Genomic DNA, 54,949 nt, shown 5'->3' on the forward strand with positions numbered 1-54,949 from the left:
CCACCAGCGATTCCATCCGTTCCACGTCCAGCGGCTGGCCGTCGGCCAACAGCGCCAGCTTGTCGATTTCCTGGGCGGCAGCCAGCAGATTGCCTTCCACCCGCTCGGCCAGGCGCTGCACGGCGGCCGGGTCCGCGCGCAGGCCCTTGCCACGCAGGCGGCGCTCGATCCAGTCCGGCAATTCGTGCGGCTTGATCGCCCAGGCCACCGACAGCACGCCGATGCGGTTGACCGCCTCGGCCCACTTGCCCTGGTGGGCCTTGCTCCATTCGTTGGCGGTAATCATCAGCACCACGTCCGGCGCCGGATTGGCGCAGAACTGGCTGATCACCTCGGCCCCGTCCTTGCCCGGCTTGCCGCTGGGCAGGCGCACCTCGACCAGGCGGCGGGCGCTGAACAGGCTGGGCGCGTTGAAGCTGGCGTCGAGCTGGTTCCAGTCGAAATCACGGCCATCGGCGTCGAACACTTCCCGCTCGCCGATGCCGGCGGCGCGCGCGCGCGCGCGGATGGCGTCGGCCGCCTCAAGCACGCGCAGGGTTTCCGGGCCGGCAATCAGGTAGGCCGGCGCCAGCGCGGTATCAGCGCCCTGGCTGGCCAGCTGCTCCGGACGCAGTTCCATCGTCGCGGCTCAGTGCTTGGCTGCGGGGACCGGTTCGGCCGGCTCCGCACCTTCAACCGGCTTGTCCTTCGGCGCCGACAGGCTGCCGCCCTTCTCGATCTCGGCACGCACCACGCTGTCGATGCGGCGGATGATCGAGGCGGACATTTCCCGGCGCAGTTCATTGGCCAGGATTTCACGTTCGGTGGTGGTACCGGTGGCGTCGGTCGGCGGTGACACGTAGTCGCGCGACAGCTCGATCACCTGCTGTGGCACCAGCTCGCTGCCGTCTTCGCGACGGAAGATGAAGATCACCGCGTAGCGCAGGCTGTATTCCTGCGCACGGCCCTGCGAGTCGATGGCGATCGGCAGGTCGCCCCAGCGTTCGGACAGCACCTGCAGCTGGGTACTGGGTTCCTTGCTGTCCTCATCGGCCAGCCTGGCGCCGGACGCCAGCAGGCTGCGGTTGAGCAGCTTGACCAGTTCGCTGTACGGCGCAGTGGAAACCACCTTCACCGGTGCCGTGTCGGTCGGCAGCATCAGCTTGTTGCGCAGATGGAAACCGCAGCCGGCAAGGCCGAGGACAAGAACGAGAGCAAGCAGGATTCGGGTCATGGAGACAGTCTGGCGGAGCCGGGCGATCACGGCAACACACAGCGTGCCCGAAGCCGCGTGAATGCAGGGCCATCATACGCCTGGCCCTGCACCGGAATGGCACCGGCCACCATACGGGTGGCCGGTGCGGGGTACATCAGGCGGCGACGATGTTCACGATCTTGCCGGGCACGATGATGATCTTGCGCACCGTCAGGCCTTCCATGAACTTGGCCGCGTTGGGCTCGGCCAGGGCGAGTGCCTCGACCTGCTCGCGCGCGGCGTCGGCCGCCACGTCGATGGTGCCACGCAGCTTGCCGTTGACCTGCACGGCCAGGGTCAGCGCGTCGCGCACCAGCGCACCGGCATCAGCCTGCGGGAACGGCTGGTCTTCCAGCAGGGTCTCGCCGTGGCCCAGCACCTGCCACAGGGCATGGCTGGCATGCGGGGTGATCGGGTTGAGCAGCAGCACGACGGCCTGCAGCGCTTCCTGGCGCACCGCACGCCCCTGCGCACTGCCGTCCTCGAACTTGGCCAGCGCGTTCATCAGTTCCATCACCGCGGCAATGGCGGTGTTGAAGCTGTGGCGGCGGCCATAGTCGTCACCGACCTTGCCGATGGTCTCGTGGGTCTTGCGGCGCAGTGCCTTCTGGTTGGCATCCAGTGCTGCAACATCCAGTGCCGGAGCGGCACCGTCGGCAGCATGCTTCTGCACCTGGGCCCACAGGCGGCGCAGGAAGCGGGCCATGCCATCCACGCCGGCTTCGTTCCACTCCAGCGACTGTTCCGGCGGCGCGGCGAACATCGAGAACAGGCGCACGGTGTCGGCGCCGTACTTGTCGACCATCGCCTGCGGGTCCACGCCGTTGTTCTTCGACTTGGACATCTTCTCGGTGCCACCAACCACCACCGGCTGGCCGTCGGCGATCAGGGTGGCGCCGGTGATGCGGCCGCGCTCGTCACGCTGCACTTCCACATCGGCCGGGTTGATCCAGTCCTTCGAGCCGTCCGGGTTCGGGCGGTAGTAGGTCTCGGCAATCACCATGCCCTGGCACAGCAGGTTGCGCGCCGGTTCGTTGCTGTCCACCATCCGCGCGTCGCGCAGCAGCTTGTGGTAGAAGCGGAAATACATCAGGTGCAGGATCGCGTGCTCGATGCCACCGATGTACTGGTCGACCGGCAGCCAGTAGTTGCCGCGCTTGTCGACCGCGTCACGGGCACCCGGCGAGGTGTAGCGGGCGTAGTACCAGCTCGACTCCATGAAGGTGTCGAAGGTATCGGTCTCGCGCTCGGCTGCGCCGCCGCAGTCCGGGCAGGTGGTCTTGCGCCATTCCGGGTCGGTCTTGATCGGCGAGCCGGTACCGGCGAACGCCACGTCTTCCGGCAGCACCACCGGCAACTGCTCTTCCGGCACCGGCACCGCGCCGCACTTGGCGCAGTAGATCACCGGAATCGGGCAGCCCCAGTAACGCTGGCGGCTCACGCCCCAGTCGCGCAGGCGGTAGTTGACGCGACGCTGGCCCTGGGCCTTGCGCTCGAATCGTTCGGCCAGGGCTTCGAAGGCGCCCTGGAAGTCCAGGCCGTCGAACTCGGCCGAATTCACCAGTTCAAAGGCACGGCTCTTGTCGCTGTACCAGTCCTGCCAGCGGCTGCCATCCCAGGTGCGCTCTTCTTCGGTGCGCGCATCCTTCAGCGCGATCACCTGTTTGATCGGCAGGCCGTACTTGTTGGCCACTTCGTTGTCGCGCTGGTCATGGCCCGGCACGGCCATCACCGCACCGGTGCCGTAGCCCATCAGCACGAAGTTGGCGACCCACACCGGTACCGGCTCGCCGGTGACCGGATGCAGCGCACGCAGGCCGGTGTCCATGCCGCGCTTTTCCTGGGTTTCCAGCTCGGCCTCGGACACACCGCCCTGCTTCAGGTCGGCCAGCATCGCGGCCAGTTCCGGGTTGTTCTTCGCCGCATGCAGCGCCAGCGGATGTTCGGCGGCGATCGACACGAAGGTCACGCCCATCACCGTGTCCGGGCGGGTGGTGAACACGCGCAGCGGATCCAGCATGCCGCCGTCTACATCACGCACGTCGAACTGGATTTCCAGGCCCTCGGAACGGCCGATCCAGTTGCGCTGCATGGTCTTGACCGATTCCGGCCAGCCGTCCAGCTCGTCCAGGCCGTCCAGCAGTTCCTGGGCGTAATCGGTGATGCGCAGGAACCACTGCGGGATCTCGCGCTTCTCGACCAGGGCGCCGGAGCGCCAGCCGCGGCCATCGATGACCTGCTCGTTGGCCAGCACGGTCTGGTCGACCGGATCCCAGTTCACCACCGCGTTGCGGCGGTAGGCCAGGCCCTTGCGCATCAGGCGGGTGAACATGCGCTGCTCGTGGACGTAATAGTCCGGGCGGCAGGTGGCGAACTCGCGCGACCAGTCGATGGCATAGCCCAGCGACTTCAGCTGGCTGCGCATGTGGTCGATGTTCTTGTAGGTCCACGCCGCCGGCGCGGTCTTGTTCTTGATCGCGGCGTTTTCCGCCGGCAAGCCGAACGCGTCCCAGCCCATCGGCTGCAGCACGTTATGACCCGTCATGCGCTTGTAGCGGCTGATCACGTCGCCAATCGTGTAATTGCGCACATGGCCCATGTGCAGCGCACCGGACGGGTACGGAAGCATCGACAGGCAGTAGTACTTCGGCTTGTCCGAAGTCTCGTCGACTTCGAAGGCACGGGTGGCGTCCCAGTACTGCTGGGCGGCGGATTCAACCTGCTGCGGGTCGTAGGCGTTGGTTTCAGCGCTGGTCATGGAACACGCGGTTGCGGCGGCAAAGCGGTACAGCGTACCGCAGTGCGGCAAACGTCTCCAATCCTGCCTGCCGGATGCCGGCGCCGCGGGCGTCCGGCGGCGGTCTCAGCGCGGTCGCGACAGTGGCAGCGCCAAGGCCAGCCAGACCGCCCAGCAGGCGAACGCAAGCCGTTGTGCCAGCGGCGCCGGCAGCACGCCCTGCAGGGCAAACGCCGCCAGCGCGGCCAGCACGCCACAGGCGAGCGCCACGGCGCCCAGCGCGCGCCCATGCGCCTGGCGCACCTGCGACGTGCCCAGCAACAAGGTCCCGGCGACAAAACCCAGCACCCAGATCATCCAGGCGCTGGCATGCAGCTGGCTGGCCGGCCCGTGCAGGTCGTCCACATCCAGCGGCAGCAACCCCATCGCGGCGAACGCCAACCCGGCCAGCAGCAGCATCTGGCTGCCCACCCGCGGCGCCCAGCCGGCGGTTGCCGGCAGCCTGCGGCGCAGGCACTCGGCCACAACCACCGCAAGCAGCCCCGGCAGCACGAAGCCCAGCAGATTGAAGGCCAGCGCATGCGGCACCCCCTGTGCCCCCAGCAGCGCTACCGGGTGGCGGGCCTGCGCGTAGCCGTCCAGGCCGGCACCGAAACCGAGCACCGCCAGCACGAACAGCAGCGCGGCGACCAGGCCGGACAGGCCGGACAGGCGCAGCAACGGGGACAGGGACGACATGCAGGCTCCGGAAAGAACGGCGACAGGAAGCCTGCATTGTCAGGCATTTACTACAACCCGGGTTGAGACCGGCATCGATCGTCACCATAGAATCGGTCTCCAGACGCCAAACGATGCTTCCCCCATGACCGAGACGACCTACGTATTCGACGCCACCACTGCGACCTTCGAGGCCGAAGTCCTGCAGAAGTCGCTGCAGACGCCGGTGCTGGTCGACTTCTGGGCCACCTGGTGCGGGCCGTGCAAGACCCTGGGGCCGATGCTGGAAAAGCTGGCTGCCGAGTACAACGGCGCCTTCGAACTGGCCAAGGTCGACGTCGACAAGGAACAGCAGATCGCCGCCGCCTTCCAGATCCGCTCGGTGCCGACCGTGTTCCTGGTCAAGGGCGGCCAGCTGGTGGACGGCTTCCCGGGGGCCATCCCGGAAGGCCAACTACGTGAGTTCCTGGCCCAGCACGGCATCGTGCCGGCCGACATCGGCGACGCCGTCGCCGAAGATGAAGCCCCGCTGGACCCGCAGGCGCAGGTAGACGTACTGCGCGCGCAGATCGCCGCCGAGCCGGACAAGGACGAGCTGAAACTCGACCTGGCGCTGGCCCTGCTGCAGATCGGTGGCGTCGATGAAGCCAGCCTGCTGATTGACGGCCTGCCCGCCAACCTGTCCACCGACGACCGGGCTGTGCGTGCACGCGCCCGGCTGGCCTTCGCCTCGGCCCTGAAGGACGCCCCGGCCGCTGAAGTGCTGGACGCCCGCATCGCCACCGATGGCAAGGACCTCAAGGCACGCCACCTGCGCGGCGTACAGCTGCTGCTCGGTGGCCACGACGAAGCCGCGCTGGCCCAGTTCCTGGAAATGCTGCGGATCGACCGCACGTTCGAGGACGGACTGCCGCGCAAGGCCCTGATCGACGCCTTCAATGTGATCTCCGACGAGGACCTGGTCGGCCAGTACCGCCGCCGGATGGCCTCCCTGCTGTTCTGAACGGAAACCCACTTCGTTCAGAATCCCTGCACTGAACGCGGGCAATAATGCGCGGGATGGCGGCCGTACGGCCGCCACGATCCGTTCGGGGGGATGAGGTCGGGGCCATGGGGTCTTGCAGCTGCGCCCCCGCATTGCCGGGATTGCAAACTGTGACCTTCGTCCGCTCGCTGTCGTTCGCCATGCGCTTCCAGGGCGCGCTGCTCTGCGCTCTTCTCTTCCTGCCGGCCATCGCCGCCGCCCAGGACTGGAACTACCGGGTCCGTCCCGGCGATACCCTGTGGGATCTGGGAGGCCTGTACCTCAAGCCCTCGGTGCGCTGGCAGCAGCTGCAACAGCACAACCGCATCGACAACCCCTACCAGCTGCCGCCGGGCCAGCTGCTGCGCTTCCCGATCAGCTGGCTGCGCATCGAACCGGCACCTGCCCGGGTGCTGTCGGTGCGCGGCAAGGTGGAACTGTCCGGCGCCGATGGCAGCGCCACGCGCGCGATACTCGCCGGGGAACAACTTCGCATCGGTGACACCGTGCAGACCGAAGGCGACTCCAGCGTCACGCTTGAATTCGCCGACGCCTCGCGCCTGCAGCTGCGCGAGTATTCCCGGCTGCGCCTGGACCAGCTCAGCCGCTACGGCCACACCGGCATGGTCGATACCCGCCTGCGCCTGCAGCAGGGCCGCGCGAGCAACCGGGTGACACCTGCCCGTGGCCCGGCCTCGCGCTACATCATCGATGCACCTACGGCGACCAGCAGCGTGCGCGGTACCGTATTCCGGGTCAGCGCCGGTGACACCGGCCACGTAGCTGCCACCGAGGTACTGCAGGGCAAGGTGCAGGTCGGCAACACCCACGGCAAACGCCTGGTCCAGCCTGGACAGGCCAGCCGCAGCATCAGCGCCGATGCCGCACCGGACGCTGTCTCCGCCCTTCTTCCCGCGCCGCAGCTGCGCAGCGACGATGTGCGCCTGGCGCCCCTGCCGACCCTGCTCGCCTGGGACCCCGTCGACGGCGCCGCGCGCTACCGTGTGGAAGTGGTGCAGGCAGCGACGCCGGAAATCCTGCTGTTTGCCGCCACCACTGCCGACACCCGGCTGGCGATCGGTGACCTGCCCCCCGGCCAGTTGCGCATCCTGTTGCGCGCCGTGGATGCGCAGGGCGTGGAAGGCCTCGACGCCAGCGCCGATTTCGAACTCAGCGACCAGCCCCCGCCGCCGCTCACCGTGACCCCCCTGCATGGGCAGACCGTCAACAGCGACCGCCCGCGCTTCCGTTGGAGCCAGGCGCCGGGCGCGCGCAGCAGCGTGCTGCAGATCGCCGCCGAGCCGAGCTTCGTGCAGCCGCTGCAGGAACAGAGCACCCAAGGCACCGACCTGCGCCTGGCGCAGCCGCTGCCGCCCGGCGAGTACTTCTGGCGGGTGGCGTCGCGCGATGGCAACGGCCACCAGGGACGTTACGGCCAGGCCCTGCCCCTGCAACTGAGCAATGAACCGGTCGACCCTGCCCTGCAGCCGCCTGAAGCCGCGCATGGCGAGCTGACCCTGCGCTGGCAGGCCGGCAGCGAAGGCCAGCAGTACCGGGTGCAGGTGGACCGTCGTGGCGACTTCAGGACGCCCCTGGTCGACCAGACCGTGAGCGAGCCGCAGGTCAGCTTCAAGCGGCCGTGGAGCGGCACCCTGCATGTGCGTGTGCAGTACATCGACGACGACGGTCATGCGGGCGAGTACTCACCGGCCCAGCAGATCCAGCTGCCCTGCCGCCTGTGCTACGGCGCCGGTGGTGGCGCCCTGCTGCTGTTGCTGTTGTTATGAGGCGCTCGCCGCTGCCGTGGTCGAAGCGGATCCTGCTGGCACTGCTGGCCGGCGTACTGACGGTGATCGCCAGCCAGGGCCAGTGGCTGTGGCGGCAGGACGAAGCCGCCTATGACGCCATGGTCGGCAACTGGGACTACCGCCCCGACCCCAGCGTGCTGATCGTGGCCATCGACGAGGGCAGCCTGCAGCGCATCGGCCAATGGCCCTGGCCCCGCTCGATCCATGCCCGCCTGCTGGACCGGCTGACCGACGCCGGTGCCGAGCGCGTCGCACTGGACCTGATGCTGTCCGAACCTGATCGACGCGACAGCCGCCAGGACGATGAACTGGCCGCAGCGATCCGCCGCAATGGCCGGGTGGTGCTGCCGGTACTCGCGGCGCCGGCCGCCGGCGACCGCATGGCCGAGGAAATGCTGCCGATTCCGCAGATCGCGGCCAGTGCCGCGGCGATCGGCCATACCGACGTGGAAGTGGATGGCGATGGCGTCGCGCGCGGTGTGTATCTGCATGCGGGCATCGGCCAGGCTCACTGGCCGGCACTGGGCCTGGCGCTGGCCGCCCTGCCGCCGGGCGCGGTGCACGGCCTGCCCGACCCTGATCCGCAGATCGGTTCGCCCTACCAATGGCGGCGCAACGACTACGTGCGCGTGCGCTATGCCGGGCCGCCCGAGCGCCTGCCACAGGTGTCCTATGCCGACGTGCTGGATGGTCACGTGGACATGGCGATGCTGCATGGTCGCCGCATCGTGGTAGGCATGACCGCCAGCGGCATCGCACCGCGGCTGCTGACCCCGACCACCCGCGAGTTCTGGATGAGCGGCAGTGAGTACCAGGCCAACATCGCGTCGATGCTGCTGCAGCACAAGCAGATCGATCTGCTGCCCCGCCTCTGGCAGCACGCCATCAGCGGCGTGCTGGTGGCGCTGTGCGTGATCCTGCTCGGCCTGCGCCTGCCATGGCTTGCTGCGCTGTGCTCGCTGCCGCTTCCACCGCTGCTGAGCTGGTTGCTGTTGCGCGCCGGTGACCTGTGGTGGGCACCGGCCAGCGCAATGCTGGGCATCCTGCTGGTGCTGCTGGCCTGGGCGATCTGGCGAGTCTCGGCCTGGCACCGCCTGGCCAATCGCGATGCGCTGACCGGTCTCGGCAATCGCCTGCGTTTCGAGCAGTCGCTGCAACAGGAATGCGATGCCGCGCGACGCAGTGGCAAATCCCTGAGCCTCGCGCTGATCGACGTTGACCATTTCAAGCGCCACAACGACCGCCACGGGCATCAGGTCGGTGACCGCGTGCTGCGCGATGTCGCGCGCCTGATCGGTGCACATGCGCGACGTCCACGCGACATGGCCGCGCGCTACGGTGGCGATGAGTTCGCACTGGTGCTGCCGGATACCCCGGCCGAAGGCGCACGCCAGGTCATCGAGGACCTGATCGCCTGCGTGCGTGCACTGCCGGCGCCCGGTGACGGCGGCGAAGCAGGCGTCACCCTCACCATCGGCGTGTTCACCCGCGTACCCGACGGCACGCTGCAACCGCACCATTTCGTCGAAGGCGCCGACACCGCGTTGTACCAGGCCAAGGCCAACGGCCGCGACGGGTATGTGATCGACGGCGAGGCATGACCCTCGCCGCCCTGGGTGCAACATACGCATGCGAATGGTTAGACTGGGCGCCTCGCCCTGCGCTCCCGGATCCGCATGAACGCCCGCCTGTTCCGCTTCGGTATCAATCTCTGGCCGCCGTTCCTGTTCACCGGCATCCACGTCACCCGCATCACGCCGGACTACCGGCAGATCGATGTCGAACTGCGCCTGCGACCATGGAACCGCAACTACGTCGGTACCCACTTCGGTGGCAGCCTGTTCGCGATGACCGATCCGTTCTGGATGCTCGGCCTGCTGCACATCCTCGGCCGCGACTACTACGTGTGGGACCGCGCCGGCGCCATCGACTTCCTCAAGCCGGGCCGTGGCATCGTGCGGACGTCGTTCCGCATCGACGACGCGCTGCTGGACGAACTGCGCGCCGAAGCGGCCAGTGGCGAGAAGGTGCTGCGCTGGTTCAGCAACGACGTGATCGATGAGAGTGGCGAGGTGGTCGCCCAGGTGCGCAAGCAGGTCTACCTGCGGTTGAAGCCACACGCACGCTGATCATCGCTTGGGCGCTATCCTCTGGCCTCTGCCATGGAGGCCCCGATGCGCCCGTACACCCTTGCTGCACTGCTGAGCACCCTGCCGTGCGCGGCCCATGCGCTGGACCTGCCGCCGGTGCAGTACCCGACGCTGCCGGCACAGGCTGCCACTGCCGCCGGCTTCGTGCCCAACGGCTGGACGCTTGAATCCAGCATCGAAGGCGATCTCGACCAGGATGGCCGCGCTGATCTGGTCCTGGTACTGCGCCAGCAGGACCCGCGCAACGTCATCGAACACGACGGCTTCGGCCCGTCCCCGCATGACAGCAACCCGCGCATTCTCGCCGTGGCGTGGTCACGGCCAACCGGCTATGTGCTGGCGGTGCAGGACCATCAGCTGATTCCGCGCCCGGAGAACCCGGTGATGAGCGATCCGCTTGAAGAAGGGGGTGTCAGCATCCAGCGTGGCACGTTGAAGGTCGCGCTGTTTTCATTCGCCAGCGCCGGAAGCTGGTCGATGGGTACCACCGCCTTCACTTTCCGCTGGCAGGACGGCGCGTTCGCGCTGATCGGCTACGACCAGGATTCGGTGATGCGCAATTCCGGAAAGACCGAATCGCTGAGCGTGAACTTCTCCACGCGCAAGGTAAGGCGCGTCGAAGGCAGCATCGACAACGACAAGGACAGCGTGCGCTGGCAGCCACTGCGCGGCACCCGTCGCTGGACGCTGCAGACGGTCGGCGATGGCTGGGCATTCGATCCGCAGGCCGGCACCGACTGAGCCACGGCTCAGTCGCGGGCAGCGGCGGTTGCGCCGGCGCCGGCCACCAACGGTACGGACAACCACGGGCTCTCAGCGTTGCCACGCGGCGGCGAACGACGCGGCACCTGCAGATGGTGGCCATCGGCGGACAGCTGCGGCGACCGCACCGGCGAGCGGAACTGCGCCGGCAGCCGCTGCAGGGCGTGCACCGGATCATCCGTCTGCTGCCGCAGCCAACGCTGCGCCCCCAGCAGCCGCACCATCGCCGCAGCATCCTGTGGCCGTGACGAATAGGCAGGATAGATCGGCGCGGCGATATCGGTCAGCACGCAGCCCATGACGTTCGACAGGCAACCGAAGTCATGCTGCGGTGGCGCCGGCACTGGCAACGGGCGATCCACTTCCAGTGCCGCTGTGGCTGCCGCGCCACAGGCCCAGCCGAGATTGCCGGCCGCGCGGGCCCGGGTGCTGCTGCGATCCAGCACCAGCACGCCGCCGAACTCCCGCGCCGATGTCTCGATCGCCGCCCGGCTCATCGCGTACTCGCCCTGCATTGCCCGGCACAGGCTTTGCTCTTCGGCCCGCAGCGGCTGCAGCGCCTGTTCGCATTCCCTTGGCAACGGATGGTCGGCAGGCAGTTCAACCAGCATGTCGGCCAGCAGCTGGGCATTGGCCTGCACCAGGCTGGCACCGATGATGCTCTCGACCAGATAACTGCTGCCGGGCACCAGCCGCCGGCCCAGCTGCAGGCCACGGCAAGCACCTCGCAGAGCACCGTCGATATCGCCCTGCACGTACGCCAGCGCACGTGCGCTGGTGGCGTCCATCACCACGCCATAGGCCGGCAACGGGACCAGAATGCCCTCGCCCTTCGGCGGGAACGGCGACATGAAGTAGTCCGCTTCGGCCAGCTGATCCAGCCGCGCATGCAACTGCTGGTGGCCGGCGTGGGCCTCCACGAAGCGTTGCGGGTCCGCGCGGACCTGGACGAGACAGCCGCTGGCGGCCGGCCCGCAACTGGCACCGGGCCGCGAGTGCAGCTCGGCATGGTTGGCCACCAGGTGTGTCCGGCCGCCGCCTCCACCGTGTGGGTCGGCCTCCCAGCGCCGTACATCCTCGGCCAGCGCCTGCTCGCGCTGCTGGGCATCCAGGTCGTCGAATGGCAGCGTCCACAACAAGGCATAACCGTTGTGCCCGGTCGCCGGCAGGCGTGCTTCCAGTCGTTGCTGCGCCTGCAGCCGCGATTCGGGTACCGGCCACATGCGCGAGGCGCACCACACCACGATGGCCAGCACCAGCAGGCCTGCCAGGGTCCAGCCCAGTCCGCGCAGAATCTTCAACACAGCTTCCCTTCCATGTGCCGTTGCCGCAGTCGATTTCCCAGCGTAATCGACCTGCAGTGACCGCTACAATGCGCGCATGTCGCTCGAAGCCCCCGCCCTGGTCCCCCGCCCCTCCCTGCAGCGCCTGTTCCTGACCGGCCTGCTCACCCTGCTGCCGATCTGGCTGACCTGGGTCGTGGTCAAGTTCGTGTTCGTGCTGCTGTCGGGTATTTCCAGCCCGCTGGTGGTGCCGCTGTCCGAACAGATCGCAACCAGCTTCCCGCACTATCTGGGCTGGGTCCGCGCCGAGTGGATCCAGGACACCATCGCCCTGCTGGCCACCCTGCTGGTGATCCTGGCGGTGGGCGTGGCCAGTCGCCGCGTGCTTGGCCAGCGCCTGCTGCGCTGGGTCGGCGCGGTCATCAAGCGCATCCCCCTGGCCAGCATCATCTACGACAGTGCCAAGAAGCTGCTGGACATGCTGCAGACCGAGCCGGGCAGCACCCAGCGCGTGGTGCTGATCGACTTCCCGCACCGCGACATGAAATCGGTCGGCCTGGTCACCCGCGTGATCAAGGAACACGGCACCGACCGTGAGCTGGCCGCGGTGTACGTGCCCACCACGCCGAACCCGACCTCGGGCTACCTGGAAATCGTGCCGGTGGAACTGCTGACCCCGACCGACTGGACCGTCGACCAGGCCATGAGCTTCATCATTTCCGGCGGAGCCGTGGCGCCGTCCAGCGTGCCGTTCACCCGCGCCGGCGAACGCACCGGCGAACGCACCGAATGACCCCGGCGCCGATCGAGCGCCCGCTGCAGGACCGCGCGGTCCTGTTGTTCATCGTGCTGGCCGCGTTCTTCTGCGGCAATGCGGTGCTGGCCGAGCTGATCGGGGTGAAGATCTTCGCGCTGGAAGACACCCTCGGCATCGCTCCACTGAACTGGAACCTGTTCGGCCAGACCGGCTCGCTCAGCTTCACCGCCGGCACCCTGCTTTGGCCGGTGGTGTTCATCATGACCGACACCATCAACGAGTTTTTCGGCAAGCGCGGCGTGCGCTTCATCTCGTGGCTGGCGGTGGTGCTGATCGGCTACGGCTTCCTGTTCGCCTTCGCCGCCATTTCACTGGCGCCGGCCAGCTGGTGGGTCACGTCGATGGATGGCCACGGCGTGCCCGATTACCAGGCCGCGTTCGCAGCCGTGTTCGGCCAGGGCATGTGGACCATCGCCGGTTCGCTGGTGGCCTTCCTGCTCGGCCAGCTGATCGACGTGGCAGTGTTCCACCGCATCCGCCAGGCCACCGGCGAGCGCCACGTGTGGCTGCGTGCGACCGGATCCACCGCGATCTCGCAGGTGGTGGACAGCTTCGTGGTGATCTGGATCGCCTTCGTGCTCGGCCCGCAGCACTGGCCGACCTCGCTGTTCCTGGCCGTCAGCAGCGTCAACTACATCTACAAGATGGGTTTTGCGATTGCCTTGATTCCGCTGCTGTACCTGATGCGGCGTGCGATCACCCGCTATCTGGGCGCAGACAGGGCGGCCGCGCTGCGGGCCGCCGCCGCGGCTGACTGAAGCCCCAGCGACGGCAAGCTGACTGCGCCTTCACGCTGGCCGTACGCGGCCGGATCGTGCAAGCTCCACGGTCTGTGTTCCACGGAAGCTTCTTGATGCCGTATTCCCCCCGCGTCCTGGCCGCTGCCATTGCCGCGTTGTTCCTGTTCAGTGCCGTGCCGCCGGCCGAAGCAGCGAAGAAGAAGGCCAGCCGCCCTGCCGCTGCGCAGACCCGCCAGGCCGCCAAGCCCAAGGCCAGGCCCGCCCGTGCCACCGCACCGGCCCGTGGCAGCTCGGCGCGCCGGGCCGCGCCGCGTCCGGTCGCACCAGCCCGCGCCGTGCCCAAGCAGGTACAGCTGGAGCGCCTGTACGACGAGTACTGGGATGCCTCGATGCGGTTGAATCCGCTGCAGGCAACCTTCCAGGGCGAGGCCCGCTACAACGACCAGCTGCCCAACATCCTGTCCGCCGCATGGCGCCAGCAATCGCACGACTTCACCACCGAGTGGCTGGGCAAGGTCGAGAAACTCGGCAGCGACGGCCTGCAGGGCCAAGACCTGCTCAGCTACGAGATCTTCGTGCGCGACGCGCGCGCATCGCTGGCCGCCGAACGCTATCCGAGCTGGATGATGCCGATCAGCCAGTACTACAACGTCGGCAGCATCATGGCGATCCTCGGCGCGGGCGCCGGCGCACAGCCGTTCAACACCGTGCAGGACTACGACACCTGGTCGCGTCGCTCGCTGGGCATTCCCGAGCTGTTCGACCAGGCCATCGACAACATGCGCCAGGGCATGAAGGCCGGCGTGGTGCAGCCGCGCGACCTGATGGAGAAGGTGCTGCCGCAGCTGGATGCGGTGATCAAGCCAACCGCTGAAGAGAGCATCTTCTGGTCGCCGATCCGCACCATGCCCAACACCATCGCGGCCGAGGACAAGGCGCGCATCAGCGCCGAGTACAAGCGCATGATCGAGCTGCGCATCATGCCAGCCTATCGAGCCCTGCGCGGTTTCATCGCCACCGAATACCTGCCGGCCACGCGCGCCAGCAGCGGCCTGGGCGCACTGCCCGATGGCCAGGCCTGGTACGCCAACCTGATCGTGCAGACCACTGCCAGCGACCAGACCGCGGCGCAGCTGCACGCACTGGGCGAACAGCGCGTGCAGGAGCTGCAGGCGCAGATCGCCACCGTGATGAAGGATGCCAGGCTGCGTGGCACGCCGTCCAAGCTGTTGCGCAGCATGCGCAACGATCGCCAGTTCCAGTACGGTGACGCCAACGCATTGATCAACCGCTACCGCCAGGTGCAGCAGCAGGTCAACGCACGCCTGCCGCAGGTGCTCGATACCCTGCCCAAGTCCACGCTGGACGTGCGCGCAGTGGAACCGGAGCGTGCGCTGACCGCTGCAGCAGCGGCCTACCAGCCGTCTGCGGCCGGGCAACCGGGCGTGCTGTACGTGAACACCCGCGACCTGCCCAGCCGCAAGCGCTGGAACGTGCCGGTGCAGTACCTGCATGAAGCAATCCCCGGCCACCATGTGCAGCTGGGCCTGCAGCAGGAGCTGGCCAAGCTGCCGCGTTTCCGCCGCCTCGGTGGCGACCTCGCCTTCGTCGAAGGTTGGGGCCTGTATGCCGAAACGCTGGGTGAGAACCTCGGCATCTACACCGATCCATACGACCGCATCGGTTACCTGTATTCGCGCCTGCTGCGTGCTGCCCGCGTGGTGGCCGACACCGGCGTGAACGCCCAGGGCTGGAGCAAGCAGCAGGCCGTGGCCTACCTGCAGAAGACCGTGGACATGAGCAGTGACGACGCCAACGCCGAAGTCGAGCGGATCATGGCCCAGCCCGGCCAGGCGCTGTCCAACGTGGCCGGCCTGACCACCATTGTCGCCCTGCGCGACAAGGCCAAGGCACGCCAGGGCGCCGCCTTCGACCTGCGCCGCTTCCACGCCGAACTGCTGAAGGACGGCTCGATGCCGCTGGACGTGCTGGACCGCAAGATGGAACGCTGGATGGCGCAGCCCGCCAGCACCACACCTGCCCCTTCACCCTGACCCTTCCGGAGCCGCCATGCGCCCTGCCGTCGCCCTGCTCGCCGTCGTGCTGGGCCTGCTGCCAGTGGCGGGCGGCGCCGCACCGGTGCTGACTCCACCGGATGCGGGCATCGACGGCCTGATGGAGGCCTACGACGGTCAGGTACCCGGCGCTGCGGTACTGGTACTGCACGACGGGCAACCGGTGTTCCGCCGCGGCTACGGCCTGGCGGTAGTGGAAGACGGTACCGCGGTCACCGCGGCAAGCAACTTCCGGCTGGCCTCGGTCAGCAAGCAGTTCACCGCTGCGGCAGTGCTGCTGCTGGTGGAAGACGGCCGGCTCGGGCTGGAGCAGCCCGCCCGCCAGTGGCTGCCCGAGCTGCCGCCGGCAGCGGCGGCCATCACCCTGCGCCAGCTCCTGTCGCATACCAGCGGCCTGCTCGACTACGAAGACCTGATGAATCCGGCTGACACTCGGCAGGTGCACGACGCCGACGTGCTGACCCTCCTGTCGCACGAGGACCGCCTGAATTTCGCACCCGGCACGCAGTACCGCTACAGCAACAGCGGCTACGCGCTGTTGGCACTGATCGTCGGCCGTGCTTCCGGCCAGGATTTCGCCACGTTCCTGCAGCAGCGCATCTTCCGCCCACTGGGCATGGCGCATACCGTGGCCCACCAGGACGGCGTGGACACGGTCGCCGCACGCGCCTATGGCTACAGCCGGATCGATGGCCGCTGGCAGCGCACCGACCAGAGCACCACCAGCGCCGTGCTCGGCGATGGCGGCATCTATTCCTCGCTGGACGACCTGGCCGGGTGGGATGCGGCGCTGTACGACGACCGCCTGTTGTCGAAGGCCTCGCGCCGGGCGATGTTCAGCCCGGCCACATCGACGCCCGAACCGGATGTACCGCACTACGGCTTCGGCTGGCGCCTGAATGGCGCGGTGCAATGGCACAGCGGCGAGAGCATCGGCTTCCGCAACGTGATCGTGCGCCACCCGGAAAAGCACCTGACCGTGATCGTGTTGACCAACCGCAACGATCCCGAACCCTATCCGCTGGCGCAGAAGATCGCCCAGCGCTGGCTGGACACCCTGCAATGACCCCCGGTTCCGACGCCCTGCTGGGCATCCACCACGCTGCGCTGATCTGCAGCGACTACGCGCGTTCGAAGGACTTCTACGTGCGTATCCTCGGCCTGCGCGTGCTGGCCGAGAACCACCGTGCGGCGCGCGACTCCTGGAAGCTCGATCTGGCCCTGCCCGACGGCGGCCAGCTGGAGCTGTTCTCCTTCCCCTCGCCACCGCCCCGTCCCAGCCGCCCCGAAGCCCAGGGCCTGCGCCACCTCGCGTTCCGGGTGGCTGCACTGGAACCCTTCATCCAGCGCCTGGCCGCGCATGGCGTCGCCTGCGAACCGATCCGCGTGGACGAATACACCGGCCGCCGCTTCACCTTCTTCGCCGATCCGGATGGCCTGCCGCTGGAGCTGTACGAAGTCGGTTGAGCGTTTTTCAATCGTGATTCATCCATGCATGGCATGGATCTACGTGTCGACCAAGGTCGAGACCCACCAAGAGCAGGCCGTGCCATTCCGGCAGATCGCAGGACTCTGTCGAAGGCGGGGTGGGTCCGGTTGCGGGGGCGTGAGCCGCATGGATGCGGCGACCGAGCTTACAGGGACGTACTTGCAGCGCCCCCCGCAACCGGACCCACCCCGCCATCCACGGAATGGCCGCTTTTGCCGTTGCCGTTGCTGTTGCCTCTGCGGGTGCAGGGCGCAGCCCTGCAAAGCCCCCCTTCCCCATACCCCGCCGAATGGGTATACAGTCGACCCGTACCGGCACCGTGCCGGAATGAACCCTGGGAGGGGACCATGCGCAAGACCTTCAAGACCCTGCTGCTGGCACTGCCGCTGTGCCTGGCCGCGCTCTCGGCGCAGGCCGCCGATGGCGCCGCCGGCCGCTGGAAGACCATCGACGACAAGACCGGCAAGGTGAAGTCGATCGTCGAGATCACCCAGGCCGCCAACGGCACCCTGACCGGCAAGGTGGTCGACATCCTGCACTCGGACAAGGGCCCGAACCCGGTCTGCGACGGCTGTGAAGGCGCCAACAGGAACAAGCCCGTGAAGGGCATGACCATCCTCTGGAACCTCAAGGCCGACGGCGCCAACAAGTGGTCCGGCGGCACCATCCTCGATCCGGCCAATGGCAAGACCTACAAGTCGAAGATGGAACTGCAGCCCGGCGGCACCAGGCTTGACGTGTCCGGCTGCATCGCCTTCATCTGCCGCGCGCAGACCTGGCAGCGCGAGTAAGCGCCCCGCCCCTCCGCTTCACCCCCGTGACCCGGCCCCGGCCGGGTCACCTCGTTGCGGGCATGCGATACTCTGCGGTTCCCCTCGGCTTCACCCCGCGACCATGACCCGTACCGCGCTCGTCACCACCGCCCTGCCCTACGCCAACGGCCCGCTGCACCTGGGCCACCTGGTCGGCTACATCCAGGCCGACATCTGGGTGCGTGCACGGCGAATGAGCGGCGGCAAGGCCTGGTTCGTCTGCGCCGACGACACCCACGGCACGCCGATCATGCTGGCCGCGGAGAAGGCCGGGGTCACCCCGGAAACTTTCATCGCCAACATCCAGGCCAGCCACGAACGTGACTTCGCCGCCTTCGGCGTGGCCTTCGACCACTACGACTCGACCAATTCGGCGGCCAACAAGGCGCTGACCGAGCAGTTCTACCTGAAGCTGGAAGCGGCCGGTCACATCAGCCGCCGTTCGGTGGCGCAGTTCTACGACCCGGCCAAAGGCATGTTCCTGCCCGACCGCTACGTCAAGGGCATCTGCCCGAACTGCGGCAGCCCCGACCAGTACGGCGACAACTGCGAAGTCTGTGGCGCGACCTATGCGCCGACCGACCTGAAGGAACCGCGTTCGGTGATCTCCGGTGCCACGCCGGAAATGCGCGATTCGGAGCACTTCTTCTTCGAGGTGGGCCACTTCGACGCGTTCCTGCGCGAATGGCTGACCGGCGACGTCGCCCTGCCGGGCGTGAAGGCCAAGCTCGGTGAGTGGCTCAATGCCGAAGGTGGCCTGCGCGCGTGGGACATCTCGCGCGATGCACCGTACTTCGGTTTCCAGATTCCCGGCCAGCCGGGCAAGTACTTCTACGTCTGGCTGGACGCGCCGATCGGCTACCTGTCCAGCTTCCAGACCCTGTGCGGCAAGCTCGGCGAAGACTTCGAAGCGCACCTGCGTGCCGGTACCAGCACCGAGCTGCACCACTTCATCGGCAAGGACATCGTCAACTTCCACGGCCTGTTCTGGCCGGCGGTGCTGCACGGTACCGGCCACCGCGCGCCGACCCGCCTGCACGTCAACGGCTACCTGACCGTGGACGGCGCCAAGATGAGCAAGTCGCGCGGCACCTTCGTCATGGCGCGCACCTTCCTCGACGCGGGGCTGGAACCGGAAGCACTGCGTTACTACTACGCAGCCAAGTCCGGCGGTGGCGTCGATGATCTCGACCTGAACCTGGGTGACTTCATCGCCCGCGTCAACGCCGACCTGGTCGGCAAGTTCGTCAACCTGGCCAGCCGCTGCGCCGGCTTCATCAGCAAGCGCTTCGACGGCCAGCTGGCCGCGCAGCTGCCCGATGCCGCGCAGTACCAGCGCTTCGTCGATGGCCTGGCGCCGATCCGTGAAGCCTACGAGCGCAACGACCCGGCCGCGGCGATCCGACTGACCATGACCCTGGCCGACGAAGCCAACCGCTACATCGACGACGTCAAGCCGTGGGTCATCGCCAAGCAGGAAGGCGCCGACGCGCAGCTGCAGGCGGTGTGCAGCCAGGGCCTGAACCTGTTCCGCGTGCTGGTCACCGCCCTGAAGCCGGTGTTGCCGGCCACCGCCGCGCAGGCCGAGGCCTTCCTGGCCGCGCCGGTCAACGACTGGACCGAACTGGCGCAGCCGCTGCTGGGCCACCGCATCACCGACTACACCCCGCTGTTCACCCGTATCGACCCGAAGAAGATTGACGCCATGATCGACGCCTCCAAGGACACCCTGCAGCCGGCCGCTGCCGCCGCCCCCGCCGCCAAGACCGAAGCGGTCAAGCCGGCCGCCTCGGCCCCGGCCAAGGACGACGCAAAGAGCGCCGACGCCCCGGCCTACATCGGCATCGACGATTTCGCCAAGCTCGACCTGCGCATCGGCAAGGTGCTGGTCTGCGAGTTCGTGGAAGGTTCGGACAAGCTGCTGCGCTTCGAACTGGACGCCGGCGAGCTGGGCAAGCGCCAGATCTTCTCCGGCATCCGCGGCAGCTACGGCGAGCCGGAAACGCTGGTTGGCCGCAGCGTGGTGTTCATCGCCAACCTGGCCCCGCGCAAGATGCGCTTCGGCCTGAGCGAAGGCATGATCCTGTCGGCCGGTTTCGACGGCGGCGCACTGGCGCTGCTGGACGCTGACAGCGGCGCACAGCCGGGCATGCCGGTCCGCTGATGCCCGCAGCGGGCGTGGTTGCGGCCACGCCCGCCGGCAGCACCGGCCACCGGAGGCAACGCGATGGGAGGCAACGGAATGGAACTGGCGCTGTTCGACTTCGACCACACCGTGACCACCTGCGATACCTATGGCCGTTTCCTGCGCCGCGTGGCCACCGCCGAACAGCTGGCACAGGCGTGGTGGAAGATTGGTCCCTGGCTGGCCGCGTACAAGCTGAAACTGATCTCGGCCGAGCGCATCCGCGCGCGCGTCACCCGTTTGACCTTCAGCGACCGCCACAGCGATGACATCGCCACGCTGGCCGCCGGCTTCTCGCGTGAGTTCCTGCCCGACGTGGTGCGCCCGGAAATGCTGGAGCAGATCCGCTGGCACAAGGAACAGCAGCACACCGTGGTGATCGTGTCCGGCTCGCTGGACCTGTACCTGCGGCCATGGTGCGAACAGCTGGGCCTGCAGTTGATCTGCAACCGGCTGGAAAGCCAGGACGGCCGCCTCACAGGCCGTTATGCCGGTGGCGACTGTGGCCCGCGCAAGGTCGAGCACATCCGTCGCCAGTTCGACCTGTCGCGCTACGTGCGCATCCATGCCTACGGTGACAGTTCCGAAGACAAGCCGATGCTGGCGCTGGCCCACGAGCGCTGGTTCCGTGGCAAACCCCTGAAATGACCCCAACGCGCAGCCTTCGCCACGCATGAGCCTGATCCCGCCCCTGACCGAACGCCTCGACCGCCTGCTGCCGCAGACCCAATGCGGGCAATGCGGCTACGACGGCTGCCGCCCGTACGCGCAGGCCATGGCTCGCGGCGAAGCAGGCGTGGACCACTGCCCGCCGGGCGGAGATACCGGTGCGCGCGCACTGGCGCAGGTGCTCGGAGTACCTGCCATTCCCTTCGATCGATCGCGCGGCGAGCACAAGGCGCCGCAGGTGGCGTTGATCGTGGAAGCCGACTGCATCGGCTGCACCAAATGCATCCAGGCCTGCCCGGTGGACGCCATCGTCGGCGGCGCCAAGTACATGCACACGGTAATCGCCGATCTATGCACCGGCTGCGAGCTGTGCATCCCGCCATGCCCGGTGGACTGCATCGAGCTGGTGCCGCTGTAACGGGGTCAGATCCGCTTTCCTGAGCGAAAAGGATCTGACCCCATTCAATCGTTACGGTACTGCCGCCGTCACCACGATCTCGACCTTCCAGTCAGCGTGGGCCAGCTTGGCCTCGAACGTTGCGCGGGCCGGGGTCGCGCCCTCGACCACCCACTCGTCCCATGCCTTGTTCATGCCATCGAAATCGGCGATGTCGGCGAGGAAGACTTCCGCACGCAGCACGTGCTGGCGATCACTGGCGACCAGCGCCAGCAGCTTGTCGATCTCCGCCAGCACCTGCCGGGTCTGGCCGGTGATGTCCTGGCTGGTGTCTTCCGGAATCTGGCCGGAGAGGTAGGCGACCTTGTTGTATACGGTCATTTCGGACATGCGCGGTCCGACGTCGTAACGCTCCATCATGGGCGTGGCTCCTGCGGTTGATCAGGCCTGCATTGTCCTCCAAACCGGTCGACGGTGGGTGCACGGGTACCCTCCGCGACACGTCACTACCGGGCTCCGACGGTCCCACTGGTCAAATGACGATGACAGGCGCACGATGCGCCACGCCCGCGTTGACACCGCCCTCGCCCCTCCTGCCGCACCCTTGCGCCGATGACCGCCCCCGTCGATTCCACCACTGCCCCTTCCACGCCAACCTGGAAGCGGGTTGCCACCATCGTCATCCCGCTGCTGATCCTCGCCCTGGCCCTGCACGGCCTGGCCAATGAGTTCGACGAGCACGGCTATCGTGCGATCCGCCAGGCGTTCCGGCAGCTCAGCGGCACGCAGATCGCGCTCACCGTGGTACTCGGCCTGGCCAGTTACGCCTGCCTGATCGGCTTCGATGCCATCGGCCTGCGTCGCAGCGGCATCCGCGTGCACCCCGCGCGCGTCGGCATCACCGCGTTCCTTGCGCACACGCTGGGCCAGACCGTGGGCTTTGCCGCGTTGACCGGTGGCGCGGTGCGCCTGCGCGGCTACCGCAGCGCCGGCCTGGACCTGGCGCAGATTGGCCAGGTGGTGCTGATGAGCACGCTCGGTTTCGTATTCGGTGCATGGCTGTTGATCAGCGTGGCCCTGTGCATGGAACCCGCCGCGGCAGCGTTGGCATTGCCCTTGAATCCCGATGCCGTGCGCATCGTCGGCATCGTTGCCCTGCTCGCCTATCTCGGCACCGTGCTGCTGGTCGGCCGCGATGGACGGCAGTTCAGTGTGCTCGGTCACGCCTTGTGGCTGCCCGATCGCCGCACCATGATCGGTGTCACCGTACTCAGCGTCATCGAGCTGGTGCTGGCCAGTGCCGCGTTCTATGTGCTGCTGCCAGACTCCACGCCGACCGGCCTGCCGGGCTTCGTCGGCCTCTACCTGGTGGCAGTGCTGGCCGGCCTGGTCTCCACCGTGCCCGCAGGCCTGGGTGTGTTCGAGTGGAGCCTGCTGAAGCTGTTGCCGCAGGTGGCACCGGCAGCGGTGCTGGCGGCAGCGCTGATCTACCGCGTCACCTACTACGTGCTGCCGCTGGTGCTGGCCACCCTGCTCGCCCTTGCGCCCGCCCTGCGTCAGCCGCTGCAGGCCAGCGCCGGGGCAACCCGTGCCGGCTGGAACGCGCTGCGCCCATGGCTGCCGCAGATCATCGCACTGGCGGTATTCAGCATCGGCGCCGCGCTGGTCATCGACGGCACGCTGCCGACGCCACGCCGTCACCTGGTGAACGCCTCGCTGCCGATCCTGGAAACCTCGCACCTGATCGGCAGCCTCAGCGGCGTCGCCCTGCTGCTGATCGGCCAGGGCCTGGCCCGACGCAGCCACGCCGCGTGGATGCTGGCAATGGCGGTGTGCGTGATCACCCCGTTGCCGCTGTGGCTGCGCGGTGGCCAACTGTTGATCGCCGTCTCGGCAGTGCTGGTGGCGATGGCGCTGTGGGCCGCACGTCGCGAGTTCTACCGCCAGGGTGCGCTGCTGGACGAAGCCTGGTCGTGGCCGTGGCTGCGCAATCTCGGCCTGGTGCTGGTCGCGGTCACCTGGCTGCTGTTCTTCACCTACAGCCATGTCGAGTACCAGAACGAGCTGTGGTGGCAGTTCGCGGTGTCGGGCAACGCACCGCGCGCGCTGCGTGCATTGCTGGTGGTAGCCATCGCGCTGGTGATGTTCGGCCTGGCGCGGCTGCTGCACAGCACCCGCAGCCCGCTGCCGGCCGCCGACGAAGCCACGCTGCAATCACTGGCGCCGGTATTGGCCGGCGCCACCGATACCCAGGCCTGCCTGGTACTGACCGCCGACAAGGCGGTGCTGCGCGATGATGCGAAACAGGGCTTCGTGATGATGCAGCGCTATGGCGGTTCGCTGATCGCGATGGGCGACCCGGTCGGCCCGCCTGACGTGGCGCGCGCGCTGATCTGGCGCTTCCGCGAGGAAGCCGACCGGCTGGGCCTGCGCCCGGTGTTCTACCAGGTGGGCGAGACCTACTGGCAGACCTACCTCGACCTGGGCCTGGGCCTGGTCAAGCTGGGCGAGGAAGCGATGGTGCCGCTGCATGATTTCGGGCTGGAAGGTCGCGAACGTGCCGATCTGCGCCAGGCCTGGAACCGGGGCAGGCGCAGCGGCCTGTCCTTCCGCGTGGCACCGGTGGAGGAAATTCCCAGCCTGCTGCCGCGCCTGCACGCAATTTCCAATGCATGGCTGGAAGACAAGGCCGGCGATGAGAAGGGCTTCTCGCTGGGCAGCTACGACCCCGATTACCTGGTGCGCTTCCCGGTAGCGCTGGTCGAGGCCGAAGGCCAGATCGTGGCGTTCGCCAACCTGTGGCAGGCACCGGCCGGCGCCGAGCTGTCGGTCGACCTGATGCGCCACGTCAACGAAGCACCGAAGGGCACGATGGACTTCCTCTTCATCGAACTGTTCCTGTGGGGCCGCGCGCAGGGTTATGCGCGTTTCTCGCTGGGCATGGCGCCGTTGTCCGGTCTGGCCCAGCATCGGCTGGCCGGTCGCTGGAACCGCCTGGCCGGCCTGCTGGCGCGGCATGGCGAACGCTTCTATGGCTTCAGTGGCCTGCGCCGCTTCAAGTCGAAGTTCGATCCGCAGTGGCGGCCACGCTATCTCGCGGCGCCCGGCGGCATGCATCTGCCGGCCGCGCTGCTGGATGCCACGCGCCTGATCTCGCTGGATCCGCGGCGGAACTGAAGCCGCGATGCGTCGGGCATGGCTCGACGCTACCCACTGCACGGTAGGTGCCGACCTTGGTCGACACGGCGGCGACAGTGGTCGGGCATGGCTTGACGCTACGCCCCGCCCTTGAGGATCACTTCGGCCAAGCGATCGTAGTCCCCCCCGAAATGGTGATCGCCCGGCAGCTTCACCTTCCTCACGCCGTCATTGGCCGGCAGGTCCGGGCACAGTGCGTCCTCATCCTTGTCGCCGTACACGCACAACGTTTTTTCCGCCGGCAGCCTGGCCACTTCCGGCGCGATCGGCAGGCCGTCGCCGCCACCGCCCAGCCAGTTGCTGACATGGAATTCGAAGTCGGCCTTCCTGCCCACCGACAGAAGCACGATGCGCTCCAGCGCCTCGCGGGTACCGGCGTCGAGCTGGTTGATCGTGGCCGGCAGCACGTCGGCGCCCTGCGAGAAACCGATCAGCATCACCTTGTCGCGGTGCCACTGCTGGCGGTAGTGGTCGATGATCTTCTGCAGGTCGCCCGCAAAGCCCTTCGGTGTGCGCTCGCTCCAGAAGTAACGCAGCGAATCGATGCCGACCACCGCCACGCCATGCTCGTTGAGTGACGACGCCACGTTCTTGTCCAGGCCAGCCCAGCCACCGTCGCCGGAGACGAACACCGCCAGCGTATCGCCGTTGCCGGTCGCCGGCATTTCCACCACCGGCAGGCCCTTCAGTGCAGCAGGCGGGGGGGCCAGGCTGACGCCGGCCTGCGCGCCGATCACCCGTGCCGCAGCCACCAGGCCCGGTGACGCATCACCGCGCGCAGTGCGCTTGAACTCGCGCGCCATGGCGACCTGCTGCACGAACTGGTTGGCCTGGCCCACCTTGCAGCCGTGATCACCTGCCGCGCTCAACCACGGAAAATTCAGTTCGGCAGGCTGCAGCCTGTTGTGCTTCACACCATCGCCGCAGACCATGCGCTGGTGGTTGTGGTCCGGGCAGAAGCCGGTGGTGAGTACACCGGCGAACACCTGGGTATCGGCCTGCGCCGCGAGCGAATAGGCCATCTCGGCACCTTCGCCATCACCGCCGACCAGCGGCAGGTGGTAGCCGGGCAGATGCAGCGAGGCCTGCAGCCAGCGTGAGAAATTCTCGACGTCACCGGAACCGAACGAACAGGTCGGGTCCCCCTCGCGCTTGAGCACACCGCGCAGGTGCGCAATGTCCACTGCCGCGACCAGCGCGCCATCGGCACGCAGGGCCTCGATCGGCAGGCGGCTGGTGTCACCGCCGGCCGTGGGTTCGTGGAACCAGATCACCACCCGTTGCGGCGTGCCGGCCGGCATGTGCACCGGAATCTGCTCGAACCGCCCATGGCTGAACTGCTGCGGGGTCACGGCCGCCGTCGCCGGCAGCGCGGCCAGCGCCAGTACCACACCCATTGCCCTGCCCAGCCCTGCACGCTTCATATCGCATCCCCGATGGAATGCGCACACGATACGCCGCCGCCGCGTGCACGGCACGTACCGGCGCAGGCCGTTGGGGATTCAGTGGGCCGCGGGCTGGCGGCTGCGACGGTACAAGGCCATCGCCAGATACAGCAGCCAGCCAACGATCACCGCGATCACCACTTTCTGTCCCAGCCCACGCGGTGGTCCACCACGCCACAGCACATGCAGCCACAGCAGCACGAAGGCCAGCCATGCCCAGCCCCAGAGCAGGCCCGCGGCGGACTGCCAACCCGGTTCGCGGCGCAGGTACCAGGCCTGCAACAGCATGCCGACGCTGGCACACAGGAACGCCGTGTTGGCTGCCAGTCCATGGATGAACGGTGCCAGCAGCGGCGTCGCTTCAGGCAGCCAGCTGTCGCCGATCGCCACCGTCGCCAGGCCCAGCGCGGAAACCGTGAACAGCAAGGGGGCGGCCGCACTGCGCCGCGGGCCGATGCTGCCGCGATACAGCGCAATGCCAAGTGCGGCAATGGCCAGCGCCAGCAGGCAGTAGGCAGCACGCAATGCAAGCCCCCACGGCCCGTGCAGGTACAGGCTCAAGGTCGCCCGCACCCAGTCCAGATCACTGCGCGCGACCTGGGTCCACAGCGCGGTGGCCACGAACAGCAGCAGCGCCACCAGTGCCAGCACCGCCGCCGGGCGCGCACGGCTCATGGTGCGGCCTCGGGATGCCGCGCCTTCCACTCGGCCAGTGCCTTGCGGTAGCGCTGCAGCTCATCGGAATACAGGTCCAGCACGCACAGCGGGCAGCCACTGCCGCAGCATTCGTTGGGACCGGGCTCTTCCGGTGGCAGCGGGCGGGGATCGGGATCAGGAACGGACACGGTCGGAAACAACAATCATTGGAAACAGGCCACCAGTGTAACGGGCCAGCTCAACCACCCAGTTGGCGACGCAGGTTGTCACGCGCGGCCGCGTCCAGGCGCTGATGGAAGAACTCACTGAGGAAAATCCGCGGTGCGCGCAGCAGGCCCTGCAGGAATCGGCGGCGGCCGGCACGGTACAGGAAGCCGGGCACCACGCCCTTGTATTCTTCGGCCACGCCACGGTCATAGGCGGCGAACGCCGGCTCCGGTGCAGCCAGGATCGCCATGTCGCAGTCCAGGAACAGCGCCGCCTCGGCATCCACATCCTCCGGACCCAGCGCGCCATGGCGGGCGGTCAGCAGGATCAACTGCTCCACGCGAGCAGCGTCGACACCGGCAAGCTCCGGCGCCTGTGCGATCGCCTGCAGGGCCAGCTGCGCCGAACGCGCCTCGTTGTCCTTGCGCCCCGCCTGGTAGATCGCGTCGTGATAGAGCACGGCCAGATAGATCTCGGCCGGCTGCTTCCAGCCGGGGCCATCGGCCACCTCCTGGCAGTGCTGCAGCACCGCGCGCACATGGCCGAAGTGGTGGTAGGCGCGTGGCGGCGTGGCATAGCTGTCCTGCAGCGCCTGCCACTGCGCCGGGGCAAGCGTCAGCGGTGAGAAGTCCATGCCCGGATCATCCCGCCTGTGCCGGCGCCGGGCAAGCTGGCGGTTTTTTCACCACGCACTCACAACGCTTGCCAGGCGAGGCCCGGAGCCAGTTGTCCACACCTTTGTCGCGCGCTGGTCCACATCGGTTGTGGATGAACGCGGCGCCGACCAACGGTCGCTGCTGCTGGACATCCATGGGAATACACTCGCCACAGGCGGGAGCGCCCGCCGCTGCCGGGAACCGTCATGTACCGTTCTGCCGCCCATTGCCTCACCCTTTCGCTGCTGGCCTTCTGTGCTCCTGCCTTCGGCGCAGGCCAGGCACCGCCCGCCGATGTGGTGACGACCCCGACCATCACCGTGTCGGCCGCACGCGTGCCGACCCCGGAAGAAGTGTTCGCCATTCCCGCGGACCTGCGTGCGATGCTCCAGAAGCAGGTGATCCAGCGCAGCTACTCCCGCGACCAGCGCCTGCAGGCGCTCGTGGAGATGATCTTCGACCAGCACGGGCTGGACCTGCAGTACGACGCCAATGCGACCTACACCGTCAGCGATATCTGGCAGCACCGCCGCGCCAACTGCCTGGCCTTCACCCTGCTGTTCGTGACGCTTGCGCGGGAGGCGGGCATCCAGGCCCGCGTGCAGGAAGTCGGGCAGGTGGTGTCCTGGTACCAGGACCAGGACGCGGGCGTGGTCTACAGCGTCGGCCACGTCAATGCCGGCGTCGATGTCGGCGGGCGTTTCGGTACCGTCGACCTGGATCGCAATGTGCTCTATGACCGCCGCGGGCCGGTTCCCGTCAGCCGTGCGCGGGCATTGGCGCATTTCTACAACAACCGGGGTGCGGAGCGCCTCGCCGACGGTGACTTCGGCGGCGCCCGTGCATTCTTCGACGCATCCGTGGCTCAGGACAGCGGGTTCGCTCCAGTGTGGAACAACCTCGGCGTGCTCGACCACCGCGAAGGCAACAACGAGGCGGCGCGGCAGGCGCTGGACCGGTCGCTGCAGCTGGACGGCCGCCAGGATGCCGCACTGACCAATGCCTCCGCGCTGTTCCGCAGCCTGGGCTTGACCGCGCAGGCGCAGTCACTTGAGCGCCGGTTGAAATCGGTGCAGCGCGAAGACCCGTTCGCGCAGTACATGTTCGGCGCCAAGGCCGAACGGGCCGGCCAGCTGGACCAGGCGATCCGCTATTACCGGCAGGCCGTGCGCCTGTATGACACCGCGCATCAGTTCCACTTCGGGCTGGCGCGGGTCTATTTCCTGGCTGGCCAGCTCAAGCGCGCCGATCGCGAACTGCTGCGTGCACAGGAACTGGGGGGCGCGCCGGAGCAGGCGCGCTACCAGGCCAAGCTGGACAGCCTGGCCCGCTGGCGCGCGCAGCAGCAGGCCAGGCGCTGAAGGTGATCAGGCCTTCTTGAGGAAGCAGGTCTTCAGGACCAGGCCCTTGATCTTGTCCGAGTTGCCTTCGATGTGCTCGGCATCATCCTCGACCAGGCGGATGTTGCGGATCACGGTGCCCTGCTTGAGCGGGATCGAAGACCCCTTCACCTTCAGGTCCTTGATCACGGTGACGGTGTCGCCGGCCTGCAGGGTATTGCCGTTGCTGTCACGCACGACCAGGGTGGACCCGGCGCTTTCCTCGGCGGTCCATTCGAAACCGCAGTCGGCGCAGATCCACAGCGCACCATCGGCGTAGGTGTTTTCCAGGGTGCACTGCGGGCAGGCGGGGGCAGAAGACATCAGCAAATACCTCAAAGTGAATCAACAGCCGCCATTGTAACCGGCTGGCTTCCCCGGCCCTTTTCCGGGCAGGCTCCGGGCTGCCCACTGGACCCGGACCAGAACAGCACGCCCGCTGGAACTTGCAGTCGGCGGCGAACTGCAGCAGAGTGCGCGGCCCCTGATCGCCCCCGGAACTCCCATGCGCCTCGGCATCGACTTCGGTACCAGCAACTCCGCCGCCGCCATCGTGCATGAGGGAAAACTGCTGCCGATCCGCTTCGGCGATGCCGAGCAGTTCCGCACCAGCGTGTATTTCCCCGGCGTGGTGCCCGATCCGGACGACTTCCAGCTCGATGACGGCCAGGAACACCAGCTGCAGCAGATGATCGACAGCGCCGCGCGCGCAGCCCGTGCCGCCGGCCAGGAACGCACGCCACAGGCACTGCGCCGCGAAGCCCTGCGCGCACTGCGCCGGGAATGGATGGAAGCCCGCGCCGGCAAGGAACGCAGCGCCAGCGACCTGCTGCAGAACGCGGTCTACGGCGATGATGCGCTGGAAGCCTATTTCGAGGAACACGAAGGCAACCTGGTGCAGAGCCCGAAGTCGATGCTGGGCTACAACCTGCACCCGCGCGCGAAGCAGACCATCACCGGCATCGCCGCACACATCCTCGAGCACATCCGCCTGACCGCCAGCGCCCAGCTCGGCCAGCCGCTGCGTGCCGCCCTGCTCGGCCGCCCGGTGCAGTTCCGCAGCTCGATCGGTGCGGCCGGCAACGACCAGGCGCTGGACATCCTGCGCGAGGCCGCCACCCAGGCCGGCTTCGACCAGATCGATTTCCTCGAGGAACCGGCCGCGGCGGCCATGCATTACCACGCCGAAAGCCGCGAGCGGCACCAGGCGGTGATCGTCGATATCGGCGGCGGCACCACCGACATCGCCCATGCCGAAGTCGGCGGCGACGACGCCCCGCGCATCCACCGCGCCTGGGGTATCGCCCGCGGCGGTACCGACATCGACCTGGCGCTGAGCCTGTCCAGCTACATGCCGCTGTTCGGCCGCGGCATCACCCGCGTGCCGGCCCACCACTACGTGGAAGCGGCCACCGTGCAGGACATGACCCGCCAGCGCGACTTCCGCCTGCACAAGTACGACCATGTCGACGCGCCCTGGGGCGACCGCCTGCAGGCCCTGCAGGACACCGGCAATACCGCCCGCCTGTACCGCGATGTGGAACGCGCAAAGATCGCCCTCAGTGCCGCCAGCGAGCACCGCAGCACGCTGGACTACATTGCCCGCGACCTGCATGCCGACAGCAGCGCCGATGGCCTGGCCGCCGCCGCCCATGGCTACCTGGAGCAGATCCGGGAACTGCTGGCCCAGGTCCGCAGCGACATCGGGGGCGACCCGGATGCGGTGTTCCTCACCGGCGGCATGTCCCGCGCCGGTTACCTGCGCCAGGCCGTGGCCGAGGCCTTCCCAGGCGCCCGCATGGTCCACGGCGAGCCCTCGCTGGGCGTGGTCCAGGGCCTGGCCTTGGCGGCAGCCAGCCAGGATTAACAAAACGTTACGCGGTCTAAGTTACTCTTGGTCGGCTAGAACTCCGCTGCACCTTCCACCGGCCACGCCGGTGTGTGTCCACGGTGCAGCCTGGCCCGCCCTGCGGGCCTAGCGGCCATGCCTTCCTGGCTCGTTCATGGTCCGCGCTGCACCTGAGCCGCCATCGAGACCCGCTTTGGGCACCCGCCAGGCCCCTGTGGCCTTACAACCTGACGCAGCACCTGCACCCATCGACTGCCGCCGTTGTGACGCAGTCTGTTGCCGGCTGCCCGTGCTGCTGCAGCCCGGCGACCACGTGCCTGGCCAGTTCCTGTCACGCGACACCCACGGCCGTGCCGTGATGGCGCGCAACGAGGAAGGCTGGTGCGCGGCGATCGATCCCTATCACCTGCGCTGCACGATCTATTCGCAGCGCCCGGCGATCTGCCGCCAGTTTTCGATGGGCGGCGATGACTGCCGCCGCGAGCGGCAGGACTACCTGCGCCAGGCCGATGCCTGGGCGCTTTCCTCCCCTTCCACCTGACAGGAGCAACCATGCCCCGCAAGGCAAAGACCCCCGCGAAGGCCAGCAACAGCATCCGCAGCGAACGCAAGGGCGCGGCCGCCAGCACCGTGGTCAGCAGCGATTCGATCGCTTCGGACCTGGCAGCGTTCCGCAAGGCCGGTGGCAAGATCGAAGTCCTCGGCACCACCTGGGCGCTGAAGAAAGCCAGCTGACCCAGCACTGACCGCGGCGGCGCTGCCGCCGCGGCCTGCCGGATCGCGCTCAGCGGTCAAGGCGTACCCGCACACTGCCCGAATGCGACTGGATGCGGATGTCACCGTCGCCGGCGCCCAGCCGCGTATCGACGTGGCTGCCCGGCCCATAGCGCGGCCGCTCCACCTGCCCGGCATCGCTGTTGATCGACCCGCTGAAGCTGTTCACCGACAGCTGTGCCGACACCGTGCGCGGCAGGCTCAGCGTGACCGAGGCACTGACCGATTCGACATTGATGCGGCCACCGGGTGCCAATCCGGCTGCTGCCAGATCGATGCTGCCCGAGACGGTCTCCACCGCCAGCCGCTGCACGCGCCCGGCGTCCACCTCGACCCGGCCGGACACCGTCTGCGCACCGATATCACCGGATACCCCGCCGCCGGCCTCGATCCGGCCACTGACCGTGTTCACGTCCAGCTTCGGCGTCTGCAGGCGTGCACTGACGCTGCCACTGACCGTGTTGAGCTTGCTGTCGCCACTGCGGCCAGCTGCGCTCAGGCTGCCGCTGACCGTGTCGGCCTGCAGCCGTCGCACATCGATGCCACTGATGTCCTGGCTGGCGCTGACCGTGCTCAGCAGCAGCTCCACCGAGCGCGGCACGTTCAGCACCAGCGTCGCGCCACCATTGTTGCTGCGGCGCGGATATTCGATCTCCCAGCGCACCCGGTTGGCGCTTTTCTCCTGGCGCAACTGCAGGCCGTCGCTGAGCGTGCCGGTGAGCTGCACGTCATTGCGGTCCCAGCCACGCACGGTCACCTTGCCGGCCACGTTGCTCAGCTCGATGCGACCGCCCGCGGCCAGGGTGTGGCGCTCGTCGATGCGGGTGTCGGCCAGTGCTACGGCAGGGGCCAGCAGCAGCGCGACACAGCAGGAAATCAGGGTTCGGGTCATGGGGGTCTCCTCAGGTCGTCAAGCCGGACTCGGCGGCATAGGCCGCCTGCCGGGTCAGTTCCAGCCGCAGCGCATAGGTGCGCTTGAGCTGGCCAAGCAGGTGCGGCGCACGCGGGTCCTGCGCCAGGGCGGCACGGATCTGCGCCGCGCTTTCATCCAGTTCGTGCAGGGCCGGCTGCCATTCCGGCGCCCGTCCATCGGGCAGCGAAGCAACGGCCTGCTGGTACTGCTCGGTCATCGCCGCCGCCTGCAGCTGCAGTGCTGAAGGTACCGGCACATCTGGCCGCGCATGGCGCCACGGCGCCACGGCGTAGACCGCCAGGCTGGCCGCCAACACCGCACCCACCGGCAACCACCAACGCCGACGCGAACGGTTCGGCAGGGCCACCACGTTGTCGCCCGGCGCAGGCGCCGCCTGCGGCTCACGCGGCGGCAGCTGGGCCGAAAGGCGTGCCCAGCCATCGGTGGGTACGTCGCGCTCGCTTGGCAGCGCGCGCAGCCGTGCCAGTAGATCGTGGTCGGAATCGTGGTCGTGTGTATTCATGTCATGTCTCCCAGCCGTGCGCGCAACAGGCCGCGCGCACGATGCAACTGTGCCTTGGAACTGCCGACGGCCATCTGCAGCTGTTCGGCGATTTCCTGGTGTTTCCAGCCTTCGATGTCGTGCAGTACCAGTACCGCACGTGCCCGTGGCGGCAGTGTCGACAGCGCCCGTTCGAGGTCGCGTTCGGTGCCGGCACAGCGGTCGTGTACCGCCAGTTCCTGCAACCCTCCGTCCACTTCGTCGAGGCTGTCATGGTCCTGCCCGGCAGCACGCCCGCGCAGTTCCATCAGCGCGGCGTTGACGCCCAGCCGGTGCAGCCAGGTCGACAGGCTGCTCTCGAAACGGAAGCCCGGCAGCGCCTTCCATGCCTGCAGGAACGCTTCCTGCAGCGCATCCTCGGCGCGTGCCTGCTGGCCGCCACACAGCCGCCACAGCACAGCGAATACCCGGGGCGCGTGGCGCCGATACAGCAGTTCATAGGCCGCGGTGTCGCCGGCGGCGGCCGCCCGCACCAGGGCGGGTTCGTCGACGGCGTCGTTGGCGGCAGGCAGCGCGGGCATGGTGGTGTCGAGCATATCGCTTGGATGCGGCAACCCGGAAAAAGGTTTAGAGCTCATCCATGATCGATGCCATGCAACCTTTTTGATGGCTGCTGCATCCATGGAAGGTCCTTCGCAAAATTGCCGTCCAGGAGTCCTGCCATGTCCAGCCCATCCTGCGCCGCCCTGCTGGTGATCACCGCCTGCGTCCTGCTGCAGGCGCTGGGCCTGTCACTGCAGCTGCGCCCCGACAACGGCCGCGCCTGCCTGCAGCAGCACCGCCAGGAGCTGGTGTGCCTGGCCTGGACCCCGGCGGTCGAATCCCCCGCACGCGCCGGGTAACATCGGGGGCCGTTTCCCCCTCCGTAGTCGCCCCATGATGTTGTCGCTGAAGGATCACCTGCCCGCCTGGACCCACCCGTGGCTGAACTACGCCGGCGTCGCCGTGCAGATCGTACTGGTGCTGCTGGTTGCGTGGCTCCTGCGCGTGCTCGCCCGTCGCCTGATCCGCCGCTTCGCCGAGCACTACACGCTGCCGCCCGAAATGGTGATGGGTGCACGCCGGATCACCAGTTTCGTGGTCTATTTCAGTGCCCTGCTTTACATCCTCAGCCTGCTCGGCGCGAAGCCGTCGGTGCTGTGGACCGCGTTTACCGGCTTCGCCGCCGTGGGCGCGGTGGCCTTCTTCGCGGCGTGGAGCGTGCTGTCCAACATCTTCTGCACGCTGTTGATCTTCACCACCCGCCCGTTCCGCCTGCACGACTACATCGAGGTGCTGGAGAACGGCGAGAAGCCGGGCCTGAAGGGCCGGGTGATCGACGTGAACCTGATCTACACCACGCTGCAGGAGACCGGCGACGGCCACGAAGGCACGGTGCTGCAGCTGCCGAACAACCTGTTCTTCCAGCGCACGGTGCGCCGCTGGCGCGACCCGGCACAGGCGCCTGGTGGCATCCAGGGCGACGGTTGAGGGTGGGGTTTTCGGCAGGGCTGCGCCCTGCACCTGCTCGGAGCAACGGCAACGGCAAAAGCATGCTATCCGTGGGATGGCGGGGTGGGTCCGGTTGAGGGGGACGCTGCAAGTACGTCCATGTAAGCTCGGTCGCCGCATCCATGCGGCTCACGCCCCCTCAACCGGACCCACCCCGCCTTCGACAGTTTTCCGCGAGCTGTCGGAACGACGCATTGCTCTGGTGGGTGTCGACCTTGGTCGACACGGTGGATCCACGCCATCCGTGGATGACTCATTCGATATCTGACAGATGTGTCGACCAAGGTCGACACCTACCAACAGCCGCGGAAATCTGTCAGAGGTGGGGCGGTGTCGGAGTGCGGGGTGTCAGCCGCATGGATGCGGCTGCCAAGCCTACAAGGACGTACTTGCGGCGTCCCCGCACTCCGACACCGCCCCGCCACCCCACGGAATGCCAGCTTTTGCTGTTGCTGCTGCCTTGGCTTGAAGGCTTCGGCGGGTGCAGGGCGCAGCCCTGCCGAACAACCTTTACCTCAATTGGCTGTCCTTGCTGCCACGCCGGTTATAGCCGGCATGCGCCTGTTCTTCGTCGTCACGCGCCTGCTGGCACGCCACGCACAGCCGGACACCGGGCACGGCCTGGCGCCGCGCCAACGGGATCGGCGCGTCGCATTCCTCACAGTGCTCCAGACCCGGGCCCTCGCGCAGCTGGCGCCGCGCGCGGGCGATCGCATCGTCGACGGTGGCGTCGATCTGGTCCTGGACCGCGCCGTCTCCCGCCCAACCGGTAGCCATGGCCATCCTCCGCAGGTGTGTCGCCTGATATGGAGACGATACACCCCGGCAAAAAGGCACGCCTTAATGTAGAGCCGAGCCACGCTCGGCTGCTCTTCAGGAAGACGAACAGAGCGCGGATGGGTTCGATCAAGCCGATTGCGACTTAGTCCCCTCCGTCCCCTTCTTGTTTACCAGACCAGGTCGTCCGGCACCTGGAACTGCGCGTAGTAGGCGTCGTCCTCGGCGTTGCCGGTGGAGATCTCGGCGGTCGAGCCCGGCTGGCCATGGTCGACAATGATCGCCTCCGGGGCGCGCTCACGCACCTTCTCGGCAGCAGCACGTGGCAGCAGGGCGTAGCCCTCGCCATTGGCGACAATGACCAGCACGCCGACCGACAGCGCCTTGCGCAGCTTGGGGTCGATCAGCAGGGTGCGGATCGCCGCGCCATCGCTGAAACGGTACTCGTCGTCGCCCTTGTGGGGCACGGCATGGGCCGTGATGATCTGCTTCGCCTGCGCCTTCTGTTCAGCCTGACGGGCCTGGGCATTGCGCTCGGCGGCCAGTGCGCGGTCGCGCTCGACCTTCTCGGCGCGGGCCCGTTCAGCCTCGCGCTGGACGTCGGCCGAGGTCGATTCGGCCTTGCCCTGCCGGGCCTTGGCCTGCGCGCTCGCGGCAGCGCTGGCCTGCGACTTCTTGGCCAGGCCGGCCTTGAGCAATTGTTCCTGCAGCGCGTTGGGCTTTGCCATGGTCGATGCGTACCGCGTGTAATCTTGGATGCTCCATTCTACCGACGCCCCGCCGCCCCTGCATGGCAGTCCTGAAGTACCTCACCGGCTATCCCGAACCCCTGGTCGCCCAGGTCAGCGACCTGCTGGCACAGGGCAAACTCGGCCCCTGGCTGCAGCAGCGCTACCCCGACCCGCACGAAGTGCGCAGCGACCGCCAGCTGTACGACTACACCCAGGACCTGAAGGACCGCTACCTGCGCAAGTCGGTGCCGCTCAACAAGGTCTGCTACGACAACACGCTGGAAGTGATCAAGCACGCGCTGGGCACCCATACCGCCATCTCCCGCGTCCACGGCGGCCGCCTCAAGGCCAGCCGCGAGATCCGCATCGCTACCGTGTTCCGCCAGGCACCGGCCGCGTTCCTGCGCATGATCGTGGTGCACGAACTGGCCCACCTGAAGGAGGCCGACCACAACAAGGCCTTCTACCAGCTGTGCCAGCACATGGAGCCGGATTACCTGCAGCTGGAGTTCGATACCCGGCTGTACCTGACCGAGCTGGCCAACCGCGGCCAGCGCTGACCGGCCGCAGCAGCTACACTGCGCGCCCCCTGCCTGACCTTTCCGCCATGGAACCGATCCGTCTCGACAAACGCCTGTCCGCTCTGCTCGGCATCCCGCGCGGCGAAGCGCGACGCTACATCGAAGGCGGCTGGGTCACGGTCAACGGCGACGTGGTGGAACAGCCGCAGCGTCCGGTCGATGACAGCGCGGTGATCGTCGTGGCCGAGCAGGCCAGCGATGAAAAGGCCGAGCGGGTCAGCATGCTGCTGCACAAGCCGGCCGGCGTTGCTGCTGAGACCCTGTGTGCGCTGGTCAGCAGTGACAGCCGCAGCGAGCTTGATGCCAGCGACATCCGTCCGCTGCAGCGACACTTCCACGGCCTGCAGCTGGCCGCCTCGCTTCCGGCCAGCGACAGCGGCCTGGTGGTGGTCAGCCAGGATCCGGCCACGCTGGCCCATCTGCAGCGCAATCTGGGCCGCACCGAACAGGAATACCTGATCGAAGTGGCCGAAGGCGGGCCCGAGCGCGGCCCGTGGCTGATGGCCCGGCTGCAGCAGGAATCGGGCGGCGCCAAGGTCAGCTGGCAGAGCGAGCAGCGCCTGCGCTTCGCGGGCAAGGGCCTGACGGCCAAGGGCCTGCGCGTGGCGGTCACCGCTGCCGGCCTGCAGGTGACGGCCGTGCGTCGGCTGCGTATTGGCCGCGTGGCACTGGGACCGCTGCCTGCGGGGCAGTGGCGTTACCTGGGCAGCGACGAACGGTTCTGACCGCGAAGTTCCTGTCATCCGCGCATGGCGTGACGTTGCCTGAAGAAGGCATCCACGCATGGCGTGGATCTACTGCCATGAATCTGTTGGCTTTCATCCACGCATGGCGTGGCTCTACCATCGGGCCATGAGCCTGCCCAAGCCCCTGTGGCGACGCCTGCTGCGCGTCGCTGCAATCATCCTCGCCGCGCTGTTGCTGCTGGTCCTGTCCGGGCTGCTGCTGGCCGACCATCTCACGCCACGGGCGCAGGGCGCACCCTCGCATGTGCTGCCACTGCAGCCGGCGCAGACCCGCATCGACCAGGAAATCGTGCCGCTGCAGGACGCACACCCCGGACAGTCCGGCGTGGCGTTCCTCAGTGATGGCATGGATGCCTTCGCCGCACGCGCGATGATCACCACGCACGCAGGCCGCAGCCTGGACCTGCAGTACTACATCTGGCACGACGACCTGATCGGCCACCTGATGGCCAAGGCGCTGTACGACGCCGCCGAGCGCGGTGTGCGCGTGCGCATCCTGCTTGACGACATGAACGCCAAGGACAAGGACGCGCTGATGATGGCGCTCGATGCGCATCCGAACATCGAGATCCGCCTGTACAACCCGTTCCGCAACCGCAGCGGCATCGCGCGCACGCTGGAACTGGTGCAGCGCGCTTTCAGCGTGAACCACCGCATGCACAACAAGAGCTGGATCGCAGACGGCCGCATCGCGATCGTCGGTGGCCGCAACATCGGCGAGGAATACTTCAGCGCACGCGACGATGTGAACTTCCAGGACCTGGATCTGGTAGTGGCCGGCCCCGCCGTGCAGCAGGCCAACCAGATCTTCGACGACTACTGGAACAGCAGCACGGCGATCCCGATTTCCGCACTGGCCTCGTACACCGCTGCGCAGTTGCAGCAGCTGGTGCGGCAGTCGGACCTGGATGCCATGCATGCCAAGGCACAGCCCTACCTGCAGCGCGTGGCCGAATCACGCGCACTGCAGCGGCCCAGCCCGGAACCGCTGCACTGGAGCGCCAACGTGCGCATCGCTTCCGATCCGCCGATGAAGCACCGCGATGACGATCGCCGCGGCTGGTTGGTCAGCCGTCTCAGCGACGAGTTGCGCAGCACGCGGCACAGTGCGCTGCTGATCTCTCCCTACTTCGTGCCCGGCAACGATGGGGTCGAGGCGCTGTCGGCGCTGGCCGCGCGCGGCGCGCAGGTCGGCGTGGTCACCAATTCGCTCGCCGCCAACGACGTGGCGGCGGTACACGGCGGCTACATGGGCTACCGCGTGCCGCTGCTGAAGGCCGGCGTGCAGCTGTACGAACTGAAGGCACACGGCCAGCTGGATGCCAGCCTGTTCGGCAGCAGCGGGGCCAGCCTGCACACCAAGGCATTCGTGGTCGATGACCGTCGCGGTTTCGTCGGTTCGTTCAACCTCGACCCGCGTTCGGCCTACCTCAATACCGAAATGGGCGTGCTGTTCGACGACCCGGTGCTGGGTGCGCAATTGCGCGACGAGTACCTGCGCCTTGCCGGCCCGGAGCACAGCTGGTGGCTGGCGCTGGGTCGCGATGATGACCTGCGCTGGCTGGAGCGGCAGCCCCCGCCGCACTGGGTGGAGGCCGAACCCGGGGCCAGCCTGGGCAAGCGCTGGACCGCGCGGGTGATCAGCTGGCTGCCGGTGGAATCGCAGCTGTAGCACTCAGGGCGCAGGATCCGCTTCTTCCTGTCCAGCGTCATCGCGTGTTTCCACACTGCGCCCGTGCAGGCGCCGCCAGATCCAGCGCAGGGCATGCGGCGGCGCCGAAGGCAACTGTTCGAGCAGGGCCAGCATGCGGCTCTGGCTGGCATGTCCATGCCGGCACAGCAGGCTGGCCGCTGCGGCCGCACTGGCCAGGCGCAGGCTGTCAGCCAGCGGGCCATCCGCCTCGGGCGCCAGTGCCTGGTGCACCGGCTCGGGCAGCTCCCAGGCCGCAGCCACGCGTTGCGCCAACGGCAGCGACCACTGCTGGAGCAGCTGCAGCGCCAGCGCCGGCTCCACCGTCTCATCGCGTGCCTGCGCTTCCTGCAGCAGCTGGCGCATCACCAGTGCGGCCCCCAGCCCCTGTACCAGGCCCAGCCACTGCGCGGCGAAGGCATCGCCGAAGGTGACCGTGCGCGCATGGTCAGCGGCTGCGCGCGAAGCCAGCAGTGCGTGCTCCCAGATGATCGTGCTGAACTGCGGAAACACCTCGCACTGCACCTGCATCACCGGCTGCACCAGCACCGCGCTGATGATCTGTCGCACGCCTTCGGTACCGACCAGCGTCACCGCCCGCTGCAGGCTTTCCACTGGGCGCTCGTGCACCTTGTAGGCCGGGCTGTTGGCGATGCGCAGCAGGTTGCCGGTCAGCACCGGGTCCTGGCCGATGATCGCCGCCATCACCCGCGCCGATGCCGCATCGTCGTTGACCGTCTGGATCAGCTGCGGCAGCAGCTGCGGGCGGCGCGGCAACTGACGGGCCGCCCAGTCCCGGTCCTGCAGCGCGCGCGCCACCGCCTCGCCCAGCCCCGCGGCCTGCACCGGCGTGGATTCACCGGCCAGACGCGGGTACAGGGCCAGCGCATGCAGGCCGCGCTGCAGATGTGCAGCGATCTCGGCCGAAGGCAGCGCCTCACCCTGCAGGCTGGCCGCAGCCGCCGCCACCGCCTGCCGCGACACCGCCGCCAACCGGGACGGCGCGGCCCCGGTCGAGCGCGCCAGCCAGCCGCGCAGCGATCGCCACCAGGCCGGCGTCATCGCCGCCCGCCCTGTCGTTGTGGTGTCCTTGCCGTCACTGACCGCCCTGCCTCTTCACGCGAATCCGGCCACCCGCCGTCGTCGCAGCATCGGCCGCACTTTCATCTTCTTTAACCGGAAGGCCGCCGATGTCGACGGCACCGGCCGGGGGAATGGACTAGAATGGCGCCGCGCGACCCGTCCCCCTGCACCGACGACGTCGCTTTTTTTGTTTTGGGACCCTACCGTTCACTGGCCGTTCGCTGCAGTTCGCCGCTGATCGCGCCATCGGAGACGCCATGCTATTCGAAACCCTCGCCACCACCGGCCACGAACAGGTGGTGTTCTGCCACAACCACGACGCTGGCCTGAAGGCGATCATCGCCATCCACAACACCACCCTTGGCCCGGCCCTGGGCGGCGTGCGCATGCGCCCCTACGCCAGCACCGACGAGGCGCTGGCCGATGCGCTGCGGCTGAGCCGGACGATGACCTACAAGAATGCACTGGCCGGCCTCAACGTAGGTGGCGGCAAGGCGGTGATCATCGGCGACCCCAAAGTGGACAAGACCGAGGTGCTGTTCCGTGCCTTCGGCCGCTATGTCGATTCCCTGGGCGGGCGCTACATCACTGCCGAGGACGTCGGCACCGACGTCAACGACATGGAGAACATCTACCTGGAAAGCCAGTTCGTGACCGGCGTGCACCAGGTCCATGGTGGCTCCGGCGATCCCGCCCCGTTCACCGCCTACGGTGCGCTGCAGGCACTGATGGCATCGATGCGCTTCAAGTTCGGCCATGAGGAAGTGGGCAAGACCAGCATCGCAGTGCAGGGCCTGGGCCACATCGGCATGGAACTGGTGAAGCTGCTGCGCGACCGCGGCGCCAAGCTCTACGTCACCGACCTGGACAGCGCGCTGGTTGATCGCGCGGTCAGCGATTTCGGCGCGGAAGCAGTCAAGCCGGACGAGATCCACGAGGTGAACGCCGACGTGTTCGCACCGTGCGCGCTGGAAGGCGCGATCAACGCCGACACCCTGCCGCGGATCAAGGCGAAGATCATCTGCGGCACCGCCAACAACCAGCTGTCGAGCCTGGAGATCGGCGACGAGCTGCATGCGCGCGGCATCCTGTATGCACCGGACTATGCGGTCAATGCCGGTGGCGTGATGAACGTGTCGCTGGAGATCGACGGTTACAACCGCGAACGCGCGATGCGCCTGATCCGCAGCATCTACCACAACCTCACCCGCATCTTCGAACTGTCGCAGCGCGAGAACATCGCGCCGCAGCGTGCCGCCGACCGCATCGCCGAGAGCCGCATCCTGTCGATCGGCAAGCTGAAGATGCCGCTGGGCCGCAGCACCCCGCGCCTGGGCAACCTGCGCGGCGGCTGAGCCAGCCGACGTCGCGCCGGGCATGACCCGGCGCGACCTGTCCTTCAGAAGCCGGTGCTGTAGCGCAAGGCTGCCTGCCGCGCACCTTCGCCACCGACGCGCTGGTCGAAGCCCAGGCTCAGGCGGCCATTGCGGCCCCACCACGATTCCAGCGCCACGCCGATCAGCGCACTGCCGCGCGGTGCGTTCCAGCCCGCCAGCGGTGCCCAGGCATCGACGCCGACGAAACTGGCCTGCCAGTCCGCATCCGCGCCATCAATCCGTTGCTGCCATTCGGCATGCCCACGCAGCGTCCAACGCCCCCAGCCACGCTCGCCGCGGATACCGGCCAGCATCTGGCTGCGCTGCACGCGATTGGCATCACCCCGCAGGCCGAAACCGAAGCCGCCGAGCTCATTGAAGGCGTCGGTATCCACGCGCGTGGTGCTGGCGCCGACGTAGGGCGTCAATGATGCGCCTGCACGCCCCAGCCGGTACCCGCCCTCCACGCTGGCACTGCTGAAACGGCCACCATACCGCGCAGAGACACCATAGGCGCCCGCACCGAGCAGCAGCTGACGATCCAGCGCGCGGGTGAACTGGCCGCTTCCGACCTGGGCCAGCGCGTAGCCACGCCCCAGATTCCAGCCCGCGTACAGCTGCGCCTGCGCCTGGCGATCACGCCCACGATCGCCGCCGAAACTGCTGCCACCATTACTTCGGGTCTCGCCAAACGCCACGCCCATCAGGCCGTTGCTGCCCAGTGGCAGATCCTGGCCGGCCATCCAGCCCCGGCTGTCGGCGGCGTTGCCGGCGAAGCTGCCCTGCCCCGCCTCACCCAGCGCGCTCTGCCAGCTACCGCGCAGGCGCGGTGCGGCCTGTACACGATCGAAGCGCTCGGCGATCGCACGCCGCGACATGTCGATGCTGTCGAAGGTCGCCGCTTCGGCACGGGCGTGCGCTTGACCGGACAGGCTCTGCAGGCTGGCGGCCAGGCCCTGCGGGCCACCGCCGGTCCACTGCAGGGCGCCGGCCGCTGCACCAAAGGCCGATCCCTGCAGCCCTGCGTTTTTGTCGAGTGCTGCGAATGCACCTTCCAGGCGCTGTGCTGCCGCCTGGGCGGACGCCCCCAGGCCGCTGGCCGCTGCGGTGACGCTGACCTGGGTCAGGTTCAACCAGGCGTTGTTGCTGTCGTAGCCGTAACTGCTCTGCAGCAACGACAGCCCCTGCAGGCCACTGGAGGTAGCCGGCGTACTGAAGGTGCCACTGAGTCCGCCTGCCGCGTGGATCAGGTCCTGGCGGCTGCCGTTCTGTGGCACGTAGCCGGAAACGAAGCCATGCACGCGCACGCCACCGTCGATCGCGGCATTGCCGGTGACCTGCAGCGCATTGGCGCCCAGTGCGATCATCAGCTGTGCACCGGCCTGCTGGGTGTAGTTGCCCTCGATCGTGCCGGTGGTGTTGCCGGTGGTGAGGAACACGCTGCTGCCGTTGACCACATTGCCGATCACGCGGGGCGTGCCGCCATTGAACTGCAGGCCGGTCGAATCCGGATCGGACTGGCCGAGAATGGTCACATTGGAACGGACCACACCACCGTTCTGCAGCGACAGGATGCCGCGTTCGATGCGGGTGGCGCCGGTGTAACTGTTGTTGCCGGCCAGCACCAGGGTGCCCCCGCCCTGCTTGACCAGGCCGCCGCTGCCGACGATATCGTTGCGCCACGCCGAGCCGGTCGAAGCAAGATCCACGTTGGCGACCACATCCCCCCAGTCGAAACGGCCCGGACCGTTGATCGCACGGCCGATGTCGAGCAGGCCGTAGCCGAACACCGGATCCACGCCCGGCGCGCCGATGTCCTTGGCGGTGCCCAGCAGGGTCTGCCGCACCAGATCGTTGCTGAAGTACGGGAAGCGCTCCCAGACCAGCGCCGCCGCGCCGGAAATCAAGGGCGCCGCAAATGACGTGCCGTAGTTCCAGTAGTAGCTGCCACCATTGGCATCGGGATAGACCGCGCTGCCTGGCGCCGCAAGGCAGTACCGGGCTGCCTGGCCGCAGGCATTGGCATAGCTGGCCAGCGTACCGGGCGCATACGGATCCACGGCGGTGGCCACCAGCCAGCCGCGCTCCAGATCGGCGGCCGGCAGCGTGCCGGCCACGCCCTGCTGGCTGGGCAGCGCGGCCAGGCTGCTCGGTTCGCTGCGGCCATCATTGCCCGCGGCAAACACCACCAGCCCGCCGTGGTTGATCACGAAGGGACGATATTCGGCGGCCACCTGCGCGGTGGTCGGCAGGTCGGTCCAGTACAGGCCGCCCCACGAGTTGTTCATCACCTTCACGTTGTAGCTGATCAGGTCCTGGTGGACCTGGGCCACACCCAGCGGTCCGCTGAATGCATTGCCACGTCCGCTGCCGTCGTCGGTCGGCGGTTTGTCGGCAATGATCCGTGCCGACACGATCTGCGCCTTTGGCGCGATGCCGCCCGGCCAGGAGCCCGTTGCCGCGCCGGCGGCGAGGCTGGCCACGGCGGTGCCGTGGCCGACCACATCATCGACACCCAGATTGTTTCTGGCCGGATCGATGTAGTTGAGGTTGGCCAGCACCCGGCCATTCAATGCCACCGCATTGCGCTGCACGCCGGAGTCGACGATGCCGATGCGCACGTTCTGACCGGTCAGGCCGGCAGCCTGTGCGGCGCGCGCATTGGTGACTGACAGATGCGCGTCGAAAGCCGGCTCCTGTGGTTTGACCGGGGGCGGCGTCGTCGGTGGCGGGGTAGTCGGTGGCGGCGGTGGTGGCGGTGTCTCAATGCGCACGTTGCCGCCCCCGCCACCTCCACCACAGGCCGTCAGCGCCAGTGCCAGCGCGGTTGCCAGGGCAGATCTCACCGTCGTCGTGCGTTTCATCGATTCCTTCCCATGAACGTTGGCCCGCCCTTGTGCCGGCAGGCATGCGGCGCCGTCCAACGGCGGCCCTCCCCGACCCTCTATACTTGGGCCGACCCCCACGCAGTCTGCCGGGAAACCGGGGCGCTTCCAACGGCCCACGGTCTCCTTTCCGAACATTGCTTACGCATCAACGAGATTGCCATGTCCAACATCGTCATCGCCGCCGCCAAGCGCACCGCCATCGGCTCCTTCCTCGGCCAGTTCAACGGCGTGCCGACCCCGACCCTCGGCGCGGCCGCCATCGCCGCCGCCCTGGAACAGTCGGGCATCCCGGCCAGCGACGTTTCCGAAGTCCTCATGGGCTGCGTGCTGCCGGCCAATCTGGGCCAGGCGCCGGCCCGCCAGGCGGCGATCGCTGCCGGCATCCCGCTGTCAACCGGTGCCACCACGCTGAACAAGGTGTGCGGCTCGGGCATGAAGACCATCATGCTCGGCCATGACCTGATCAAGGCCGGTTCGGCCAGCATCGTGGTCGCCGGCGGCATGGAATCGATGTCCAACGCGCCGCACATGCTGCCCAACTCGCGCACCGGCAACCGCTTCGGCAACTTCCAGGCGGTCGATCACATGGCCCACGATGGCCTGGTCAACGCATACGACGGCAAGGCGATGGGTGAATTCGCCGAATGCGCCGTGGACAAGTACCAGTTCAGCCGCGAAGAGCAGGACGCCTACGCCATCGAATCGGTCAAGCGCGCGCAGGCGGCCCAGGCCAACGGTGCGTTCGCCGATGAAATCGTCGCGGTGAAGGTCGCCACCCGCAAGGGCGAGGTCGAGGTCACCACCGACGAGCAGCCCGGCCGCTCGGACATCGCCAAGATCCCGACCCTGCGTCCGGCTTTCAAGAAGGACGGCAGCGTCACCGCCGCCAGTTCCTCCAGCATCTCCGACGGCGCCGCCGCTGTGGTCCTGCTGACCGAGGAAGACGCAGCCGCGCGTGGCATCACCCCGCTGGCCCGCATCGTCGGCCACGCCACCCACTCGCGGGAACCGGAGTGGTTCACCACCGCCCCGATCGGCGCGCTGCACAAGCTGCTGGACAAGACCGGCTGGTCGCTGGACCAGGTCGATCTGTTTGAAATCAACGAAGCCTTTGCCGTGGTGGCGATGGCGCCGATGCGCGAACTGGGCATCCCGCATGACAAGCTCAACGTGAATGGCGGTGCCTGCGCACTGGGCCATCCGATCGGCGCCTCCGGTGCACGCCTGGTGGTGACCTTGGTCAACGCCCTGCGCACGCGCGGTGGCAAGCGCGGCATTGCCACCCTGTGCATCGGCGGTGGCGAAGCAACGGCTATCGCCATCGAATTGATTTAAATGGATTTAACGATGATTTCGCAAAAATGAATGCGGGATCGCTTGACACCCAATCTTGGCTTGTCATCATGTTGTCGGCGCGCAGCATGCGCGTTGCCTAATTCTAACGACGAGGATTCACACAATGAGCATCAACAAGCTGCTGGTCGCGATGTCCCTGGCTCTGGCCCTGGCCGCCTGCTCGAAGCAGGAAGCTGCCCAGGACGCCGCTGCTTCGGCCAACGAAGCCGCCACCGAAGCCCAGGCTGCTGCCGACCAGGCCGCCGCTGCTGGCGCCCAGACCGCCGACGCTGCCCAGCAGGCCGCTGACACCGCCGCCACCGCTGCTGACGCTTCGGTTGACGCTGCTGCCCAGGCTGGCGCTGCTGCCACCGACGCCGCTGCCGGCGCCGCTGCTGACGCTGCCAAGGCTGCTGAAGGCACCGCTGAGAAGGCCAAGGACGCTGCTGAAGAAGCCAAGAAGTAATAACTTCTTTCTTCACGCTGTTCTGGAAAAGCCGCTGGTTCGCCAGCGGCTTTTTCTTTTGTCGAAATGCGCGCGACGGAGCCGCTGCATCGCGACCCCGTCTTCACAACGGCATGAATAGGCTGGCGTCCCCATCCATTGCAGTACCGGAGACCGCCATGAAGATTCGTCCGATCACCACCACCCTGCTGGCCGCCTCCCTGCTGCTGGCCCTGGCCGCCTGCAAGGGCCCGGAAGCCGAACAGGCCAAGCAGGACGCACAGCAGGCTGCCGACAGCGCAGGCGCTGCCGCCCGTGACGCCGTGGACAAGGCCGCCGAAGCCACCCGCAACGCCGCCGACAAGACCGCTGCCGCGTCCGAGCAGGCCGCCGCCGATACCCAGCAGGCGCTGGACAAGGCTGCAGACGCCACCGCGAACGCGGCCGACAAGGCCAAGGACGCCGCAACCGACGCCGCCGCACACGCCAGCGACGCGACCGCCAACGCCGCGCAGAAGGTTGCCGACAAGGCACGTGATGTCGCCAATGACGCCAAGGCCAACGCCGCCAAGGAAGAAGCCAAGCACTGAGGTGTATCGGCAGCCGAGCATCGGCTCGGCGCTACAGGAAAAGCCGCGGCACTGCCGCGGCTTTTCTGCTTTTCGCTCTCCGCTCTTTCTGTTGATTCCGTGGTGGACGGCACGGAAACCGTCCAAGGCCGCGCGGGTAGGTTGCGCAGGGGCGTAAGCGCCATGGATGGCGCGCCCGAGCCTACAAGGACGTATTCACGGCGCCCCCAGCGCAACCTACCCGCGCGGCCCATCCATCAGTATCAGCGCCCACCACGAGGGGCACCGCCGTTGGCTATTCCCTACGGCAGCGCGCGCGCCAGCATCGCCGTCAGCTCCAGCCCCGCCGGCAGCGTCCCAAACGCCAGCCCATGCTCCCCTTCCAGCCGGCTGCGCACGAACGCCTCCGTCATCGGACTGCGCGCACGCAGCAGCAGCGCCGCCTGCAGCAGCAGCGCAGTGCGCTCGCAGAACAGCCGCGCCTGCGCTTCCTCCGGCGGCGGCGCCGCTGCCCAACGCTGCAATGCCGCTGCATAGCGCGCATCGCGATCAGCCACCGACGCCAGCTCACCGCGCAACGCCGCCATCGCCTCCGGCTCACGCGCCAGCGCGCGCAGCACATCCAGGCACTGGATGTTGCCGCTGCCCTCCCAGATCGAATTCAACGGTGCCTGCCGGTACAGGCGCGGCAGCATCGACTCCTCCACGTAGCCGGCACCGCCCAGGCATTCCTGCGCTTCATTGACGAAAGCCGGTGCGCGCTTGCACAGCCAGTACTTGCCCAGTGCCGTCCCCAACCGCGCCATCGCCGCTTCATTGGCATCCACACCGGCACGATCCACCGCGCGTGCGATGCGCATCGCCAACACCGTGGCCGCTTCCGACTCCAGCGCCAGATCAGCCAGCACGTTGGTCATCAACGGGTGCTCGACCAGCAGCTTGCCGAAGGTGCGTCGATGGCGTGCGTGGTGCAGCGCCTGCGCCAGCGCCATGCGCATCTCTGCCGCCGCACCCAGCATGCAGTCCAGGCGGGTCATCATCACCATGCCGATGATGGTGGCCACGCCGCGCCCCTCTTCGCCCACGCGCCATGCCTGTGCGCCGCAGAACTCGACCTCGCTGGAGGCGTTGGCCCAGTCGCCAAGCTTGTCCTTCAGCCGCATCAACCGGAACGCATTGCGGTCACCATCGGCCAGCCGGCGCGGCATCAGCAGGCAGGTCAGTCCTCCCGGCGCCTGCGCCAGCACCAGGAAGCCATCGCACATCGGCGCGGAAAAGAACCACTTGTGGCCGACCAGGCGATAACGCTCGCCATCGATCGGTTCGGCGCGCGTGCTGTTGGCACGGACATCCGAGCCGCCCTGCTTCTCGGTCATGCCCATGCCCAGGGTGATGCCGGCCTTGTCCGCCACCGGCACGTCGCGCGGGTCATAGACCGGTGCAGCGGCCTTGCGCGCCCACTCGGCCAGATGCGGCTGCGAATGCAGCACCGCCACCGCCGCATGGGTCATGGTCAACGGGCAGCTGGTGCCCGCCTCGGCCTGGTGATGCAGGTAGCTCAACACCGCACGTGCCACGTGTGCGCCAGGCTGCGGCTCATGCCAGGACAATCCTGCGACGCCGTGCGATTTGGCCGCGTCCATCAACCGGTGATAGGCCGGATGGAACTCCACCGTGTCGATGCGATGGCCCTGTGCATCATGCGTGCGTAGCCGCGGACGATCACGGTTGGCATCGAAGCCGAGCCGGTACAGTTCATCACCGGCGAGTGCACCATAGACACCCAGCCGCGGCGCGAAGCTGGCGGCGCCTTCGCGCTGCACGGCTTCCATCAGCGCCACGTCGTCGGTCCACAATTGTCGCCCTGCGAACGGCGGCGGCTGGTTCAGCACCACATGGGTTTCATACGGCGCGTTGCTGCTGAAGCTGGGTCCACTCATCCGGTCCATCCTGGCGGCAAGAGGTCTGCGGCCCGATTGTGCCGCATCGCCTGCCAAGCCCGTGTTCAGGCCGGTTCTCACCCTCTGCACGAGACGCAGGCCACAGTGACCGCATGGCAGGCAACGACGATCTGGTGGTGCTGCGCCCGGAGGGGCTGTACTGCGCCGCCGGCGATTTTCATATCGACCCGTGGCGACCGGTAGCGCGCGCGGTCATCACCCATGGCCACGGCGACCATGCCCGTCCGGGCATGGGCGAGTACCACTGCAGCGAAGGCAGCCTGCCGATCCTGCGCTGGCGCCTGGGTGACGTGCCGGTGCAGGCGCACGTCGAGGGCGTGCCGTTCCGCCTGGGGAAGGTGCAGGTATCGCTGCACCCTGCCGGCCATGTCCTCGGCTCTTCGCAGGTACGCATCGACGACGGCCGGCAGGTCTGGGTGGCCTCGGGCGACTACAAGCGCCAGCCCGACCCGACCTGCGCGCCGTTCGAAGTGGTGCCCTGCGATACCTTCATCACCGAAGCCACGTTCGCCCTGCCCATCTACCGCTGGCCGGACACGCCGGCGGTGGCGGCGGAAATCGTGGCGTGGCGCCGCGAATGCGAACAACGTGGCGAAGCGGCGATCCTGCTGTGCTATGCCTTGGGCAAGGCGCAACGGGTGCTGGCCGAACTGCGGCCACTGGACGATCGCCCGGCCTGGCTGCATGGCGCCATCGCCAATGGTGTGGCGGTCTACCGGCAGGCCGGCGTACCGATGCTGGAGACGCTCACCATGGCCGAACAGGGCCGTCAGCCGGATGCCGCCGGCCAGCTGATCCTCGCGCCGCCGTCAGCTGCGGGCACGCCCTGGATGCGTCGCTTCGGCCGCCACCAGCTGGGCTTCGCATCCGGCTGGATGCAGCTGCGCGGCAATCGGCGGCGTCGCAATGTCGATCGCGGTTTTGTCATTTCCGATCACGCCGACTGGCCAGCACTGCTGCAGACCATCGAACAGACGGGCGCCCAGCGGGTGATCGCCACCCATGGCAATACCGATGCGTTGATTCCGTTCCTGCGCGAGCGCGGCGTGGCTGCCGAAGCCTTCCGTACCGATTTCGGGAGCGAAGAATGAAGGCATTCGCTGCGCTCTACCAGCGCCTGGATCGCAGCACCGCCACGCTGGACAAGCGTGCGGCGCTGGTCGACTACTTCCGCCAGGCGCGTGCGCATGACGCGGCATGGGCGCTGTACCTGCTCAGCGGCGGCAAGGTGGGCGGCGCACGCCGGAAGATCGCCGCCAGCAGCGAACTGCGCGCGTGGGTGAGCGAGGAATCGGGCCTGCCGCCCTGGCTGGTGGAGGACAGCTATGCGCAGGTGGGGGACCTGGCCGAAACGCTGACCCTGCTGCTGGATGATCCATCCCGGCCAGCTGTCGACCGCCCCTTGGCCGAATGGATCGAACAACATCTGCTGGCGGTGGCCAATCAAGCCGAAGCAGTGCGCCGTGCGGCGGTCGTCGCAGGCTGGCAGCAGCTGTGCAGCAGCGAACGCCTGGTGTTCAACAAGCTGCTGACCGGTGCCCTGCGCGTAGGTGTTTCGCAGCGGCTGGTACAGCAGGCGCTGGCCGAATGGTCCGGCCTGGACATCGCACGCATCGCCCAGCGCATGCTTGGCGAGTGGGTGCCCTCGCCCGGGCTGCTGGCTCAGCTGCTGTCGCCGGATGAGCTTCCGCTGGACCGTCAGCAGCCCTACCCGTTCTTCCTCGCATCGCCACTGGAAGGTGAACCTGCCGAACGGCTCGGCCCGATCGATGACTGGCTGCTGGAATGGAAATGGGATGGCATTCGCCTGCAGCTGCTTCGCCGGCGTGGCGAGGTCGCATTGTGGTCGCGTGGCGAAGAGCGGCTGGATGGCCGCTTCCCCGAAATCGAGCAGGCGGCGATGGCGCTTCCCGATGGCTGCGTACTGGACGGCGAGCTGCTGGCCTGGGACGAAAACGCCAACCTGCCGCGTGCCTTCACCGCGCTGCAGACCCGCATCCAGCGCCGCAAACCCGGTGCGGCCACCCTGCGCAACACGCCGGTGCGCGTGCTCGCCTATGACCTGCTGGAAGTCGATGGCGCGGACCTGCGTGAGCTGCCGTTGCAGGAACGGCGTACGCGGCTCACTGAGGTCATCGGTGCGCTGGACGATGTGCGGATCCAGCTGTCGCCCGACGTTGACGCCGACGATTGGCAACGGGCAGCAGCGATGCGCGACGTGGCACGCGAACGCGGCGTGGAAGGTCTGATGCTGAAACGGCGTGTCTCGCCCTACCAGACCGGGCGACGACGCGGCGACTGGTGGAAATGGAAGGTCGATCCACTCACGATCGACGCGGTGCTGCTGTACGCCCAGGCCGGCCATGGGCGGCGCAGCACGCTGTACACCGACTACACCTTCGGCGTCTGGGACGGAGACACGCTGGTGCCGGTGGCCAAGGCGTATTCGGGCCTGGACGACAAGGAGATCCTCGCGCTCGACCGCTGGATCCGCGCCAACACCCGCGAGCGCTTCGGTCCAGTGCGCAGCGTGCGCGCCGAACAGGTGTTCGAACTGGGTTTCGAAGCGGTCAACCGCAGCAGCCGGCACAAATCCGGTATCGCCGTGCGCTTTCCGCGCATCCTGCGCTGGCGCCACGACAAGCCTGCCAGCGAGGCCGATCAGCTGGCTACGCTGCAGGCGCTGGCGCGATGAACCGCAGCCAGGCGCTGCGCAGGCTGGAAGACTGGTTCGCGGCACGCGGCTGGCGCTCACTGCCATTCCAGCGCGCAATGTGGCGCCACTACCTGGCCGGCGAATCCGGGTTGCTGCATACGCCCACGGGCAGCGGCAAGACGCTGGCGATGTTCGGTGGGCCGTTGCTGCAGGCGCTGATCGATCCACCGCCACCGCCCCGCAGGGCCAGCGCGGTGCGCCCACTGCAGGTGCTGTGGGTGACGCCTTTGCGCGCGTTGGCCAGTGATACCGCCCGCGCCCTTCAGGCCGTCGTCGACGGCCTGGGACTGGGATGGCGTGTCGGCCTGCGCAGCGGTGACGCCAGCAACCGCGAGCGGCGCCAGGCCCGCGAAGGCCGCATCGACGTGCTGGTGACCACGCCCGAATCGCTGGCGCTGCTGCTGAGCTATCCCGATACCGTGGCACGCATGCGCCAGCTGCGCTGCGTGGTGGTGGACGAGTGGCATGAACTGCTGGGCAACAAGCGGGGAGTGCTGCTGCAACTGAACCTGGCGCTGCTGCGCGACATCGCCCCCGCGTTGCAGCTGTGGGGGCTCTCGGCCACGCTGGGCAATCTTGATGAAGCACGCGACGTGCTGCTGCCCGGGCAGCCCGACGCGCCCATCGTGCAGGGCGTGCGCCCGCGCGCAGTCGGCGTGCGCAGCCTGCTGCCTGACCCCGGCGAACGTTTCCCCTGGGCCGGGCATCTTGGCCTGGCGCAACTGCCGCGCGTGCTGGACGCGTTGATGCAGGCACGCAGCAGCCTGCTGTTCACCAATACGCGTGCGCAGGCGGAACTATGGCATCAGGCGCTGGCCGCAGTCTGGCCCGAAGACCAGGGCACGCTTGCGCTGCACCACGGCTCACTGGATCCGGCGCTGCGCCAGCAGGTGGAGGATGGCCTGCGCGCGGGCGTGCTGCGCTGCGTGGTGGCCACCTCCAGCCTCGACCTCGGCGTGGACTTCCCCGAGGTTGAGCAGGTATTGCAGCTGGGCAGCCCGAAGGGTGTGGCCCGCCTGCGCCAACGCGCCGGACGTGCGCGCCACCGCCCGGGCGCCAGCGGCTCCATCCTGTGCGTGCCCAGTCATGCGCTGGAACTGGCCGAGTACGCCGCCGTGCGCCGTGCATTGGCCGCCGGCGTGGTCGAAGCACGCAGGCCGCCGACGCTGTCGCTGGATGTGCTGGCCCAGCATGCGGTCAGCCGCGCGCTGGCCGGTGGCTTCGACAGCGATGCGCTACTGGCGCAGGTGCGGCGCACCCACGCCTTCGCATCGCTCGGCGACGGCCAATGGCAGGCGGTACTGACCTTCATCGTGCAGGGCGGCCAGGCGCTGGCCCAGTACCCTGATTTCCACAAGGTCGTGCGCGATGACGACGGCTGCTACCGCATGCACGATCGCCGCCAGGCACTGCGCCATCGGCTGTCGATCGGCACCATCAGCAGCGATGGCAGCGTGCGCGTGCAGTTCCTGCGCGGTGGTGGCCTGGGCGCCGTGGAGGAACAGTTCGCCAGCCGCCTGCGCCGTGGTGATCGCTTCCAGTTCGCCGGGCGCCTGCTGGAACTGGTGCAGCTGCGCGACATGACCGCCTTCGTGCGGCTGGCACGAGGGCGCGGTGATGGTGTGGTGCCACGCTGGCAGGGAGGCCAGTTGCCGCTGTCGATGCCGCTCGGCCGTGAGCTGGAGTGGGTACTGTCCGGCGCCGACGACAGTGCCGAATCACGCTGGTTGTCACCGTTGCTGGCACTGCAGCAGCAGTTGTCGGCGCTTCCCGGCCCGGAACATCTGCTGGTGGAAGAGGTGCGGCGCCGCGAAGGCCAGTTCCTGTTCGTCTACCCCTTTGCCGGCCGCCACGTGCACGAGGCGCTGGCCGCCCTGCTGGCACTGCGCTGTACCCGCTGGCAGCGCAACAGCATCGGCTATGCGGTGAACGATCATGGCCTGGTGCTGGCACCGGCGCAGGCGATCGATCTGGATGCGGCGCAATGGCGCGCATTGTTCACCCCCGATCAGCTGCTGGACGATCTGCGCGCGGCAGTGAACCTGGGCGAGCTGGCGCGGCGCCAGTTCCGTGGCATCGCACGCGTAGCCGGCCTGCTGGTGCCCAGCCTGCCCGGCGGCATGCCGCGGTCGCTGCGCCAGCTGCAGGCCTCGGCGGGCCTGCTCTACGACGTACTGCGCGAGCATGACCCCGGCCACCTGCTGTTGGCATTGGCCGAACGCGAAGTGCTGCACGACAGCCTGGACCTCCCAGGGCTGCAGCAGGTACTGGCAAGGATCGGCATGCAGGTCTTCTCGGTGCAGCACCCGGCATCACTCACACCGCTGGGCTTTCCACTGTGGGCCGAACGCCTGCGCGGGCAGTTCAGCAACGAAGACTGGCGCACCCGTGTGCAACGCGCGGCCCAGCAGCTGGAGCGCCGCCATGGCCGATGAACTGCCGCTGCTGCGCGCCGGCGAATCGCTGATTCTGCTTGGCGCGCGTGCACTGTACTGGCCTGCGCGGCAGGCACTGTTGATCGCCGACCTGCACTTGGGCAAGGCCGATGCATTCCGTCGTGCCGGCATCGCGTTGCCCAGCGGCGGCACCGGCGAAGACCTGCAACGCCTGCAGGGGCTGCTGGACAGGCATGCCTGCCGCGAGCTGTGGATCCTGGGCGACATCCTGCATGGGCCAGCGCATCGCGCTGCCTGGTACCAGCAATGGCTGGGATGGCGTGAACGCAATGCTGCACTGGACGTGCATGTTCTGCGCGGCAATCACGACCGCCAGCTGCCGCATGCGCAGTTGCAGGTCCAGATCCACGATGAAGTACGGCTGGGGCCATTCCTGCTTCGGCATGAGCCGATGCCCGATGCAGAGCTGCATGTGATCGCCGGGCATCTGCATCCGCAGGTTGCCTTGCCGCCCCTGCGGCGGCGCTTCGCCGCGTTCTGGCTGCGCGACCGGACGACAATCCTGCCCGCCTTCTCCGCGTTTACCGCCGGAATCGTCCCTGCCCCCGTCCCTGGCGAGCAGATGATCGTCTGCGTGCAGGGCGGCCTGGTGGAACTGCCGGAGGCTTGAATCAGGCCGGACGAATACCCAGCTGCGGCATCAACCGGAAATCAGGCGTGTCATCTTCACGTCGCCGCGGCAACGCCTGGATCGCCGCCAGCATCTCCTGCGCGCAGGTACGGATGCGTGCGTGGTGCTCCGCTGATGCATGACTGATCAGGCTGCCGACATGGAACTCGAATACGTCCTCCAGTACGTCGGGCTGGTCCTCGTGCAGCATCTGCAGCAATCCGCGCAGCTTGCAGATTTCCGATTCCAGCTCCTCGACCGCGAACAACATGGCGTCCTCCTCTTCAACAACAGGCGGCACGTCCGGGCCGCAACAGGCCGCAACGGCAGCGCCGCCCGGGCCACGCGCGATGTCGATCACGGAAAGGAAAACGGGCGACGCGCAATCGCGTGCAACCTACTTCTCGCATATCCGCGGTGAGGCAACCGTTAATTCACGTGACGACGCGCTTCACGCATTGGCCGTGATCGCGTTGATGCGAGGTGTCTCCGCTGCGGTGGCCAATGCGTCGACGAAAGCCGGATCCAGTGCGAGCGCACCGAACCAGCCGTGCTGGGTGCCACTGAGCACGCGCAGCATGTGGCCACGGCCACCGGGCAGGCGCCCCATCGGGCCCAGCAGCACATCACGCGCCTTGGCCCAGGCGTCGCGGTCGGACTGGAACAGCGGTGTCAGCCAACGACTCCAGCGCTGGTACACCGCAACGTGCGCCCTGCGTTGCGCCTGGTACGCCTGCAACGCTCCGGCACCGCCCCCCTGCGCGCGCACGGCATCGCGCAATGCCAACGCATCGAGCAGCGCCATGTTCACCCCCTGCCCCAGCTGCGGGCTCATCGCGTGCGCGGCATCACCGGCCAGCACCATGCGGCCCTGGTGCCAGCGCGTCATCACCGCATCACGGTAGACCGCGCGCGCCATCTGGCCGGCATCGCGCAGATGGGCGAAGCGCGCACT

Annotated in this window: 53 protein-coding genes (2 of these 53 only partly in view); 32 read left to right on the forward strand and 21 right to left on the reverse strand. The window is 67.9% G+C overall.

Going from position 1 to position 54,949, the window contains the following annotated elements; all coding sequences use genetic code 11:
- From holA to AC5P6E_RS18445, 4 genes are all read right to left on the reverse strand, one after another.
- Positions 1–619: the 5' portion of a DNA polymerase III subunit delta gene (gene holA / locus AC5P6E_RS18430; RefSeq protein ID WP_010482943.1), read on the reverse strand. The gene continues 419 nt to the left of window position 1, outside the view; 619 of the gene's 1,038 nt are visible here — the first part of the coding sequence; it begins with the start codon at positions 617–619; its stop codon lies off the left edge, out of view.
- Positions 620–628: 9 nt separating this feature from the next.
- The gene (locus AC5P6E_RS18435) at positions 629–1,213 is read right to left on the reverse strand and encodes an LPS-assembly lipoprotein LptE (protein WP_010482940.1); all 585 of its coding nucleotides are present in this window, start codon (positions 1,211–1,213) and stop codon (positions 629–631) included.
- 136 nt (positions 1,214–1,349) lie between these two features.
- Entirely contained in the window at positions 1,350–3,992 is a 2,643-nt protein-coding gene (gene leuS, locus AC5P6E_RS18440; RefSeq protein WP_329835866.1) for a leucine--tRNA ligase, read from the reverse strand.
- A 105-nt stretch (positions 3,993–4,097) separates the two neighbouring features.
- Entirely contained in the window at positions 4,098–4,709 is a 612-nt protein-coding gene (locus tag AC5P6E_RS18445; protein ID WP_010482937.1) for a DUF998 domain-containing protein, read from the reverse strand.
- A 124-nt stretch (positions 4,710–4,833) separates the two neighbouring features.
- Here AC5P6E_RS18445 and trxA point away from each other — a divergent pair, with 124 nt between their 5' ends.
- The 5 genes from trxA (at position 4,834) to AC5P6E_RS18470 (ending at position 10,411) form a co-directional block, all read left to right on the forward strand.
- Positions 4,834–5,691 carry a thioredoxin gene (gene trxA / locus AC5P6E_RS18450; RefSeq protein ID WP_019336992.1) on the forward strand — a complete coding sequence of 286 codons (858 nt, stop codon included), beginning with the start codon at positions 4,834–4,836 and terminating at the stop codon, positions 5,689–5,691.
- A gap of 107 nt (positions 5,692–5,798) precedes the next feature.
- Positions 5,799–7,499, forward strand: a complete 1,701-nt coding sequence (locus AC5P6E_RS18455) for a FecR family protein (RefSeq protein WP_019336993.1) — start codon at positions 5,799–5,801, stop codon at positions 7,497–7,499.
- Positions 7,496–9,121 carry a CHASE2 domain-containing protein gene (locus AC5P6E_RS18460; protein WP_010482931.1) on the forward strand — a complete coding sequence of 542 codons (1,626 nt, stop codon included), beginning with the start codon at positions 7,496–7,498 and terminating at the stop codon, positions 9,119–9,121. The genes AC5P6E_RS18455 and AC5P6E_RS18460 overlap by 4 nt, the downstream gene beginning before the upstream one ends.
- A 75-nt stretch (positions 9,122–9,196) precedes the next feature.
- Positions 9,197–9,649, forward strand: coding sequence for a DUF4442 domain-containing protein (locus tag AC5P6E_RS18465; RefSeq protein ID WP_010482929.1), 453 nt, complete (start codon positions 9,197–9,199; stop codon positions 9,647–9,649).
- A 45-nt stretch (positions 9,650–9,694) separates the two neighbouring features.
- Complete coding sequence (locus AC5P6E_RS18470; protein WP_010482927.1) at positions 9,695–10,411, forward strand: hypothetical protein; 717 nt, start codon at positions 9,695–9,697, stop codon at positions 10,409–10,411.
- A gap of 8 nt (positions 10,412–10,419) precedes the next feature.
- Here AC5P6E_RS18470 and AC5P6E_RS18475 read toward each other — a convergent pair whose 3' ends face one another.
- The gene (locus AC5P6E_RS18475; RefSeq protein ID WP_010482925.1) at positions 10,420–11,736 is read right to left on the reverse strand and encodes a hypothetical protein; all 1,317 of its coding nucleotides are present in this window, start codon (positions 11,734–11,736) and stop codon (positions 10,420–10,422) included.
- Positions 11,737–11,812: 76 nt separating this feature from the next.
- On the opposite strand from AC5P6E_RS18475, the gene AC5P6E_RS18480 reads away from it, so the two are divergent.
- The 9 genes from AC5P6E_RS18480 to rnfB all read left to right on the forward strand — a co-directional run bounded on the left by AC5P6E_RS18480 (position 11,813) and on the right by rnfB (position 20,920).
- The gene (locus tag AC5P6E_RS18480) at positions 11,813–12,508 is read left to right on the forward strand and encodes a DUF502 domain-containing protein (protein WP_005414135.1); all 696 of its coding nucleotides are present in this window, start codon (positions 11,813–11,815) and stop codon (positions 12,506–12,508) included.
- A complete protein-coding gene (locus AC5P6E_RS18485; RefSeq protein ID WP_010482923.1) occupies positions 12,505–13,290 on the forward strand; it encodes a queuosine precursor transporter in 786 nt (261 codons plus the stop codon). Before AC5P6E_RS18480 ends, AC5P6E_RS18485 begins: the two co-directional genes overlap by 4 nt.
- A 95-nt stretch (positions 13,291–13,385) precedes the next feature.
- On the forward strand, positions 13,386–15,326 hold the full coding sequence (locus AC5P6E_RS18490) for a DUF885 family protein (RefSeq protein WP_019336994.1): 1,941 nt from the start codon (positions 13,386–13,388) through the stop codon (positions 15,324–15,326).
- A gap of 16 nt (positions 15,327–15,342) precedes the next feature.
- Positions 15,343–16,413, forward strand: coding sequence for a serine hydrolase domain-containing protein (locus tag AC5P6E_RS18495; protein ID WP_495231187.1), 1,071 nt, complete (start codon positions 15,343–15,345; stop codon positions 16,411–16,413).
- Positions 16,410–16,814, forward strand: coding sequence for an SMU1112c/YaeR family gloxylase I-like metalloprotein (gene gloA2 / locus AC5P6E_RS18500; protein WP_010482918.1), 405 nt, complete (start codon positions 16,410–16,412; stop codon positions 16,812–16,814). Before AC5P6E_RS18495 ends, gloA2 begins: the two co-directional genes overlap by 4 nt.
- 369 nt (positions 16,815–17,183) lie before the next feature.
- A complete protein-coding gene (locus AC5P6E_RS18505; protein WP_005410552.1) occupies positions 17,184–17,627 on the forward strand; it encodes a DUF2147 domain-containing protein in 444 nt (147 codons plus the stop codon).
- Positions 17,628–17,730: 103 nt separating this feature from the next.
- Positions 17,731–19,812 (forward strand): methionine--tRNA ligase, encoded by a 2,082-nt coding sequence (metG, locus tag AC5P6E_RS18510; RefSeq protein ID WP_495231189.1) that lies wholly within the window; start codon positions 17,731–17,733, stop codon positions 19,810–19,812.
- 78 nt (positions 19,813–19,890) lie between these two features.
- A complete protein-coding gene (locus tag AC5P6E_RS18515; RefSeq protein ID WP_010482899.1) occupies positions 19,891–20,481 on the forward strand; it encodes an HAD family hydrolase in 591 nt (196 codons plus the stop codon).
- Between the two features lie 25 nt (positions 20,482–20,506).
- On the forward strand, positions 20,507–20,920 hold the full coding sequence (gene rnfB / locus AC5P6E_RS18520) for an Rnf electron transport complex subunit RnfB (RefSeq protein WP_053091869.1): 414 nt from the start codon (positions 20,507–20,509) through the stop codon (positions 20,918–20,920).
- A gap of 51 nt (positions 20,921–20,971) precedes the next feature.
- On the opposite strand, the gene AC5P6E_RS18525 is transcribed toward rnfB, so the two are convergent.
- On the reverse strand, positions 20,972–21,319 hold the full coding sequence (locus AC5P6E_RS18525; RefSeq protein WP_054172275.1) for a RidA family protein: 348 nt from the start codon (positions 21,317–21,319) through the stop codon (positions 20,972–20,974).
- A 192-nt stretch (positions 21,320–21,511) separates the two neighbouring features.
- Between AC5P6E_RS18525 and mprF the strand changes: the two genes are divergently transcribed.
- Complete coding sequence (gene mprF / locus AC5P6E_RS18530) at positions 21,512–24,076, forward strand: bifunctional lysylphosphatidylglycerol flippase/synthetase MprF (protein ID WP_312719045.1); 2,565 nt, start codon at positions 21,512–21,514, stop codon at positions 24,074–24,076.
- Between the two features lie 98 nt (positions 24,077–24,174).
- Here mprF and AC5P6E_RS18535 read toward each other — a convergent pair whose 3' ends face one another.
- From AC5P6E_RS18535 to AC5P6E_RS18550, 4 genes are all read right to left on the reverse strand, one after another.
- Entirely contained in the window at positions 24,175–25,521 is a 1,347-nt protein-coding gene (locus tag AC5P6E_RS18535) for a virulence factor family protein (protein ID WP_053092032.1), read from the reverse strand.
- Between the two features lie 78 nt (positions 25,522–25,599).
- On the reverse strand, positions 25,600–26,217 hold the full coding sequence (locus AC5P6E_RS18540) for a DUF998 domain-containing protein (protein WP_057504193.1): 618 nt from the start codon (positions 26,215–26,217) through the stop codon (positions 25,600–25,602).
- The gene (locus AC5P6E_RS18545; RefSeq protein ID WP_049411906.1) at positions 26,214–26,387 is read right to left on the reverse strand and encodes an oxidoreductase-like domain-containing protein; all 174 of its coding nucleotides are present in this window, start codon (positions 26,385–26,387) and stop codon (positions 26,214–26,216) included. The genes AC5P6E_RS18540 and AC5P6E_RS18545 overlap by 4 nt, the downstream gene beginning before the upstream one ends.
- Positions 26,388–26,437: 50 nt before the next feature.
- The gene (locus tag AC5P6E_RS18550) at positions 26,438–27,040 is read right to left on the reverse strand and encodes a hypothetical protein (protein ID WP_049411846.1); all 603 of its coding nucleotides are present in this window, start codon (positions 27,038–27,040) and stop codon (positions 26,438–26,440) included.
- A gap of 228 nt (positions 27,041–27,268) precedes the next feature.
- On the opposite strand from AC5P6E_RS18550, the gene AC5P6E_RS18555 reads away from it, so the two are divergent.
- Positions 27,269–28,423 (forward strand): transglutaminase domain-containing protein, encoded by a 1,155-nt coding sequence (locus tag AC5P6E_RS18555; RefSeq protein WP_019662133.1) that lies wholly within the window; start codon positions 27,269–27,271, stop codon positions 28,421–28,423.
- A 6-nt stretch (positions 28,424–28,429) separates the two neighbouring features.
- On the opposite strand, the gene AC5P6E_RS18560 is transcribed toward AC5P6E_RS18555, so the two are convergent.
- Positions 28,430–28,765: a zinc ribbon domain-containing protein YjdM gene (locus tag AC5P6E_RS18560; RefSeq protein WP_010482882.1), complete on the reverse strand. Its 336-nt coding sequence runs from the start codon at positions 28,763–28,765 to the stop codon at positions 28,430–28,432.
- Between the two features lie 181 nt (positions 28,766–28,946).
- Here AC5P6E_RS18560 and AC5P6E_RS18565 point away from each other — a divergent pair, with 181 nt between their 5' ends.
- The 3 genes from AC5P6E_RS18565 (at position 28,947) to AC5P6E_RS18575 (ending at position 31,025) form a co-directional block, all read left to right on the forward strand.
- Complete coding sequence (locus AC5P6E_RS18565) at positions 28,947–30,308, forward strand: Hsp70 family protein (RefSeq protein WP_241873191.1); 1,362 nt, start codon at positions 28,947–28,949, stop codon at positions 30,306–30,308.
- A gap of 229 nt (positions 30,309–30,537) precedes the next feature.
- Entirely contained in the window at positions 30,538–30,831 is a 294-nt protein-coding gene (locus tag AC5P6E_RS18570; RefSeq protein ID WP_053462562.1) for a YkgJ family cysteine cluster protein, read from the forward strand.
- An 11-nt stretch (positions 30,832–30,842) separates the two neighbouring features.
- The gene (locus AC5P6E_RS18575) at positions 30,843–31,025 is read left to right on the forward strand and encodes a hypothetical protein (protein ID WP_005410566.1); all 183 of its coding nucleotides are present in this window, start codon (positions 30,843–30,845) and stop codon (positions 31,023–31,025) included.
- Positions 31,026–31,074: 49 nt separating this feature from the next.
- Here AC5P6E_RS18575 and AC5P6E_RS18580 read toward each other — a convergent pair whose 3' ends face one another.
- From AC5P6E_RS18580 to AC5P6E_RS18590, 3 genes are read right to left on the reverse strand one after another with little or no spacing between them, the layout of a single operon-like run.
- Entirely contained in the window at positions 31,075–31,956 is an 882-nt protein-coding gene (locus tag AC5P6E_RS18580; protein ID WP_312719038.1) for a DUF4097 family beta strand repeat-containing protein, read from the reverse strand.
- Positions 31,957–31,966: 10 nt separating this feature from the next.
- On the reverse strand, positions 31,967–32,500 hold the full coding sequence (locus AC5P6E_RS18585) for a hypothetical protein (RefSeq protein ID WP_312719036.1): 534 nt from the start codon (positions 32,498–32,500) through the stop codon (positions 31,967–31,969).
- A complete protein-coding gene (locus tag AC5P6E_RS18590; protein WP_019337006.1) occupies positions 32,497–33,075 on the reverse strand; it encodes an RNA polymerase sigma factor in 579 nt (192 codons plus the stop codon). The genes AC5P6E_RS18585 and AC5P6E_RS18590 overlap by 4 nt, the downstream gene beginning before the upstream one ends.
- Before the next feature lie 126 nt (positions 33,076–33,201).
- Here AC5P6E_RS18590 and AC5P6E_RS18595 point away from each other — a divergent pair, with 126 nt between their 5' ends.
- Together AC5P6E_RS18595 and AC5P6E_RS18600 are read left to right on the forward strand one after the other, a co-directional pair.
- On the forward strand, positions 33,202–33,381 hold the full coding sequence (locus AC5P6E_RS18595; protein ID WP_043402757.1) for a hypothetical protein: 180 nt from the start codon (positions 33,202–33,204) through the stop codon (positions 33,379–33,381).
- 34 nt (positions 33,382–33,415) lie between these two features.
- Positions 33,416–34,009, forward strand: coding sequence for a mechanosensitive ion channel family protein (locus AC5P6E_RS18600; protein WP_010482867.1), 594 nt, complete (start codon positions 33,416–33,418; stop codon positions 34,007–34,009).
- Between the two features lie 531 nt (positions 34,010–34,540).
- Here the strand turns inward: AC5P6E_RS18600 and AC5P6E_RS18605 are convergent.
- Together AC5P6E_RS18605 and AC5P6E_RS18610 are read right to left on the reverse strand one after the other, a co-directional pair.
- Positions 34,541–34,807: a DksA/TraR family C4-type zinc finger protein gene (locus AC5P6E_RS18605; protein WP_019662141.1), complete on the reverse strand. Its 267-nt coding sequence runs from the start codon at positions 34,805–34,807 to the stop codon at positions 34,541–34,543.
- 170 nt (positions 34,808–34,977) lie between these two features.
- Positions 34,978–35,535: a DUF2058 domain-containing protein gene (locus tag AC5P6E_RS18610; RefSeq protein WP_019338831.1), complete on the reverse strand. Its 558-nt coding sequence runs from the start codon at positions 35,533–35,535 to the stop codon at positions 34,978–34,980.
- 62 nt (positions 35,536–35,597) lie between these two features.
- Here AC5P6E_RS18610 and AC5P6E_RS18615 point away from each other — a divergent pair, with 62 nt between their 5' ends.
- The 3 genes from AC5P6E_RS18615 to AC5P6E_RS18625 all read left to right on the forward strand — a co-directional run bounded on the left by AC5P6E_RS18615 (position 35,598) and on the right by AC5P6E_RS18625 (position 38,537).
- Positions 35,598–36,098 (forward strand): M48 metallopeptidase family protein, encoded by a 501-nt coding sequence (locus AC5P6E_RS18615; RefSeq protein WP_010482861.1) that lies wholly within the window; start codon positions 35,598–35,600, stop codon positions 36,096–36,098.
- Between the two features lie 47 nt (positions 36,099–36,145).
- On the forward strand, positions 36,146–36,844 hold the full coding sequence (locus AC5P6E_RS18620) for an RNA pseudouridine synthase (protein WP_010482859.1): 699 nt from the start codon (positions 36,146–36,148) through the stop codon (positions 36,842–36,844).
- Positions 36,845–36,947: 103 nt separating this feature from the next.
- Positions 36,948–38,537: a phospholipase D family protein gene (locus AC5P6E_RS18625; protein ID WP_312662909.1), complete on the forward strand. Its 1,590-nt coding sequence runs from the start codon at positions 36,948–36,950 to the stop codon at positions 38,535–38,537.
- A 3-nt stretch (positions 38,538–38,540) separates the two neighbouring features.
- Here the strand turns inward: AC5P6E_RS18625 and AC5P6E_RS18630 are convergent, their stop codons facing one another.
- A complete protein-coding gene (locus AC5P6E_RS18630; protein WP_049436439.1) occupies positions 38,541–39,617 on the reverse strand; it encodes an HDOD domain-containing protein in 1,077 nt (358 codons plus the stop codon).
- Between the two features lie 278 nt (positions 39,618–39,895).
- Here AC5P6E_RS18630 and AC5P6E_RS18635 point away from each other — a divergent pair, with 278 nt between their 5' ends.
- Positions 39,896–40,993, forward strand: coding sequence for a Glu/Leu/Phe/Val dehydrogenase dimerization domain-containing protein (locus AC5P6E_RS18635; protein WP_010482852.1), 1,098 nt, complete (start codon positions 39,896–39,898; stop codon positions 40,991–40,993).
- 44 nt (positions 40,994–41,037) lie between these two features.
- On the opposite strand, the gene AC5P6E_RS18640 is transcribed toward AC5P6E_RS18635, so the two are convergent.
- Positions 41,038–43,878, reverse strand: a complete 2,841-nt coding sequence (locus tag AC5P6E_RS18640; protein WP_495231198.1) for a S8 family serine peptidase — start codon at positions 43,876–43,878, stop codon at positions 41,038–41,040.
- 183 nt (positions 43,879–44,061) lie between these two features.
- Between AC5P6E_RS18640 and AC5P6E_RS18645 the strand changes: the two genes are divergently transcribed.
- The 3 genes from AC5P6E_RS18645 to AC5P6E_RS18655 all read left to right on the forward strand — a co-directional run bounded on the left by AC5P6E_RS18645 (position 44,062) and on the right by AC5P6E_RS18655 (position 46,272).
- The gene (locus tag AC5P6E_RS18645; RefSeq protein WP_495231200.1) at positions 44,062–45,237 is read left to right on the forward strand and encodes a thiolase family protein; all 1,176 of its coding nucleotides are present in this window, start codon (positions 44,062–44,064) and stop codon (positions 45,235–45,237) included.
- A 124-nt stretch (positions 45,238–45,361) separates the two neighbouring features.
- Positions 45,362–45,703, forward strand: a complete 342-nt coding sequence (locus AC5P6E_RS18650) for a hypothetical protein (protein WP_004153024.1) — start codon at positions 45,362–45,364, stop codon at positions 45,701–45,703.
- A gap of 158 nt (positions 45,704–45,861) precedes the next feature.
- A complete protein-coding gene (locus tag AC5P6E_RS18655; protein WP_010482846.1) occupies positions 45,862–46,272 on the forward strand; it encodes a hypothetical protein in 411 nt (136 codons plus the stop codon).
- A 281-nt stretch (positions 46,273–46,553) separates the two neighbouring features.
- On the opposite strand, the gene AC5P6E_RS18660 is transcribed toward AC5P6E_RS18655, so the two are convergent.
- A complete protein-coding gene (locus AC5P6E_RS18660) occupies positions 46,554–48,191 on the reverse strand; it encodes an acyl-CoA dehydrogenase family protein (protein WP_495231202.1) in 1,638 nt (545 codons plus the stop codon).
- Between the two features lie 113 nt (positions 48,192–48,304).
- Here AC5P6E_RS18660 and AC5P6E_RS18665 point away from each other — a divergent pair, with 113 nt between their 5' ends.
- From AC5P6E_RS18665 to pdeM, 4 genes are read left to right on the forward strand one after another with little or no spacing between them, the layout of a single operon-like run.
- Positions 48,305–49,303 (forward strand): ligase-associated DNA damage response exonuclease, encoded by a 999-nt coding sequence (locus tag AC5P6E_RS18665; protein WP_191849785.1) that lies wholly within the window; start codon positions 48,305–48,307, stop codon positions 49,301–49,303.
- On the forward strand, positions 49,300–50,907 hold the full coding sequence (locus AC5P6E_RS18670; RefSeq protein WP_019336698.1) for an ATP-dependent DNA ligase: 1,608 nt from the start codon (positions 49,300–49,302) through the stop codon (positions 50,905–50,907). The genes AC5P6E_RS18665 and AC5P6E_RS18670 overlap by 4 nt, the downstream gene beginning before the upstream one ends.
- Entirely contained in the window at positions 50,904–53,363 is a 2,460-nt protein-coding gene (locus AC5P6E_RS18675; protein ID WP_049481939.1) for a ligase-associated DNA damage response DEXH box helicase, read from the forward strand. Before AC5P6E_RS18670 ends, AC5P6E_RS18675 begins: the two co-directional genes overlap by 4 nt.
- Positions 53,353–53,994: a ligase-associated DNA damage response endonuclease PdeM gene (pdeM, locus tag AC5P6E_RS18680; protein ID WP_043402352.1), complete on the forward strand. Its 642-nt coding sequence runs from the start codon at positions 53,353–53,355 to the stop codon at positions 53,992–53,994. Before AC5P6E_RS18675 ends, pdeM begins: the two co-directional genes overlap by 11 nt.
- 1 nt (position 53,995) lies before the next feature.
- On the opposite strand, the gene AC5P6E_RS18685 is transcribed toward pdeM, so the two are convergent.
- Together AC5P6E_RS18685 and AC5P6E_RS18690 are read right to left on the reverse strand one after the other, a co-directional pair.
- Positions 53,996–54,265: a hypothetical protein gene (locus tag AC5P6E_RS18685; RefSeq protein ID WP_019336695.1), complete on the reverse strand. Its 270-nt coding sequence runs from the start codon at positions 54,263–54,265 to the stop codon at positions 53,996–53,998.
- A gap of 180 nt (positions 54,266–54,445) precedes the next feature.
- Positions 54,446–54,949: the final stretch of an FAD-dependent oxidoreductase gene (locus AC5P6E_RS18690; protein ID WP_312662916.1), read on the reverse strand. The gene runs 765 nt beyond the window's last position; only the last 504 of its 1,269 coding nucleotides appear in the window; its start codon lies beyond the right edge, outside the window; it ends in the stop codon at positions 54,446–54,448.

It is taken from the genome of Stenotrophomonas sp. YJH_SMC_16 (genome assembly GCF_059367875.1).

Excerpts from the sequence above, each read along its gene's own strand:
- AC5P6E_RS18435 (WP_010482940.1), bottom strand. The coding sequence starts at position 1,213 with ATGACCCGAATCCTGCTTGCTCTCGTTCTTGTCCTCGGCCTTGCCGGC.
- leuS (WP_329835866.1), bottom strand. The coding sequence starts at position 3,992 with ATGACCAGCGCTGAAACCAACGCCTACGACCCGCAGCAGGTTGAATCC.
- AC5P6E_RS18445 (WP_010482937.1), bottom strand. The coding sequence starts at position 4,709 with ATGTCGTCCCTGTCCCCGTTGCTGCGCCTGTCCGGCCTGTCCGGCCTG.
- trxA (WP_019336992.1), top strand. The coding sequence starts at position 4,834 with ATGACCGAGACGACCTACGTATTCGACGCCACCACTGCGACCTTCGAG.
- AC5P6E_RS18455 (WP_019336993.1), top strand. The coding sequence starts at position 5,799 with ATGGGGTCTTGCAGCTGCGCCCCCGCATTGCCGGGATTGCAAACTGTG.
- AC5P6E_RS18460 (WP_010482931.1), top strand. The coding sequence starts at position 7,496 with ATGAGGCGCTCGCCGCTGCCGTGGTCGAAGCGGATCCTGCTGGCACTG.
- AC5P6E_RS18465 (WP_010482929.1), top strand. The coding sequence starts at position 9,197 with ATGAACGCCCGCCTGTTCCGCTTCGGTATCAATCTCTGGCCGCCGTTC.
- AC5P6E_RS18470 (WP_010482927.1), top strand. The coding sequence starts at position 9,695 with ATGCGCCCGTACACCCTTGCTGCACTGCTGAGCACCCTGCCGTGCGCG.
- AC5P6E_RS18480 (WP_005414135.1), top strand. The coding sequence starts at position 11,813 with ATGTCGCTCGAAGCCCCCGCCCTGGTCCCCCGCCCCTCCCTGCAGCGC.
- AC5P6E_RS18485 (WP_010482923.1), top strand. The coding sequence starts at position 12,505 with ATGACCCCGGCGCCGATCGAGCGCCCGCTGCAGGACCGCGCGGTCCTG.
- AC5P6E_RS18490 (WP_019336994.1), top strand. The coding sequence starts at position 13,386 with ATGCCGTATTCCCCCCGCGTCCTGGCCGCTGCCATTGCCGCGTTGTTC.
- AC5P6E_RS18495 (WP_495231187.1), top strand. The coding sequence starts at position 15,343 with ATGCGCCCTGCCGTCGCCCTGCTCGCCGTCGTGCTGGGCCTGCTGCCA.
- gloA2 (WP_010482918.1), top strand. The coding sequence starts at position 16,410 with ATGACCCCCGGTTCCGACGCCCTGCTGGGCATCCACCACGCTGCGCTG.
- AC5P6E_RS18505 (WP_005410552.1), top strand. The coding sequence starts at position 17,184 with ATGCGCAAGACCTTCAAGACCCTGCTGCTGGCACTGCCGCTGTGCCTG.
- metG (WP_495231189.1), top strand. The coding sequence starts at position 17,731 with ATGACCCGTACCGCGCTCGTCACCACCGCCCTGCCCTACGCCAACGGC.
- AC5P6E_RS18515 (WP_010482899.1), top strand. The coding sequence starts at position 19,891 with ATGGAACTGGCGCTGTTCGACTTCGACCACACCGTGACCACCTGCGAT.
- rnfB (WP_053091869.1), top strand. The coding sequence starts at position 20,507 with ATGAGCCTGATCCCGCCCCTGACCGAACGCCTCGACCGCCTGCTGCCG.
- AC5P6E_RS18525 (WP_054172275.1), bottom strand. The coding sequence starts at position 21,319 with ATGATGGAGCGTTACGACGTCGGACCGCGCATGTCCGAAATGACCGTA.
- mprF (WP_312719045.1), top strand. The coding sequence starts at position 21,512 with ATGACCGCCCCCGTCGATTCCACCACTGCCCCTTCCACGCCAACCTGG.
- AC5P6E_RS18535 (WP_053092032.1), bottom strand. The coding sequence starts at position 25,521 with ATGAAGCGTGCAGGGCTGGGCAGGGCAATGGGTGTGGTACTGGCGCTG.
- AC5P6E_RS18540 (WP_057504193.1), bottom strand. The coding sequence starts at position 26,217 with ATGAGCCGTGCGCGCCCGGCGGCGGTGCTGGCACTGGTGGCGCTGCTG.
- AC5P6E_RS18550 (WP_049411846.1), bottom strand. The coding sequence starts at position 27,040 with ATGGACTTCTCACCGCTGACGCTTGCCCCGGCGCAGTGGCAGGCGCTG.
- AC5P6E_RS18555 (WP_019662133.1), top strand. The coding sequence starts at position 27,269 with ATGTACCGTTCTGCCGCCCATTGCCTCACCCTTTCGCTGCTGGCCTTC.
- AC5P6E_RS18560 (WP_010482882.1), bottom strand. The coding sequence starts at position 28,765 with ATGTCTTCTGCCCCCGCCTGCCCGCAGTGCACCCTGGAAAACACCTAC.
- AC5P6E_RS18565 (WP_241873191.1), top strand. The coding sequence starts at position 28,947 with ATGCGCCTCGGCATCGACTTCGGTACCAGCAACTCCGCCGCCGCCATC.
- AC5P6E_RS18575 (WP_005410566.1), top strand. The coding sequence starts at position 30,843 with ATGCCCCGCAAGGCAAAGACCCCCGCGAAGGCCAGCAACAGCATCCGC.
- AC5P6E_RS18580 (WP_312719038.1), bottom strand. The coding sequence starts at position 31,956 with ATGACCCGAACCCTGATTTCCTGCTGTGTCGCGCTGCTGCTGGCCCCT.
- AC5P6E_RS18585 (WP_312719036.1), bottom strand. The coding sequence starts at position 32,500 with ATGAATACACACGACCACGATTCCGACCACGATCTACTGGCACGGCTG.
- AC5P6E_RS18590 (WP_019337006.1), bottom strand. The coding sequence starts at position 33,075 with ATGCTCGACACCACCATGCCCGCGCTGCCTGCCGCCAACGACGCCGTC.
- AC5P6E_RS18595 (WP_043402757.1), top strand. The coding sequence starts at position 33,202 with ATGTCCAGCCCATCCTGCGCCGCCCTGCTGGTGATCACCGCCTGCGTC.
- AC5P6E_RS18600 (WP_010482867.1), top strand. The coding sequence starts at position 33,416 with ATGATGTTGTCGCTGAAGGATCACCTGCCCGCCTGGACCCACCCGTGG.
- AC5P6E_RS18605 (WP_019662141.1), bottom strand. The coding sequence starts at position 34,807 with ATGGCTACCGGTTGGGCGGGAGACGGCGCGGTCCAGGACCAGATCGAC.
- AC5P6E_RS18610 (WP_019338831.1), bottom strand. The coding sequence starts at position 35,535 with ATGGCAAAGCCCAACGCGCTGCAGGAACAATTGCTCAAGGCCGGCCTG.
- AC5P6E_RS18615 (WP_010482861.1), top strand. The coding sequence starts at position 35,598 with ATGGCAGTCCTGAAGTACCTCACCGGCTATCCCGAACCCCTGGTCGCC.
- AC5P6E_RS18620 (WP_010482859.1), top strand. The coding sequence starts at position 36,146 with ATGGAACCGATCCGTCTCGACAAACGCCTGTCCGCTCTGCTCGGCATC.
- AC5P6E_RS18625 (WP_312662909.1), top strand. The coding sequence starts at position 36,948 with ATGGCGTGGCTCTACCATCGGGCCATGAGCCTGCCCAAGCCCCTGTGG.
- AC5P6E_RS18630 (WP_049436439.1), bottom strand. The coding sequence starts at position 39,617 with ATGACGCCGGCCTGGTGGCGATCGCTGCGCGGCTGGCTGGCGCGCTCG.
- AC5P6E_RS18635 (WP_010482852.1), top strand. The coding sequence starts at position 39,896 with ATGCTATTCGAAACCCTCGCCACCACCGGCCACGAACAGGTGGTGTTC.
- AC5P6E_RS18640 (WP_495231198.1), bottom strand. The coding sequence starts at position 43,878 with ATGAAACGCACGACGACGGTGAGATCTGCCCTGGCAACCGCGCTGGCA.
- AC5P6E_RS18645 (WP_495231200.1), top strand. The coding sequence starts at position 44,062 with ATGTCCAACATCGTCATCGCCGCCGCCAAGCGCACCGCCATCGGCTCC.
- AC5P6E_RS18650 (WP_004153024.1), top strand. The coding sequence starts at position 45,362 with ATGAGCATCAACAAGCTGCTGGTCGCGATGTCCCTGGCTCTGGCCCTG.
- AC5P6E_RS18655 (WP_010482846.1), top strand. The coding sequence starts at position 45,862 with ATGAAGATTCGTCCGATCACCACCACCCTGCTGGCCGCCTCCCTGCTG.
- AC5P6E_RS18660 (WP_495231202.1), bottom strand. The coding sequence starts at position 48,191 with ATGAGTGGACCCAGCTTCAGCAGCAACGCGCCGTATGAAACCCATGTG.
- AC5P6E_RS18665 (WP_191849785.1), top strand. The coding sequence starts at position 48,305 with ATGGCAGGCAACGACGATCTGGTGGTGCTGCGCCCGGAGGGGCTGTAC.
- AC5P6E_RS18670 (WP_019336698.1), top strand. The coding sequence starts at position 49,300 with ATGAAGGCATTCGCTGCGCTCTACCAGCGCCTGGATCGCAGCACCGCC.
- AC5P6E_RS18675 (WP_049481939.1), top strand. The coding sequence starts at position 50,904 with ATGAACCGCAGCCAGGCGCTGCGCAGGCTGGAAGACTGGTTCGCGGCA.
- pdeM (WP_043402352.1), top strand. The coding sequence starts at position 53,353 with ATGGCCGATGAACTGCCGCTGCTGCGCGCCGGCGAATCGCTGATTCTG.
- AC5P6E_RS18685 (WP_019336695.1), bottom strand. The coding sequence starts at position 54,265 with ATGTTGTTCGCGGTCGAGGAGCTGGAATCGGAAATCTGCAAGCTGCGC.